Origin of the sequence: Lysinibacillus halotolerans, from assembly GCF_003711845.1 — a bacterium.
Lineage (GTDB): Bacteria > Bacillota > Bacilli > Bacillales_A > Planococcaceae > Ureibacillus > Ureibacillus halotolerans.
Genome location: NZ_RHLQ01000020.1, coordinates 1 through 57,671, shown reverse-complemented (window position 1 = coordinate 57,671; position 57,671 = coordinate 1). Strand labels below are relative to the sequence as shown.

Sequence of the window (57,671 nt, the reverse complement as noted above, 5' to 3'; positions counted from 1 at the left end):
TTTCATTAAAAATTCTTCTTCTGCTGATTTTACGGAATCGATTGTTTCATCTATCTCGTATAATCGCGGCACTTTATATAACTTTCTTTGTTTATCAATCGCTTTATATTTAGCGATAGTACAAATCCATTTTCTAAAATCCTCCTCATTCCCCTTAAATTGTTTCGCATTCTCAAAGGCCCCTAAAAACGTATCGCTTGTACATTCTTCGATTATTTGAGGATCGTTATAGGATTTTAAAGTGTTATAGATAACCGCTTTTACGATTCCTATATAATTGTCTATTACATAATCTAGTGCTTCTTCGCGCTTTTTCTTTAGATGTTTTATAAAGTTTTCACTTGTCACTTTCATACAAACACCCCTTCTTAAACTATAAGGCCCTACATTTAAAACATCGTTCAAAGCCAAATTTATTCTCAACAATTATTTAAAAGTTTAAAAGAACAGCATGAAAATCCATTAACTATGTATAAAAAGTTATTAAGTTCAAGTTTATATTAAAAAAGGGAATAAAAGTAAAAAAATAGGCTAAATCCTTATCGATTTAGCCTGCTAAATTATATTAAATTGCCGCGCACTACTTTAAATGTTCATTTAAAACATTCTCTTCTAGAACAGCAAATTTATCACCATATATTTTTGTTATATGATTTTCTCCCCAAGAACAAAGGGCATCCAAAATTCCCTTTAAACTCCACCCATACTCACTTAATTCATATTCTACTTTTGGTGGTACTTGATTATATACGATTCGATTAATAACACCATCTTCTTCTAATTCCCGCAATTGTTGTGTTAACATCTTTTGTGTTATGTTCGGCATGAGACGTTTTAATTCATTTGTACGTTTCTTTCCGTGGGTTAAATGACATAAAATAACGCATTTCCACTTCCCACCAATCACTTCTAAAGTAGCTTCTACAGATATATTGTACTTCTTTTGTTGCATACGAAATCCTCCTTATAGGTACTTTAAAGTACCTATAGTACTTTTTTGTTCCTATATCACTTTAAAGTACGTACTTCTCTTTTAAATCTTTTTATCCCATAATAGCATCTGCGGGTTGAAAAGAACATATTCACTTCAGCGCTAAGTGAATCGGGCAACCGTTTTATTAAAATAATTGGGAGGAAAAAATATGTCGTCTATAGATAATAAGCGAAGTACTTTCGCCTTATTAGCCCTTGCAGTAAGTGCATTCGCCATAGGCACTACAGAGTTTATTAGTGTCGGGTTATTGCCTTTAATTGCTGAGGATTTAAATATATCTGTTACTACAGCGGGTTTAACTGTTTCTTTATACGCATTAGGAGTAACATTTGGAGCACCTATTTTAACTTCGGTTACTTCTAGAGTGCCCCGTAAAACTTTATTAATTTGGATTATGATTATATTTATTTTAGGGAATAGTATCGCAGCAGTTGCGACTAACATCGGGGTATTACTAACAGCTCGAGTGATTTCTGCCTTTTCCCATGGAGTTTTCATGTCTATCGGCTCAACAATAGCAGCTGATTTAGTACCAGAAAATAAAAGAGCTAGTGCCATTTCCATTATGTTTACCGGACTGACAGTAGCAACTGTTACAGGAGTTCCTTTTGGGACATTTATCGGCCAACAAATGGGTTGGAGAATCGCCTTTCTCGTTATTGTAGCAATTGGAGTCATTGCCCTTATCGCGAATAGTATTCTCGTGCCATCTGATTTACGAAAAGGGAAGCTTACTAAAATGAAAGACCAATTGAAATTAATTACAAATGGTCGTTTATTACTCATCTTTATTATTACTGCTTTAGGTTATGGAGGAACTTTTGTAGTCTTTACTTATTTAGCTCCATTATTACAAAATGTCACTGGGTTAAAAGAAGATACCGTTGCCGTTATTTTACTTATTTATGGTATAGCCATTGCGATTGGGAATATGGTTGGAGGAAAACTGTCGAACCAAAATCCTATTAAAGCATTATTTTACATGTTTATAATCCAGTCCATTATTCTATTCATTTTGTATTTTACAATCCCTTATAAAGTAGTTGGATTAATTACAATTTTCCTTATGGGACTAATGGCTTTTATGAATGTACCCGGATTACAAGTATATGTCGTCATGCTGGCAGAACGATATGTTCCTTCAGCAGTAGATGTAGCATCAGCTATTAATATTGCTGCATTTAATGCCGGAATCGCACTTGGTTCCTTCTTAGGAGGCCTTGTGACGAACTCTATAGGAATCATTCATACGACTTGGATAGGAGCTCTTATGGTTTTAGCAGCTGTAATGTTAACAGGATATAGCCGTTCACTTGAAAAAAAGACTCCTGGCTGTAATTAAGGTAGCACTTTAAAGTAAAATAAGGAGGTGATATGTAATTCAATTTTATTACATGTTTCATTGAAAATAAAAAAATGGAGGTATATATCATGGTAAAAAATTTACAAGACACAACAACATTGCATAACGGGGTTAAAATGCCTTGGTTTGGACTTGGCGTTTTTAAAGTAGAAGAAGGACCTGAATTAGTAAATGCCGTTAAATACGCTATAAAACACGGTTATCGCAGCATTGATACTGCTGCAATTTATCAAAATGAAGCGGGAGTAGGACAAGCAATCCGTGAAGGAATAGAAGAAGCAGGTATCTCTAGAGAAGACTTATTTATTACTTCTAAAGTATGGAACTCTGATTTAGGATACGAATCTACCCTTGCAGCTTATGAAACAAGTTTAAACAAGCTGGGTCTTGATTATTTAGATTTATACTTAATTCATTGGCCAGTAGAAGGTAAATACAAAGATGCTTGGAGAGCGTTGGAAACTCTTTATAAAGAAGGAAAAGTAAGAGCAATCGGCGTTAGTAACTTCCAAGTGCATCACCTTGAAGATTTACTAAAAGATGCAGAAATTAAACCAATGATTAACCAAGTGGAATATCACCCACGTTTAACACAACTGGAAGTTAAAACGTTCTGCCAAGACAATGGCATTCAATTAGAAGCTTGGTCTCCATTAATGCAAGGTCAATTATTAGATCAACCAGTTTTAAAAGATATAGCGAATAAATATAATAAAACTGTGCCACAAGTCATCTTAAGATGGGACTTACAAAATGGAGTTGTGACAATTCCAAAATCCACAAAAGAGCACCGAATTGTGGAAAATGCTAACATTTTCGACTTTGAACTTACAAATGAGGATATGGAGCTTATTAATAGCTTAAATCAAAATTTACGAGTAGGTCCAGACCCTGATAATTTCGATTTTTAATTCAATTTTTCATTAAAAAAAATGCGCCCGGTTTAAAATACCGAGCGCATTTTTTAATTAGAAAAAATTATGCTATTGAAACAATATTCATTGTATAGACAAACAATCTAACGAATTCACCCTAGTTTTCTTCGAGGAATTTCTGCATATCCTCATCTAAATAAACCCAGCCTTTCCAACCTATATGAATCGTATCACGCATAAAATAAGGATCGTATTCATGGTCGGAATAATCAGCGTAAGTAAATCCGCTCTCACTAATCTGCTGTTTTATACGATTGTAGTAGTCTTGCCGTCCTTTTTGAGGGAAGCCTGTGTAATCATAATACGCTCCATTTACAGGGATAATCACAAAGAGCGGTTTAGCACCAGCTTCTTTAAGAATATCAAGCATTAACTGGAAATCATCGTACTCAAGTGATTCTGCATAGGAATGATCTTTATTCTTTCCTTCCATGCTCTTAATGTAGTGCTTCTTATGATTATACACTTTGTCATCAATATAAAATTCGGAATGTTGTGTCCGTTTCTCGCCATAAGCATCGGCTAGTGCCCTCAGTTCTTCCCATGTTTTGTCCTTTACTTGATCTGACTGATGGCGATTAGTCGGTTTATCTTTCAGAAGAGTGAAATACAAATCCTTTTTCTCAAGCATGGATATATAAGCCTTTGCAGGAACTGATAAAGTATTAAACATTGCTTTTTTATCATTTAAGTAAGCATCATAAAGTTTATAAAGTATCGGGTCGTTCTTAATTGCATTATACGTCATTAGGCGTTCCATTAACTTTCTTTTTACCTGCTCATCCACATCCTTATTGAAAGGAAGCTGGTACGCTTGCAGGGAAGAATAGTTTGGTGCAAAATGCTGTTCATCTGTACCATGCTTTACAAACCATTGCGGCGATACGATGATGACCATCTGCTTGTTCTCCAATTGATCCGCATGCGTTGCAAAGTTTAAATCATGGATAATTGAGGTCATTCCGCCTTTCCCTATTAAATAAGGTGTAAATGCAGCTTCATTCGTTTCAAAATAATTCGATGGATGGAACGGATCCCAACGCGACATTTCAGAAGAACCATAAATTGGAACATACTTTGAATTTTTAAGCATTTCACTTTGTAAATATGTCCCTTGGAACATATTTGGCTCCAAACTAATAGCCGATTCCTCCAAACGATCTGCTGGAATGATGTTAACCAGCCATGATACGGGTACAAATACGACCCCGGCAAACAGGACCAATGCAAGAATGATTGGTCCAAACAAGTACCTCTTCTTCATTATTTCAACTCATTTAAACGATCAACGATAGCATTTGGCGTATTCCATGTATCTCGATCGAACTCCGTAATTGGTACATTGATATTAAGTTGCTCTTGGAATTGAACAAGTAATTCTACTGTCGCAAATGAATCAATCAGTCCTGCTTCGAATATATCCAAATCATGATCTTCTTTCACAACATCATCTTCACAAACTTCTGCAATCACTTGTAGTACTTTCTCTTTAAAATTCATATGTAGATTCTCCTTTTATTGAAATGGTCTGCCAGAAAACAGATAAAAACCGAAACAAACGACATGAAAAGTAATCACAATAGATACTATTGTCATGGCTCTTCCTGTTGGCCAACGTTTATGTTTTTTATTCCAGGTTTCAAAGAAATTAAATCCAGTCATCATTAAAGCATGATATGCTCCATAAATAATGTACTGAATGGCTAATCCATGCCATACACCCATGAGCAAGAACAGCAGGATATAACCTAGATTCGAAACGAGCATTTTATTCTTTATCCATTTTTTCTTCTTCATTAGAAAGACGAAGCGCATGAACACATAATCACGGAACCAGAACGATAGTGACATATGCCATCGGTTCCAGAAATCCTTAATGTTGCGACTTAAAAATGGCTTATTAAAGTTCTCCGGTGACCGAATTCCCATGATATAACTAACTCCGACAGCAAACGCCGTATAGCCGGCAAAATCGAAGAATAGGTACAAGCTATAGCTGTACATATACAATAAATGATAGCTAAATTTACCATCTGCTATATGCTCTAGATTCATAATGAAGTATGAATTGATACTATAGCCGATTATAAATTTATACAAAAAACCTAGGAAAATCTTGTTGATTCCTTTATAAAGCAGTTCTTTGTATTCCTCAGGTGTCCATTGTTTTTCTTCATCCTTCTGGAATCGACGGAAGCGATCAATCGGACCTGATGAAATTGTTGGGTAAAACAACATAAAATGAACAAGCTGGAAAATCGAGAGCTGCTCTTTTATTAATCCATCTCTTGTTTCAATAATGATTTGAACAGCTCGGAATGTCAGGTAGGATATACCTAAAAAGCTCGCCCAGTTATCCACTGCCAAAATCGGCAACACTTTGGATAAAACCAAAGGCAGGATCGACAGTAAACTTACTATATAAAATACGAGGCTGCTATTTTTTGTCTGTCGATAAGAAATATAGCCTTTAATTAGTATTAGCTGAAGGATGGTGAAGGCTAGTAACGAGAAAAAGCCTGAGCCCCCTTCTGAAAATATAATAGCCAATACAACAATGGAGACAAACACATTGTAATACCGGAAGCGCTTGCCCATTGTGCCGAGAATCATCGTCGGCAGCAGTAAGATACCTAAAATGATAAAGAAGAGGAAAGAGCTATACGGAGTCATACAAATACCTCTTCCTTCATTTTCTTACGATCTGCTTTTCCATTGTTCGTCATAGGAAGAGCAGCATAATACATAAACTTACGAGGGATCATATATGCTGGCAATCGCATAGCAAGATCTTTTCGAATAGCAGCTGTTAACATATACTCCTTCTCAAAGTCATGATCCGCTGGTACCACTGCCGCAATTAAATATTCAATTTCCCCGTTTGGTGCATAAGGGATAATAATGGCAGCTTGAATATAATCTGATTGATTAAGGTGGAACTCAATTTCTTCCAGCTCCATTCGATAGCCATGCAGCTTAATTTGATAATCCAGTCTACCTTGGCAGTACACCAACCCGTCTTGAATAAAGCCGACGTCTCCAGTGCGATAGGCGTGCAATCCATCCATAATACCGAATGCTTTTTCTGTAAGTAGTGGCTCACCAAAATAACCTTTTGACACACTTGGCCCCGCAAGGATTAGCTCTCCCTTTTCACCTTCAGGAAGTGGATTTCCTAATTCGTCCACAACAGCAATCCGCATATCGGGTTTTGGATAACCAACCGGCAGTGCTTTCTCTTTTGCAAGCCATTCTTCCGTAATTTCAACAGACGTCACAGCAACAGTTGCTTCTGTAGGCCCATAAGTATTAAAAATCCTCGCTCTTGGGAAGCGTTCTTTCAGTTCTTTCGCTACAGCTAGCGGCAATACTTCTCCACAGAAAAGGAATATCTCAAGCTCAGGAAGCATCTTTTGATTAAAGTCCGGATTTGGAAAACACATTTGCACGAAGGATGGCGTCGATGTCCATATTTGCAAAGCAGAACGACTCAAGTTTTCAAACAAAAGCTTCGGTTTATTGATTACTTCTTTCTCCAAAGCATGAATGGAACCCCCGCTCTGCAGCGCTGGATACAAGTCCATTACAGACAAATCAAATGAAAAAGGTGCTTGATTTAAGAAAACCTTTCCTTGACCTAATGGAAAGTCACCTGTCATCCAATCTGTAAAAGATTGCAAATTTGCTGCAGTTATTTGAACACCCTTTGGATTTCCAGTACTGCCGGATGTATAAATGATATAAAAGACTTCATCAGGCTTGACCCAGTGCTCATTACTAATAAGCTCTTGTTGTTCCAAATCAAGTCCCGACATATGTAAAACAGTAACATTATCAAAATCTAGTTTATTATCTGTTGTATTAATAACCAATCCTGCACTAGATTTTTCTACGATTAGACGTACCCGTTCCATTGGAATGGATGTATCTACGGGTATATAAGGATGGCCAGCCTGTACACAGGCGAGGAACGATACAGGCATATCAATACCCATATGACCATATACAACAACTGGTTTCTGCCGCTCGAGCTGCATAGTATGTATTAAACTTGCTAGTCTGCTGGATCTATCCCAAAGCAGTCTATAATTCAGAACATGGTCCTCTGTACGAAATGCTGTCCGTTCCGGGTTTCTGGCCGCATGCTGTGCAATACGAGTTAAAAGTTTCATTGTATTATCTTCTCCATTTAAAAATCGTTATAAATATAGTTGCCTGTATTTGCCGTATGGAAGCCGTACATCAAGAACAAGGTAACAAGAATTGCTAAATAAAAAAACGTATGCAATGCAAAACGGACACCAGTGTTCGTATATATCTGTTTGATCTTATTCATCTTCTCTCTTCCTTTATTCAAATTTATAGCCGGTTCCAATCACAGTCCGGATATGATGCGATTCACAGCCTAATTTAGCTCTCAGCTTTTTAATATGTGTATCTACAACTCGAATATCACCATCGAAGTCCAAACCCCATACGTGATTTAAAATAGTTTCACGTGATAGGACGTTATTTTTATGCTGAAGCAGGAATACCAGCAATTCATATTCCTTTGGCGTCAATTCTACTTGTTGACCATCAAGCTGAAGCTGATGGGACTTCGTATTAACGATTGCTTCACCGAAGCTGATGATATGACCGGTCGGCAAGTAATGTTCCGTTGCTCGTTTCATTAAAGAATTAGCACGGGCAACTAATACTTTTGGACTGAATGGTTTAGTAACATAATCATCGGCTCCCAGTTCAAACCCATGAATTTTATCATCGTCACTAGATTTTGCTGTCAGCAGAATAATTGGTACACCAGACCCCATTCGAATCTGCTTAGTGACAGCGAATCCATCCATTTGTGGCATCATAATATCGAGAATGACTAAATCCGGAAAAATGGCGTCAAACCAGTCAATTGCACTGCTCCCATTATCCGTCTCATACACTTCCCAGCCGTCCTTTTTGAAATAATCGGCTACAACTTCTCGAATTCTCACTTCATCCTCGACAAGCAATACTTTCTTCCCCATCGTGAATCTTCCTTCCAATTTCTATATATTAACAAGGTTATATGTCTTTCATGTGTCCTTTTAGGCATTTAATCCTATTATTTGAAACGAAAATAGAACCGTACGCCATCCGGCATATTTTCCGCTCCGTAATGGAATCCATGCAAATCAAGAATTTGCTGGACAATTGCCAATCCCAATCCGGTACCGCCGGTCATTCTGCTTCGTGATGATTCAGTCCGATAGAAACGTTTCCAAATCTTATCCAACTGCTCTTCTGGTATTTGCATGCCTTTGTTTTCGATTATAAATACACTGTCACCTTTTTCCTGATCCAATTCGATGCGAATCGCAATAACAGAATTAGGCTCACTGTGCCGAACCGCATTGATAAGGAAATTTTTCATTACTCGTTCCATCCACTCATAATCCGCCAAAATAGGCTGCTCATTCTTCGGCATTATTTCAATGGAGACATTTTTCTCTTTCGCTATACAGAATAATTTATCTGCCAAACCCTCAATCATTTCACTGAGTAGAAAAGATACTTTTCTTAGTTTAATTGCACCGTTCTCCAACTTAGCTAAATCGAGCATATCTTTAATCAGCACTTCCATCTTGTCTGCTTCCTCAATGATTACTTCTATATAATGGTCTTGCTTATCCGGACTGACACCATCCTGAAGCCCTTCAGCGAAGCTTTTGACAATGCTAAGCGGTGTTTTCAATTCATGTGATGCATACTCGAAAAACTCTCGCTGCTCTTTTTCCATCTGCTCACGTTTTTCCATGTCCTCTTTTAGCTTTCCATTGGCTTGTTTCAAATCATTTAATGCAACATTCAAATTTTGCGCCATTATAAGCATATTGTTTGAAAGGCTTCCTAGCTCATCCTTCTGCTTAATCGGCTTCGCCGATGAGAAGTCTAAATGCACCATTTTTTTTGCCATTTCATTTAGCTTAATCAATGGTCTACTAACAAGACGGGAGTAGAATATTGACAGTAACAGAATAAGAAAGATGCCTGCTATTCCGATATAGATATAAAATATTCGTAGCGCTTCATTAGTATCTTTAATTTCCTGAAGAGATGTAACAGAGAACATATATTGAATTTCTCCGTCTTTCTTAAATGGTTCAATTAAAACTAAATTATGTTTTCCACTCCATGGCTCTACCCAGTCACGCTGCATACTTTCTCCATTAGAAAGCTGTTTTATTTGAGCTTCGTCAAGGGGGAACCATTCTAGCAGTGCATCATAGAGAAGTCCTAGTCCCCTATTCGTCACCCCATTCTTTGGTAGAGAAGTGCTTTTTACTTTTCCTTCGATTGTCACTTCATTCTCGCCCGAAGCTTCACCTATGCTAGACGTATCCTTCGTAATAACAGAGGGGTAAATGACCGAAGGAACCATAGCATCTGGCTCTCCTTGTACTATCAATGTATCTCCCTTTGTAATATTCAATGCACGTATCTGTTTTCCGTAATTGATGACGAGTAGGGAAAGCGATACTTCTACAACATTGCCATCTTCTTTTTCCAGCATGATGTTAAAGGGATCCTGGACCAATTGATAACCATCCGCGTCCACAATCGTTAACGGACTTTTAGTCTCTCTCATGTAAGAAAGTGTTTGTTTTGTCAATTCATCTTCGCTCCAGGAATTTTTCTCATACCCTTCTGCTAACTGATGGATGTGCTTTGCTACTTCTTTCGTTTTATAATGTTGATAAAAACGGTCAAAGAATAATAGCTGAAATATCATAATCATGGCATAAAACACCATAAAGAATAAAGCTGTTACAGCGAATAATTTAACCGTGATACCGCGTTTTCTCATGTTATACCCCTTTATTTCATACGAGAGTTTATTAATAACTTAAGCTATAAGTATGTTTTTTGTGTGTCCAAATCCAACCCTTCATATAGTAATCATTTTTTTCAAGTTGTGAAACCTTTTTTTGTACCTAAGCTAAGATTACCCCTGACCAAGAATACCTTGTGTTCAACACAACCAAAGCATTTTGCTAGATGTGTGTACACGAAAACAAAAAAAAGACCGTCTAATAAACGGCCTCCTTTAATATAAATTTAGTTTTAAAATCTTATACTTCCGTCACTATCCCTTAATAAGGAATTCATTCCCGTCCTCATCAACGAAAAGTGCATAACTTCCCCATTGCATTTCATTTAACTCTTCCTTAAATTCAACGCCATTTGCCTTTATTTTTTCATACGTATCCTTAACATTGTCGCAATCAAATACAATTGATGCTTGTTTATTTTCATATCCTTTCATCATGGACTTAGGATAAAGAACGAGGCGACTTTTTGTGTTAGGTGGAGCCACTTCAAGCCACGATGCTTTAGGTCCCATTGGATGTTCTGCAACGACTTCAAACCCTACCTTTTTCGTCCAAAATTCCTTTGCTCTTTCTTGGTCATCCACATATACTGCAACAGTTGCGATATTTGTTATCATTACTTTTCCTCCTTCATAATGTCCCTCTTTATTCTACTAGAAAAAAGCAATTATTCATCTTGTAAAAAATATCTACTGAACTTCTCTAAGCTACTGCTTTTCATTTCTACAAGTATAAAAACAGCACGATTATGTGCTGTTTTTATAGTAAATATATTTAATTCTTTTTTTCATATATCCATGTTTCTGCGAACTCTGGAAAATCAATAAATGGATTCCGGTTTCCTTGTAAATCATAAATAGCAAGGTTTCGGTGTTTTTCATATAAAGACACTGGAAATTTTTGATGCCACTCAAGTAAAACCTTCAGATTCACCAAATGATTGTTAATCGTTCCAGGGTAACGAGCCAAAAAATAGAAGGTAGCCCTTGCAACAATTCCCTTTCCATATTCAGGTTCGAATTTCCCTTCATCTGCCTTCCCGCAGCCTTCCTCAATACCTAATATATGCCCTTCCGGAACATAGTCTGGAAAATCATAATAAGGGCTGTTCCCACGACGGCTGTTACATGTGGGATCACAAGCAAATAAATGATGCAAATCCCCTCTCATTGGCTGACTCTTATCAAACCAAGATTGAGGTACTACATGTTCACAATTTAATGTCACCTCATCGGATAAATGAGTAATAGTCCCACCTGTAGCTTCTAAAATACGTATATCCGCCTCTATAACAGTGAGCGGATCCATCTCTTCCCCCGAATATACGCTTTTAAGTTTCCCATTCTCTTGAAGGTCTACCCATGGATAGACATAACGATGGGGGGAGTAACCTAACTTATTTTGATGTGTTTTTTCTAGTAATTCATGAATATTCTTCCTATCAAATGAGATATTTTTATAGTACGTTTGTTTAATCTCCTTATCCCTATCTTCCTCATAATAAGTCTGGTTATTGCTATACTCTAAATAGACTGCCTTTGCTATGTCCAGTTCTTGTGCCAACATTTCTTTGTTGCTAATTTTCGAATCCTGCGTCAATTCGTTTTCGTTAAACTGTTCTACTACTTGATATGGAATCAAATTCATTTTACGCTCCATTTTTCTCCCTCCCTATAGGATTAAATTGAAGCCAATTCATGATGTTATTAATAGTTTAACAATTCTGTATATTATTTCATAGTAACTTTTGGAGTGTTTCTATCTAGTAGAAAATAGCGATAAAAATAGACTACTAATTGGTTACATGAATATTAACAACCATCCATATAATTAAAGTTCCATTTATAAATTCAAAAAAACAGCACCTCTTCATCATTAAAGAGTGCTGTTATATTTCCATTACATTTGGTTTTAAAGAAGAGCGCTACACACCTCTTTTATTTCCCCAGATGAGTGTATGTAGCTGCGGTAGTACTTTTACGTTCTTTAATTCTTCATCCATCATCACTTGATTAATTAGCATTTGATATTTCTCTAATAAATGGCTAACTAATCGCGTATTGTCTATCGAGGTGATGTCATCATTTCCAACCTGAAGATAAAAAGGAATGGTCGGATATCGGCGATGAACTTCTTTAGCATAATCATAATCCTCTTGGTTAAATATAACGACTTTAAGTGATATATGTTGATTGCTATTTCTACCTCTTAGTCTCTCTAAAATAGTAGAGAGCATAGAGAAATCTGTCATCATTTTAGAACTAGGAGGCTTTGGTGAAATGGTTAGTTCATCGATATCATACAACCAATCTTGCCATTTACTTCCCTGTGTCTCCACGCCAATCTTTATATTATTCTCTTTTAAAAGGGCAACAAGGGCATCCAAATTACGAAGAAGCGCAGGATTTCCTCCTGAAATGGTGACGAATGAAAACCCATTTCCTCCAAGGCGTTTCAACTCAGCCCAAACTTCTTGCGCTGTCATTTGAACGATAAGATGCTTGCCAGTGCCATCCCATGTAAATGCTGAATCGCACCAAGAACAAGAATAATCACAGCCAGCAGTGCGTACAAACATCGTCTTCTGGCCAACTACCATCCCTTCACCTTGAATCGTGGGACCAAAAATCTCTATAATAGGTAATTTACTCAAACTCCATCCACTCCCTTCTTGCCTCAGCATAGCTTGTAGGAGTTTCATACAGCCTGATAAATTCCACACGTGCACCATGATATCGTTGTTCATCGAGCAAGGCTTCCTTCAACTTTTCGTAGATCCAAACGACGATATTCTCTGCAGTCGTATTCATCGGTGGCAATGTCTCGTTTAAATAGTGATGATCTAAATAAATTTCAATTTTTTGTTTCCAAATGTCCTTAATATCCCCAAAATCAATCATGAGACCACGTTCGTCAGTAAACCCACTTAATCCTAAAACAGCACGATACGTATGGCCATGTAAATTTTTGCATTTTCCTTCGTAGTTATGTAAGTGATGAGCAGCATCAAACGTAAACTCTTTGCTTACAAGAACACGTTTCGAATGATATTTTAATTGACTTCTTTGAATGTCTTCATCCATTTTTTGTAGCTTATCAACAATTCTAAAATTAGGCATGTTTTAAAAATTCCCTCCTTGAAAATATCCCCGGAAGTTTTCAAGAGAGGCTCTAACAATCTTTCTATTAAAACGTATGCATTAAACAAAAAAAGCCACGTCCTATATGGACATGGCGAATTGTCATGTTTCCATAGTTTTTTATAGAGGGTATAAGCTATGAACCTCTCCCGTTCAAATCCGGGCATTCTTTTATGAATATAGTATATAAAATTGACAGTAATTTTCAAATAAAAATCCCATATATTTTTTGAACAGGACTTTTAAATTTATTTAGCAATAGAACCCGAACTTACTTGTGATACGGTTCCCCTTTAATTATTCTAAAGCTACGATAAATTTGTTCAACTAATACTAGTTTCATTAGTTGATGGGGAAGGGTCATTTTTCCAAAGCTTAATTTTTCATCCGCGCGTTGTAACACATCTTCATGTAAACCTAGGGAACCACCGATTACGAAGGCGACCTTACTTGTTCCGTATGTCATGAGGGCTTCTAAATCCTTTGCCATTTCTTCTGAAGATTTCATTTTCCCGTTAATCGCTAAGGCAATGACATGCATACCGTCATTGATTTTGGCCAAAATACGCTCGCCTTCTTTTCGTTTCACGATTTCCATTTCGGCGTCGCTTAATTGTTCTGGGGCCTTCTCGTCTGCCACTTCAACTAGTTCCACTTTAGCGTAAGCACCTAATCGTTTCACATATTCTTCAATACCCATCTTCAAATACTTTTCTTTTAACTTTCCGACCGAAATGATCGTGATATTCACAGCTTATCCACCTTTACAAAACATTCATAATCTTATTTCCCAACAATGAGCTTTTTAGTAACCCAGTTCCCTTTATTAGCATTAGACCAGAAAATAAGAGCATTTTCGCTTAAGCTATTATTAGAAAATTTAAATATAAACAATTTATCCACGTTAATATTTCATTTACAAACAACTTATCCACAAAAGTTATGCACATATCCACAAGCTCATTCTACATATTGTGTAAAGTTATTTACTTGATACAACATATGTTGCTTGCTCTTCACAGTAAGAACACTTTGTGGATAACTTTTCATCTTCTGAAAGTTGCTCCATAATCGGAAACTCTTTTGTCTCTGCTACAAGCATATCTAAAGCGTGATTTATATGGGTTTCACAGCTATATGTTTTCATTATTTCATGCCTCCTTAATTTCTGAAATTTCCACAAACTTATTCACAATTTGTTCTATGTTATCCACAAACCATTGTATCAAACAAAAAACGAGTAGGAAAGAAAAGGCTTTTCTTCCACTACTCGTTGTGTAAAACTTTTGTTTGTATTATTTAGTTATCCACAAGTTTTGTTATAAACGATTCAATATTATACACTTGTTCCTTCAGTTAACTTTAATTTTAAATCCACTAATTTTCCTTGACGATATACTTTTAATGATAATGTATCTCCAATGTCCGTTTCGTTGTATAAGTGTTGACGAAGATCGATGGAGTTTTCAATTTTTTGACCGTCCATTTCAACGATAACATCATACTGTTCGATGCCTGCATTATCTGCAGCTGAACCTTGCACTACTTCTGAAACAACGACTCCTGTTGTGACTTCAGCAGGTAATTTTAATGTTTGTTGTTGATAGAATGCTGGTACATCTGTTAAATCTAATAAACCAATACCCATTGTAGGACGTTTTACTTCACCATTACGTTCTAATTCTTCAATAATTGGAATAACTGTATTAATTGGAATAGAGAAGCCTAGTCCCTCAACAGAGGATTCAGCAATTTTCATGGAGTTAATTCCAACTAGTTCTCCAGCTATATTAATTAAGGCACCACCACTGTTACCTGGATTAATCGCTGCATCCGTTTGTAAAACTTCTGTTTCCCAATCTTCATATCCATCTGAGTTTAAATCAACAGGAACGGAACGATCTTTACCAGAAATAACACCCGTTGTGACTGAACCATAAAAATCTAAACCTAATGGGTTCCCAATTGCAATAACAGTTTCCCCTTGTTTTAATACATCTGAGTCACCGAATTTAGCTATTGTTTTTACGTTTTTATTGGAAATTGAAACAACTGCTAAATCTGTCCAAATATCACTACCTACTAACGTTGCCTTCTCTTTTGTACCATCAGCTAACGTTACTTCAAGCTGTTTTGCTCCTTCTACTACGTGGTAATTCGTAATGACATATGCTTTATCACCTTCTGATTTATAGATGACACCCGAACCACTACCAGCTTCTTGTTCTGTCGCTTTTTGATTCCAGAAATCAGTTACTTCTTGAATATTTGTTATTCCTACAACTGCATCAGAAACAGATTCTACTGCCGATGTTATATCTGTTGTTACCTCTGTTGCAGTTTGAGTAACAGTTGATTCTGAAGTAGTTTGGTTGTTGTTTTCGTTCCCTGGAAGTTGATCTGCCATGGACGGCACAAGTAACCAAATAAGTAATGCACCGACGATAATCCCCGCCAGTCCGCTAATAAAATAACCTGCTTTGCTACCAGCCTTTTTATTTGCTCTTCTTCTATTTTCCTCTTCCTGTTCTCTTTTGAGTCGTTCTTGAAGGGGTGAGTAATTTAAATCATTTTGTTCTTGTTGATTTTTTTCTTCATCATTATTGTAGTTCATTCATTCTCAATCCTTTCGTTCTCTTGTTGTCATTATGATACAATTCAAACATTAAAATTACATGAAAATGAAATAAAACAAAATTAAAAAAGAAGATACGACTTTTTTGTCATACCTTCCTGATGAAAAAGATTATACAGTCACAAGCAATGTCGGTTCTTCTGCATCTGTATCATGTAAATGTACATATTCGCCAGCAATAATACCACACGATTGCAATGTTTGTGTAACACTCATTCGCGCTAAATCTTTCATATTATTATCTTTACTTAAATGGGATAAATAAATTTGTGTCGGTTTTTCAAAAACGACTTCACTCATAGCAACGGCAGCATCTTCATTCGATACATGTCCAACATCGCTTAAAATTCGACGTTTTATAGACCAAGGATAACGTCCCATTTGAAGCATTCCAATGTCATGGTTACTTTCAAATACAAAGGAATCCGCCCCCCTTATAATCCCTTTCATCCGATCACTGACATAACCTGTATCTGTGATTAACACTAGTTTTCGATTATTTTCATGGAAAACATAAAACATTGGATCTGCAGCATCGTGGGAAACTGCAAAGGATTCTATATCGATTGAACCAAAGGATTTAACCGTTTCCATATCGAACACAAATCGTTGATCAAGTGGAATTGTACCTACATGCCCATCCATCGCTTGCCATGTTTTTTCATTAGCATAAATCGGTACGTTATATTTTCGAGCTACAACTCCTAAACCTTTAATATGGTCGCTGTGTTCATGTGTTACTAAAATACCCGATAAATTTTTCATATCACGATCAATTTTAGCAAACAGTTGCTCCATCTTTTTGCCACTTAAACCGGCATCGACTAAAAATGCATGTTCATCATTTTCAACATAAATTGCATTTCCAGTACTCCCACTTGCCAAAACACTAAACCGCATATGATAATTACTCCCTACTTTTTTCTATATCTGTTGTTTCATTTCCTAGCTTTGATTCATTTGTAACACCCTCGTCAATCGTATCTTCTACTTCTCCTACTTTTGAAGCGTCGAGCTTTACTTCGATGCCATCTACGGCATTAACAAAATATTTTTCTTCTTCATTATCGGAAGTTTGCACTCGAACTTCCCATGTCGGAACAAATACTTGCTTTTGAGTAAGGGGAACTAATGTAGAATATCCTAACCTCATTTCTGTAATAGTAGAATTAGCATTTATAAGACCTTGAGCGTAAAGGGTATAGATTGCTTGTATTGGTTTTAAAATTTTCTTTTCTTCATCATAAGCTTCTATTGTTTCTAATAAAGTTTGTTCATACATGATGACTTCATTATTTTCATTCCAATAAACCGTAACTAATCCACTCTCATTATAGATCGTTCGATTATTAACTTGTTGATAGAAGGTAGCCTTGTTATTCTCATAATCTATATCCCATAACCTATAGGAAGATCCTTCGTAAACATTCAATTTTAAAAAATCATTAAAAGCAACTTCATTTTCTAAATTTGAAATTTTAACTGGCTCTTTTAATGTTACTACGAGCTTGTTTTTATCTTCAAACGAAATGTTTTCAGCATTTTGAATATCAACATTATCTTCTTCAAAATCTTTTACTTTACCCGAAATATAACTAGCACTTTCAATGTTATTAGGCAATACCCTATATGTTATATTATCATCTTTTAGACGGGCTTCAATATCGTTCTCTACTAATCCTCCTAATGCTTCCATTTGTTGTTTTTCCGCATGTCGGTTTAAGTAAAGGGAATATAATAAGACATCTAAAATAAGAAATACGACGATGAATATAGATTTTGATTTACTCCAATCCATATTCAGCCCCTCCCATTGTTTCCGTCGTTAAACGTGTCCAACTACCATCTTTGTTGATTGTAAACCAACTAGGTATAAGCGTATAGACAAAGTTATAGTTTTTCTCTTCCTGTGATAAATAGTAACCTAAAACAATTTCATTAATATCTTCTATACTTGGAAGTGCTTCTGCTACTTCCACTCCAGAAGGTAATTGTTGATTCGATATATCAAATGGCGTATCCAGTATAAAAGAAGGTCTTTTATACTGGAATATTTGATTATCTCCCCAAGTAGTTACAATTCGAGTGGAAGTTACTTGACTAAATACAGGAAGATCGTGGGCGAACAGCTGGTACTCTGTTACATGCTTTAGAACATTGCTATAAACATATCGGTAGTCCCCTGTTAAACCTCCATGGTCATTAACAAAATCAAAACTATTTTGGAATAAAACAGATGGTTTCATTTCACCAATACTTTCTGAAGCCGGATAAACGAAATTAATCGTTCTTGTGCTAGCATCAGAAGTCATAGCAGCCATACCGTCCGTATATTTAGTTGATGTGTTACTTTCTATATTTTTTTGAACAATGTTCGAGTCTTTAAATAATATATTTTTAAATTTATCAGGAGACACTTGATTGATAGAATAAGTAAATTTCGGTATTTCTACTTTTTCCGTTGGTACGTATAAAGAGAAATTATTCGTTCTTTCTATTTCCGAATATGGCTCCGTATAATTCACTACTTCCATAAAAGTATTCTCGAAATTATTCTTACTTAGTGCCACATCAGTTCTATAAAGCGTACGGTTTTCTTCACTTATAAATAAAAATTGAATTGAATTCGTTTGACTAAATTCACTCCAATCTATTATTAAATGACTGAAAGTAGTTTCAGGTAAATCATTTTGAGAAAACTCTAAAACGGAAAGAAATGTTTCCATTGGCACTTCATAAGAGAAGAAAAGGGTCATACGATTATCCGTATGAATTGCCGAATTAATCTCCTCTTCAGACAAATTACTTTGCATGAAAATTAAATTCGATGCACTTAAATCAGTCAACGTATTCATGATCCGATCGATTTGAGTAGACTGGATAGTACCGAGTAATTTCCCGTTATCATGAGCTAAAATACGATAAGGTTTAAGTACTTCATGAAGCTCCTTTTGTTGGCCTACAGTAATTGGCTCAACTTGTGAGTCTTTAATGGGTTGATAGTCTGGTGTATACGTCCAAATGGAAAAGGTTAATATGAGACTTAAAATGACTAGGAGGAACAAGACAAATGATTTAATTTGTTCTATATGTTTCACTCCCAATCACCCTCCTCATCTAATTCAAATGGCAACGTGAAGAAAATCGTCGTACCTACGCCTTCCTCACTTTCTGCCCAAATTTTACCCCCATGGGCTTCAATCATTTCCTTGGCAATAGCTAATCCTAAACCAGTTCCCCCCATTGCACGGGATCGGGCCCGGTCTACTCGATAGAATCGTTCGAAAATTTTCGTTACATTTTCTTTCGGAATCCCCATACCATCATCCGAGATCATCACTTTTAACATATTTTCTTGGACGGTAAATCCGAATCGAATATTTCCACCATCTGGTGAATATTTCAATGCATTCGAAATAATATTATCAATTACTTGAGTTAATTTATCTGTGTCAATTTCAACAAAATAGGACGTTTCAGGAATGTAACGAAGGAACTTTACATTTTGGGATTTTGACATTTCAAAACGATCAATAATTCGATTGAAGAACTTATTAAATTCCACAAATTCTTTATTTAGTTTATAATCACGGCTATCCATTTTGGATAGATTTAGCAGATCATTTACTAAACGAATCATTCGTTCTGTTTCAGTTTGGGTTACGTTTAAGAAAGTAGGAGCAATATTTTCATCTCTCCATGCACCGTCAGCAAGTGCCTCTAAATAGCTTCGCATTGTCGTTAATGGCGTACGCAACTCGTGGGAAACGTTCGCAACAAACTCTCTTCGTTCCATTTCAATTTTCTCTTGCTCTGTATTATCATGGATAACTGTAATTAATCCGTTCACAAAGCCCGTTTCTTTTTGTATAACGGAGAAATTTGCTCTAAGAATAAATGGTTTTTCTTCCGTACTATAATCTAAATTAATCGATTCCTTCATATGAATTAAATCTTCAAAGCTATATTCTTGGTCGAGACCAAGTACAGAAGCAATAGGACGATTTAAAGTTGTTTCACGTGTAACATTTAAAAATTTTAAGGCTGGTTCATTAATTAAAATAACCTTTCCTTTTCGATCTGTTGCAATAACACCATCCGTCATATTCGTTAAAACGGAGGCTAACTTTCTTCGCTCAGCTTCTGTTGTCGATTGGGCTTCTTGCAATCGATTCGTTAAATGGTTAAAGGCAATGGCAAGTTGCCCAATTTCATCGTCCCCATAGACACGAACTTTTCTTGAGTAATTTCCTCTAGACATGGCTAAAGCTTGTCTACGCATATCTAAAATTGGTTTCGTAATCGTTTTTGCGAAGAAAATACCTAATATGACAGTAATTACAAGGGACATGGCTGTACCGACAGCAAAAATTCGATTAATATCACTCATTTGTTCAAATACTTTTTCAATATTTGATTCAATATAAATGGCACCCATCACTTCGCCATCGGGACCAATTGTATTTAATATAGGAGTTGCTAAAACCCAAACCCTTTTTCTTGTCTCTTCATCAAGGGCAATTTCATCTAAATATGTCTCAGCAGAAATTGATTTTGTTACTGTATCCGCATTAAAGCGTTGCCCAACAATCGATTGATTATCAGCATCCGAAGTAGCAAGTACTTTATTACGATTGTCCATAATGATAATTTCGTTAATATCATTCGTTTTAAACTCTTGTAATATGGCATTGAGACTTTGTTCCTTTGTTAAAGTTGTATCATCCCGTTCCCTTAACAACTCTTCACGGATGCTGTATTGAACTAAATCAATTCTTTGTTTAATAGATTCTTGAAAATTCGTTTTCAAATTATCTTCCAATTCTGTTGAAAAATAAATTCCTATAATTTGTAATGCAATAATAATAAGTAATACGTAGATTAAAACGACTTTTACGTGAATCGACTTAAAAAAGCTTACTTTGTGCATCGTATTTACTCCTGCTCAGGATTTCGTAAATAATAACCTACACCACGTCGTGTGACGATCCAGTTTGGATGACTAGGGTTATCCTCTATCTTTTCACGTAAGCGACGTATTGTAACGTCAACAGTTCGAACATCTCCAAAATAATCATATCCCCATACAGTTTGAAGTAAATGTTCCCGTGTCATAACTTGACCGATATGTTTTGCTAAATAATGTAACAGTTCAAATTCACGATGGGTTAATTCGATTGCTTCTCCTCGTTTTAATACAAGGTAAGCATCTGGTTGGATAATTAAAGCACCGACAGTAATATCATTCGTTTCTTCTTTTGATTCCTCTACTTGAGAAGATACTTTTAAACGACGCATATTTGCTTTAACACGGGCAATTAATTCACGCGTACTAAAAGGTTTTGTTACATAATCGTCAGCACCCATTTCCAGACCTAACACTTTATCAATTTCAGAACCTTTTGCTGTTAACATAATAATGGGGAAATCATATTTTTTACGTACTTCTCGACAAACTTCCATTCCATCTCTTTTCGGAAGCATAATATCCAGTAACATTAAATCTGGTTGAGATTCTTCTATTTTCTCTAACGCCTCATCGCCATCGTAGGCGCAAATTACTTGGTATCCTTCTTTAACTAAATTAAATTGCAAAATATCCGCAATCGGTTTTTCATCATCAACAACTAAAATTGTCTTGGTCATTTCATTCTCTCCTTTTCATATATCTATCTATCGTTTTAGTAAATTAAGTTCAAATTTATATTGCATTTATCATCATAAAATTCCTACTAGTCATTACAAAATTAAAATGAAGGAATCGTTATAAGCCCACTTCATATTAACCACTAGCCTTATGAAAGGTTTCACAACTAGTATAGGTTTTCGGTTTTCTTGTACAGTTTTCCCCGAATAATAAAAATTCAACTTTATATTATTTACTCTATCATGCATTCGTATCAAATGCATAAAGTTATTATACCAAATAAACTGTCATAACGAGTATTAGAAGTATAATTGCGATAAGAAGATATTCTTTAACTTTTAACATCTTTATTTTCCGGGAAATAATTTTCGACAAAATTTGCCTACTGTTTTTAAAAAAAAGACAGTCCTTATAAAGAGGACTGTCTAAAAATAAATGTTAGTTTAAATAATCAAGTGGGTTAACTAGAGATCCATTTTTGTGTACTTCAAAGTGTAAATGAGTACCTGTTGATCTACCTGTTGAACCCATAATTCCAATTACAGAACCTTGGGGAACAACTTGTCCTTCACTTACTTTAATTTCAGATAAGTGTGCATATATTGTTTCATAACCATTATTATGGTCAATGACAACTTTTTGACCGTACGTTCCATCCCAACCAGTAAATGTTACGACACCGTTATCCGATGCAAGGATATTATAGTTTGATGGTCGTGCAATATCGATTCCTCTATGGTAACTTCCCCAACGAGATCCCATCTTACTTGAAATATACCCACCTACTGCTGGCCATTTAAATTCACCTGTACCACGAGAAGAAACAACCTTTGTTCCTTTTATCGTAATACTATCAACAGGTTCAGATAAAACGGTTTCTTTCGTAACGGTTTCCTCCGTTACTTTTCCATTAAGGTGTTTGATTTGATAAGAAACTTCCTTCTCACCATTTTTTCCTTCTTGTTTTACTTCTGTTTCACCTTTAAACATGGATTTGTCTTCTTCAACGACTTCTTTAAACGGAATCTTTTCCACATTTAATTTTTCAATGGTAATTTGCACATTTACTAACGGCTTTTCAACAGTTACGTTAATTCCCTGTCCGATTTGTAATAATACATCCTCTGTTAGACCTGGGTTTAACTCTAGTAATTGAGCCGTTGTTAAATTATGCTTGTTAGCAATCGTACCGAGTACGTCACCTTCTTGAACTTTATATACTTCTTTTTCTTTTGAACCAGTTTTTAAATATTCAACTGCTTTTTCAGGAGTTAAAATTTCTGCTGGGTTTACTTCCGTTGCTTCGCCAGAAAGATCTTCTGCTATCGTAATTTCTTTTACCCGTGTTTCATTTTGTTTTAATGCGGGTAATGTATCAAGAGCAGCATTTGCTTCATATTGTTTTAATTGCTCTTCTGTAATATATTCAAGTTTTAATAAGCGAAGAGTTTCTTCATAATCTGCTTGGTCTTTTAAATAAACAACTGGTTGGCCATTTACTTTAAGAGCATAACTCTCTGCTTCAACAATTTGTTCTTCGTTTAGTTTTGATAGAGTAGTAGAATCTTCCGTATCATATGAAAATACTTGTTCAGGTACTAGCGTAACATTAGAACTTATTTCTAAAACAGGATCTTTATAAAGTTCTTTTGCTTCTTGTTTCTTTGTTTCGATCACTTTTTGTACGGATTCTTCATTAGAAACTGCACCAATATATGTATCTCCTACATAAACGTGATAGATTTTTTTCAATGAATCATTATCATTAGCGAAAGCTATATTGAATGAAACGGCTGAAAATAACGCAGTAGCTACCACAACTTTTTTAAATAATTTATTTTTACTAGATTTAAGACTTAGTCTGTGTTGCTTTGTAAAGTCTCTTTTGATGTTCTTATTCGAACTCATAATTAAGCCCCTTCCAAAGACTCCCTCGAAAAAATAGGAGGGTTAATTTTCCACATTAAAATTTTGCACTTCCTTACGATAACATAATCTTTTTTTCGTTTGAACAATTTGAGCCTTTTGTAATGAAAATGTATTATTTGCTCAATTATTGTCATAAAATGAGAAAATTTAACTAATTTAAAAAATAATCATAATAGAATAATTGCATTTTCGTTATTTTTTCTCGAAAAATAATGGATTTTTCTATCTATTATCACTTTTTTCTGTAAACAAGAGACATTTTCCCTTAACCTACCCTAATGTAATTGATAGACAATTTCGAAGTTAATCTACTTATTTCGACATTTAATACTAGTCCATTTATAAAAAACATAGGCAAATATCCTCTTTTGTGTGAAGGTATTTTGTAACAAAAAAAGAACTATGAATGACATACAGCCATTCATAGTTCTTTTTAATTTTTCTATTTAGTCCCAAATAGGATTTACGACATTCGTTTGTTCACGAGCAGGTCCAACTGAAAACGTCATTAAGTTAATTCCTGTTAACTCCACAATACGTTCTACATATTTACGAGCGTTTTCTGGAAGTTCCTCTAACGTACGAACACCTGTAATATCTTCTGTCCAACCTGGAAGTTCTTCATAAACCGGTTCACAAGCTTCAATGACATGTAAACTTGCAGGATACTCAGTAATCACTTCACCGTTATATTTATAAGCAGTACAAATTTTTACCGTTTCTAATCCTGTTAATACATCGATAGAGTTTAATGCTAGATCCGTAATACCACTTACACGACGAGAATGGCGTACTACAACCGAGTCGAACCAACCTACACGGCGAGGTCGGCCAGTAGTTGTACCATATTCACGTCCAACTTCACGGATATGATGTCCCACTTCATCAAATAATTCAGTTGGGAATGGTCCGTCACCTACACGGGAAGTGTACGCTTTACTTACACCAACAACGCGAGAGATATGAGAAGGGCCAATACCAGTACCAGTCGTTACTCCCCCTGCAACAGGATTGGAAGACGTAACAAATGGATATGTTCCATGGTCAACGTCTAACATAACGCCTTGGGCACCTTCAAATAAAATACGGCCACCTTCATCGATTACGTCGTTTAAAACTTTTGAAGTATCTGTTACGTATTTCGCGATTTCTTGTCCGTAGCCATAATACTCTTCGAAAATTTCCTCGAATTTTAAACCTTCCACTTCGTAAAATTTTTCGAACAGACGGTTTTTTAATTCCAAGTTTTCTCTTAGTTTTTGTTCAAAAACTTCACGATCTAGTAAATCCGCGATACGGATCCCAATGCGGGCAATTTTGTCTTGATAACAAGGTCCAATCCCTTTACAAGTCGTTCCGATTTTGTTGTCACCACGAGACGCTTCATCCACTTTATCTTGATAAATGTGGTATGGAAGAATCACTTGAGCACGATTTGAAATACGTAAGTTTGATGTATCAATTCCGCGCTCTTCTAAACCTTTTAATTCAGTTACTAAAGATTTAGGGTTAATAACCATCCCGTTACCCATAACTGAAGTTTTTTCTTTATAAAAAATACCTGATGGAATTAAATGTAATTTATAAGTTTCATCGCCAATTTTGATTGTATGACCTGCGTTATCTCCACCCGAAAAACGAGCAATAATATCTGCTTTCTTAGATAGGAAGTCAGTAATTTTCCCTTTACCTTCATCTCCCCATTGAGTCCCTACAACTACAACTGATGTCATAACCAGCACCTCCGCTAGACGCGAGTGCGTCTTTTCTCCTCTTAACGTGGTTTATAAATATTTTACCCACTATTAAAAATTTCATTTTATCAAACAGAACCATTGTAACAGTGACAACTAGTAGAAGTCAATGGAGAATAAGAAAAAACACGAACAAATAGTAAATTAAATTTACTAATTGTTCGTGTTCTGAAATAGATTGATAGATTTTTGATTAAGCATTAACAGGCATAGGATGTTGGGACCAGTCAATGTTAATAAATTTATTAAACTCTTTTTTAAATGCAAGGGTAACAGTACCGGTAGGACCATTACGTTGTTTTGCAATAATAATTTCAATCATATTTTTGTTTTCGGATTCTTTATCATAATAATCATCACGATACAAGAATGCCACGATATCGGCATCTTGCTCAATACTTCCTGATTCACGAATATCACTCATCATTGGGCGTTTATCTTGACGTTGTTCAACACCACGTGATAACTGAGATAGGGCAATTACAGGAACTTTTAATTCACGAGCAAGAGCTTTTAATGAACGAGATATTTCGGAAACTTCTTGTTGACGGTTTTCGCCACTTCGGCCGCTCCCTTGGATTAATTGTAAGTAATCAATTAAGATCATTCCTAATCCATGTTCTTGAGCAAGTCGACGACATTTTGCACGGATTTCATTAATACGTAAACCAGGTGTATCATCAATATAAATACCAGAGTTCGATAAACTACCCATAGCCATCGTTAATTTGCTCCAGTCATCTGCAGTAAGAGCACCGGTACGTAAAGTTTGTGCATCAATATTTCCTTCTGCACAAAGCAAACGCATCACAAGCTGTTCGGCACCCATCTCCAGTGAGAAGATAGCTACGTTCTCACGGGCTTTGATGGCAACATTTTGAGCAATATTTAATGCAAAGGCTGTTTTACCAACGGATGGACGTGCAGCTACGATAATTAAATCATTTCGTTGGAATCCAGCTGTCATACGGTCTAAATCATTAAAGCCGGTAGGAATACCCGTTACATCTCCGTCACGGAATTGTAGCTGTTCGATATTGTCATAGGTTTGAACAAGCACGTCTTTTACATGCTTAAAGTCACCTGCATTTTTACGATTGGCTACTTCCATAACTTTCTTTTCAGCATCTGCTAAAAGGGCCTCTACTTCATCTTCCCGTGTATAACCATCTTCTACGATTTTTGTAGCAACACGAATTAATCGACGTAAGAGCGCCTTTTCTTCTACAATTTTTGCATAGTAGGCAATGTTTGCAGCAGTTGGAACGGCGTTAGCAAGCTCTGTTAAGTAAGAGAGCCCACCTACATCTTCCAGTTCCTTTTTTACTGAAAGTTCTTCTGTAACTGTAACAACATCTATCGCTTTTCCTTGATCACTTAAATCCAACATCGTTTGGAAGATTTTTTTATGGGCAATACGATAAAAATCATCCGGAATTAAAATTTCCGATGCGGTAATTAAGCTTTGTGGTTCAAGAAATATCGCACCGATAACCGATTGTTCAGCTTCATGGTTATGCGGTGGAACGCGGTCCAAAACGGAATCGTTCATAGACATCTCTCCTTATGCCTCTTCAACCACGTGCACTTTTAATGTTGCTTTTACTTCGTGATGTAGTTTAACTGGTACATTTGTATAACCTAATGAACGAATTCCTTCGCTCTCCATTTTACGTTTATCAATTTTAATACCGTGCGTTTTTTGAAGTGCTTCCGCAATTTGTTTTGTTGAAATGGAACCAAAAAGTCTTCCGCCTTCTCCAGCTTTTGCTTTAATTTCAACTTCCATTTTTTCTAGTTGTTCTTTTAAATTTTTTGCCGCTTCTAATTCAGCTGCAGCATTTTTTTCTTCTAGTTTCTTTTGTCCTTCCAATTGGCTCATTGCTTGTTTAGTCGCTTCTACAGCATAGCCATTTTTAATTAAGAAGTTGTGTGCATATCCATCTGCAACGTTTTTTACTTCCCCTTTTTTCCCTTTACCTTTAACGTCTTTTAGAAATACTACTTTCATTCTTCATTACTCCCTTCCAATGTCTCTATAATTGCATTCCTTAATAGCATGACTGCTTCATCGATCGTTTCTGCATCAATTTGACAAGCGGCATTTGTTAAATGACCGCCACCGCCGAGGTTTTCCATCACTAGCTGAACGTTAATATCGCCTAGCGAGCGCGCGCTAATGCCAATTAAACCATCTGAACGATGGGCAATAACAAAGGATGCCGATACATCTTTCATTGTTAATAAAATATCTGCCGTTTGCGCAATTAAAACCGAATCGTATTGTTTATTTCTTTCTCCGCATGCTACTGCAACACCTGGATGTATAAATTCTACTGTCTGTATAATTTTTGAACGTTCAATATACGTATCGATATCTTCTTTCAATAATTGTTGAACAAGAATCGTGTCTGCACCATATGTTCTTAAATAAGATGCTGCTTCAAAGGTACGAGCTCCTGTACGTAATGTGAAACTTTTTGTATCAACAATAATTCCTGACAAAAGGGAAGTAGCTTCAAGTTTTGTCAGTTTTTCGTCTTCAGGTTGGTACTCTAATAACTCGGTTACTAATTCAGCTGTAGAGGAAGCATATGGTTCCATATATACTAACGTTGGATTTTGAATAAATTCTTCCCCTCGTCTATGGTGATCGATGACAACAACTTTTTCCGAGTTATTTAATAAACGATCATCAATAACGAGACTCGGTTTATGAGTATCTACAACAATGACTAACGATTTCTCTGTCATGGTAGAAAGGGCTTCATCCGGTGTGATGAAATACTTATATAAATCAGAGTTTTCCTCGATTTCATCCATCAAACGGCTAACGCTCCCATTAAGCTCATCGAAATCAAGTACGACAAAACCATCTACTTTATTTTTTTGAGCCATTTTTCGAACACCGATTGCCGCTCCGATTGCATCCATATCAGGATTTTTATGTCCCATCACGAACACTTGATCACTTTCAATGATTAAGTCTTGTAACGCATGGGATATTACGCGTGCCCGCACTCTAGTTCGTTTCTCTACGGGGTTTGTTTTTCCGCCGTAAAATTTAAGTTTTCCGTTAGGATGTTTAATAGCAACTTGGTCACCACCACGACCTAACACTAAATCTAAACTGGATTGAGCTAATTCTCCAAGTTTAATAAGGGACGAGGAGCCAGCTCCAACCCCGATACTTAACGTAAGAGATAAGTTTTTCTGTGCTGTCTTTTCGCGAATGTCATCTAAAATAGAGAACTTTTTCTTCTCTAATTCACTTAAAATCGATTCATTTAAAACAGCTAAAAAACGGTCCGATGATATACGTCTTGCAAATATACCGTGTTCAAAAGCCCAATCATTAATAATCGATGTGACAACCGTATTCGTTAAACTACGTGATTGGTCATCCATTCCTTGCGTTATTTCATCATAATTATCTATAAAAAGAATCGCGATTACTGTGCGATCTGCATAATATTGAGATTGGATCTCTAATTGCTCTGTGACGTCAAAGAAATAGAGCAGTCTTTCTTCTTGTTTATAAACCACTTTATATTTCCGATCATCAATCGTTACTGTCTGTTCCCGTTTTTCATCTGATTTTGTAAGATTATATAAATCATCGGAGAGAACAAACATTTCTTCTCCTATTAATGTACCATCATCTACAATTTCAGACATATAGGGGTTCGCCCATTCAATGATAAACTTTTCGTTCACAAGCAATATCCCTATTGGCATTTCAAGTAAGGCTTCTGAACCTACTTTTTTCATTCGGAACGACAGAGACTCTATATGCTTTTCTGTATGCTCAAAGGTAATTTTTTCAAATCGCCACGCATATATTAACCCGATGGTTGAGACTAGTGCATAGGCTATCCCTGCCCAAACATGCCAAAAGAGCAATAGAATAGAACCTAATAAGCCAATCATCGTTAGATACATAAGAGGATGTCGAATAATTCGCTTCCTATAAGTATCCATTTTACCAGCTCCCTACTTCTGAATCTTACCTTTGAAGAATGACCGAATGTCAAAACCTAAATCAACAATTCCTATTAAAACAAAGAATGAATAAAAGGGAATTGCCATTATCGTAACCAGCACTTTTAAAAAGCTCGGAGAACCGTATGCATCCAAGCAAAAGTGTACAAATGAAATACCTTGTAACGTTAATAGTAGCCATAAAACTACTGAAAAATTTAAACAAATCACAAAAAGTGCTGTACCTGCTTCTGGGGAGATAAATAAATTAATCGTTAGTACGATTAAGTAATACCATAATACAGCCTTTGGCAAACGCATATTTTTAAATGCACTAAATTTCGGTACATTTACCCCAAATCGTTTTAACAACGGTAAATTAGTCGTTATGACAATAAAGGCTAAAAGAAAGACAGCTATTGTAATCGAAGCAGGGATGGTTGTTTCCATCGTATCAAACAAGACATTCATCAGTTCAGCATTCATTGCTGATTGTTGTCCAGTTAAACTTTCTGATAACGTCATTGCTTGAGAATAACTTTCCCGCATAAGTTTCAATGACTCTTTAATAATGTCTGTTTCGAGCAACTTTAATGAAATAAGATATTCTATAGCTAAAGTAATTAAAATTGTTACCCCAGTGGACATCAATAAAAATACTTTACTTTTCTTTAAGCGTAGCGCATCACCCATTACAACACCTATAGCTGCAAAGATGAAAGAGAACGGTAAAATAATTAATCCTCCAAAAAAGAAGGAAATAATACATCCTAATACCGCTACTAAAATGGAAGAGCTTCGATTATATTTTGCACTATACCAAGCTATCGGAAGTGGTGCAAATAGACTGGCAATGAGGCTAATCATGGGTACGTAAAAGGCTATTGCAATTAATATTGTAAATAGCGCGATCATCATTGCTCCATGTGCGAGCCTTTTAGTTTGATTATTCGGCATTTATAACCTTCCTTTTATGAAATCAAATAATCCTGTTCATTCGTATATTGTATCATCTTTTTAGCTATTGGACAAAAATGCAGAAAGACGTTAAAAGTCTTAATATACTAAATTATTCAATAGGCGTCTAACAATTGCCAAATTCATCATATTAATAAAAATTACATATATTCATTACAAAAAAAGTCGACAAAACCAAATTACGATTTTGTCGACTTTTTTGATTATCATCCATTCTTACCTTTGTAAGAATTAAATTTAATCTTATTTATCTTCAGCTACGAATGGAAGTAGTGCCATAATACGAGCACGTTTAATAGCTGATGTTAATTTACGTTGGTATTTTGCACTTGTACCAGTTACGCGACGTGGAAGAATTTTACCACGTTCAGAAATGAACTTTTTAAGTAGATCTACATCTTTGTAGTCGATGTGCGTAATATTGTTAGAAGTGAAGTAACAAACTTTACGGCGTTTGCGGCCTCCGCGACGTTGTGCCATTTCGATGTTCCTCCTTTTTTAGTTTTTTGTCTCTATTAGAACGGTAAATCGTCTTCAGAAACTTCAATTGGACCTTTGCTCGACGCAAATGGGTCCTCATCTACACGTGTATAGTTTTGCTGATTCCCAGAAGGTTGAGCTTGTGGGTATGAAGCAAATGGATCTTGCTCCGCGCTTCCAAATTGTTGGTTTGGTTGGCTTGTACTATATGCAGGTTGGTTCCCTCCATATTGTGGTCGCCCTCCGTACTGTTGATTTGGCATACCAGCTCCACCACCAGTGTTTCGCGGTTCTAAAAATTGTACCGAATCCGCTACAACATCTGTTGTGTAAACACGTTTTCCATCTTGACCTTCGAAGCTACCTGTTTGAATACGACCTTCAACACCAATCAAACTTCCTTTTTTCATGAAGTTTGCTAAGTTTTCGGCCTGTTTTCGCCAAGCAATACATCCGATAAAGTCTGCTTCACGTTCACCTTGTTGGTTCGAAAATGTTCTATTTACAGCGATTGTAAAACGAGTCATTGGAACGCCACTCGGTGTGTAGCGAAGCTCTGGATCTTTCGTTAGTCTTCCAACTAATACGACACGGTTTATCACAATTTCAACCTCCTTTTCAGCATTTTAGTTAAAGTTAAATGTTAAAATTATTCTTCTTCACGAACAGCCATGTGACGAATAATGTCTTCGCTAATGTTCGCTAAACGAGTGAACTCGTTAATAGCTTCTGAACCAGCGTTCGCTTTTACGATTTGGTAGTAACCTTCACGGAAGTCGTTGATTTCATAAGCTAAGCGGCGTTTGCCCCACTCTTTAGACTCGATGATTTCAGCGCCATTTGAAGTTAAAACTTCGTTGAAGCGTTCTACTAATGCTTTTTTCGCTTCGTCTTCAATGTTCGGACGAACGATGTACATTATTTCATACTTTTTCATTATTTTGCACCTCCTTATGGACTTGGGCTCTCCTTTATGAAGAGAGCAAGGAGTAAGTATTATATACTCACATCTGAGAATTGTACCACACTTCAAGTGTTCATGCAACAAATATAAATACTTCCAAATTAAGATTTGAACCATTTATAATGGTAGCTAGAGAGGAGAGGTGACATGTCTGAACCAAAAATAATCGAGCTTGATATGAAAGCGATAACGAAAATGAATTTATGGTTAACGTTCCTTTTGTGTGTTGTATTTTTCATTGGAAATAGTTATATTCATCAACAATTTGAATTTACTTTTACCTTTTTTGACTTTTTTCTTTTTATAATTTACTACATTGCCCTTATTGTCCTTCATGAAATTTTTCATTTGATAGGATTTATGATTTTTGGGAAAGTACCATTTAAACAGCTAGATTATGGTGTTAATTTAAAACTTGGCATCGCCTATGCTACAACGTCTGTTCCTTTGAAAAATAATGCAATGAAAAAAGCGTTATTGTTACCTTTTTGGACAACAGGTGTCATTCCTACACTAATCGGTTTTTACTTTAACTCTTCTATGTTTGTTCTACTAGGAGCTATACTCATAGCTGGGGCAGTAGGTGATTTTTATATGTATAAGGAATTACGTAACTTCCCAAAGGATGCTTTAATAAAAGATGATCCAAAACTTCCAAGACTTTATGTATATAAAGATTAATTAGAGGTGAACTATGTCAAATAATATAAAAATCGTTTCATTAAATGAACAAAAAATTATGAAACATACAATCATTTTAACGGTTATTCTAAGTATTTTATTTGTAGTTTTAAATTATGTAATACATAAAGACTTTTCTCCGAGCATACTAGGTTTTATCCTTGGAGTAGTAATCTATCTTGTCGTTTCTCTACTTTTAGTTGTCATCAATGAAATTCTAAATCTATTAGGCTATCGATATCGTTGTAAAGTTGCACCTGAGTCATTATCTTTATCGATTCATCCTGAGAAAGGATTAGTTTATTCAAAAACAACAGAAAAAATTAAAAATGCCCAGTACCAGTCGATATTTCTAACTTCCTTCTCTTTTACTGGGATTATTCCATTGGCTATTGGATTTGCAATTGGGAGCTATCCACTATTACTTGCCAGTGCTTCTTTTATAGCAGGAGGATTAGCTAATTTTGTTGGTATTTATAAATTACGACATTTCCCAGATGATGCATTAGTAAAAGATGAACCTGATCAATTTAGTGTTTATGTTTATTTAGAAGACGAAAAACAGGAGTCCTAATTTGGACTCCTGTTTTCTATTGAAACTCTAATGTGATTATACGTTAAAACGGAATAGCATAACATCGCCATCTTGTACGACGTAATCTTTACCTTCTAAACGTACTTTTCCAGCTTCTTTTGCCGCTGCCATTGAACCAGCTGCCACTAAATCCTCGTAAGCTACTGTTTCCGCACGAATAAATCCGCGCTCAAAGTCTGAATGGATGATACCTGCACATTGTGGAGCTTTCATTCCTTTACGGAAAGTCCATGCACGTACTTCTTGCACTCCTGCAGTAAAGTATGTTGCTAACCCTAATAAATCATAGGAAGCACGAATTAATTGATCTAAACCAGACTCTTCAATTCCTAATTCTTCTAGGAACATCGCCTTTTCTTCATCATCCAACTCTGAAATTTCTTCTTCGATCTTAGCACAAATGGTAATAACTTGCGCCCCTTCAGCGTTTGCAAACTCACGTACTTGTTGCACGTATTGGTTATTTGCTGCATCTGCTACTTCATCTTCTGATACATTGGCTACATAAAGCATTGGTTTAATCGTTAAAAGGTGAAGTCCTTTTATAATTTTTAATTCATCGTCCGTTAAATCAACAGAACGTGCTGGTTTTTCCTTTTCTAACGCTTCTTTAATTTTAGTTAAAACGGGTTCTTCAATTAAAGCTTCCTTATCTTTTTGCTTCGCCATTTTACTAACCCGTTGTAGACGTTTTTCTACCGATTCCATATCAGCTAAAATTAATTCTAAATTAATGACTTCAATGTCATCAATCGGATTTACTGATCCAGAAACGTGTGTAATATTTTCATCTTCAAAACAACGGACAACTTGGCAAATTGCATCTACTTCACGGATGTGGGATAAAAACTTATTTCCTAACCCTTCTCCTTTGGATGCTCCTTTTACAATTCCTGCAATGTCCGTAAATTCAAATGCAGTCGGAACGGTTTTTTTCGGTTCTACTAGCTCCGTTAATTTATCTAAACGGGCATCAGGCACTTCTACTACTCCTACGTTTGGATCGATAGTTGCGAATGGATAGTTTGCTGCTAAAGCACCCGCTTTTGTAATTGCGTTAAATAATGTAGATTTCCCTACGTTCGGTAAACCTACGATACCAGCTGTTAAAGACATTCGGTTGACACGACCTTTCTTATATCAATTATTTCAATTTACTGTTCTTCGTTTTTGAAACCAAAGTTTATTATATGGATAAGTAGTGAAAAAGTCTATTTCGCTAAAAATTACTCTTCACTTGCTTTCTCTAATATTTTTTTCATTTTCTTGCTAAAGTCACGGCGAGGAATCATTACACTATGGCCACAACCTTGGCATTTGATTCGTATATCTGCCCCCATACGAATGACTTTCCATGCATTTGTTCCGCATGGATGTTGCTTCTTCATTTCTACAATATCATGCAGTCCAAATTCTTTTGTCTCCATTATTCCTCATCTCCTTCTGACGACTCTTTATACCAACGATCATAAAGCATCATTTTCGGATATGCCATTGGAATTCCATTTTTCTCTAAAATTTCTTTTACATCCCGGCGAATGACACGGGCAATTGTATAGTGTTGTAAAGGCTTAGTTTCTGCAATAATACGAATCGTCACTTCCGTACCTACCACATTTTGAACACCTAAAAATGATGGAACATCCACTAATTCTTCAAATTTTGAAGGCAACGTTTCTAAATAAGCTGTTAATAATTTTTCTACTTTCTCTATATCTGCATCTATAGCAACTTGCATATCAATAATCGCTTTCGAATTATTTACAGAGTAGTTAACAACATCTAAAATTTGACCGTTAGGGATGATAAATAGCTCACCCGTAATACCTAAAATTTTCGTTGTTCTTAACCCTATCTCGGTTACTGTACCTTCTGAATTGTTTAATCGGATATAATCTCCTACACCAAACTGATCTTCAAGAATAATGAAGAACCCTGTAATAATATCCTTTACTAAACTTTGAGCGCCAAAACCAATGGCTAAGCCTGCAATCCCTGCCCCAGCCAGTAACCCCCCAATATTAATGTTAACTGCTGATAAAATTGCTATCATTGCCGAGAAATACACTAAATAAGACAATGTACTATGCAATAATTTTATAATCGTTTGTTGACGTCTTTCAGTCTGGTTAATCGGTGTTTTCAGTTTTAAAGTAAAAATACGCGTTATAATTTTTTTTCCTATAAAAATGACTATATAAGATATTACAAGAATCATGACAATTTTTATAGAGGCATGAATAATAAACTCCCACAATTCATCACTCGTAAAATAATCCCAAGTTTTTTCCGCCATTTTAGCTAACCCTTTTGCTTCTTTTTCAATTGCATCTGCAGCCATTTTTCCACTCCTTGTATAACTAACTAAAAATTTGAATATACTTCAATACAATATAGGAAAATTTCTACCATTAAGGTAAATGATTATTAATTCAAAAGAAAGCGAGAATTGCTTATGCAAAAAATGCTAAATGATCCGTTAAAATCATTCGTCCATCATGAACAAACTGGTGCACTATGGCAATTAAGTGACTTATTTTTAAATTATATCCCATTCGATCAAGAACAAATAATTTTTTGTTGTATCGGTACAGACCGGTCAACTGGGGATGCTTTAGGTCCATTAACTGGTAGTTTTCTATCCAGTTTTCATTCATTTCCCTTTGAAGTCATTGGCACCTTGGAAAATCCGTTACATGCAATCAATTTAGCATCAACAATGGAAGAAATAAAACAAAAACCCTCAACACCATTCATTGTGGCAATTGATGCTTGTTTAGGTAACGAACAAAACATTGGCCATATTATCGTCCATGAAGGGCCGTTATTTCCGGGGAAAGCAGTAAAGAAAGAATTACCTCCAATTGGAGACATCTCGATTAAAGGGATCGTTAATGTTGGAGGATTTATGGAAATGCTCGTTTTACAAAATACTCGATTAAATACTACGTATGCAATGAGCAATAAAATTGCACGTGCAATATTGCTTGCATATCAGCGTCATCTATTGAAAAAGAAACATGACCGTAACGACCAAGCCGACTATAACGATTCCCGGCAGCAAATTGGCTACTCGAACCTTCGTTAGACCAGCTATATTTAATCCGATTGCCATAATCATTACACCGCCAGTTGCTGTCATTTCTTGAATAAACAGGTTTAACGCTGCTTCTGGTATATACTCACTTATAAATTTCGCAAATAATGTAATGATACCTTCATAAAAAAGGACAGGGATTGCAGAGATTAATACCCCTATCCCTAGGGTAGAAGATAATACAATTGCAGTAAAGCCATCAATAATCCCTTTCGTTATAAGGACCGAATGATCATTTCTTATCCCACTATCTAATGCACCTAATATACCCATTGATCCAATGATAAAAATCAACGTAGCATTTACAAATCCTTCGGCAATCCCTTTTTCTGATGATTTATTGCCGATTTTATTTTCCTTCCATTTTCCTAAATGGAATAGCTTTTTATCTAAATCAATCCATTCTCCGATGACGGCACCAATGACAAGACTAATAATCACGATGATAAAATTACTCGTTTTAAATCCCATTTGGATTCCTAATAACGTAACCGCTAAGCCTATACCCATTAAAACAGTGCTTTTCATATTATCAGAAATGTTTTTAAAAAATCGGCCGATAATTGAGCCGACTACTATTAATAGTACATTGATGAATGTCCCTAGAAGTACCATTGACTAACCTCTTCTCAGAAAAAAGAGCGCCGGAAATTTGGCGCTCACAACTTTTCCTATTCCTGTTCTAGTTGTAAAATTTCTAAAATACGCTCTAAATCATCTTCAGAATAAAATTCAATTTCGATTTTCCCTTTATTCTTTGATTTTCTAATTTGTACATTCGTTCCAAAATATTCTCGTAACTGAGTTTCCGTTGCTTGAACGAAAATATCCTTTTTCTTAGGCTTTTCTGTTTCACGTGAAACTTCTTCATTAAGTTGTTTAATATAAACTTCTAATTGACGTACATTTAAAGCTTGTTTAATAACTTTGTTTGCCACTTCAGGAATTCTTCTTTTATTTTTTAAACCGAGTAATGTCCGTCCGTGTCCCATTGATAATTGACCGTTATTTACTAACTCTCTTACCTCTTCTGGTAATTGCAATAAGCGTAAATGGTTCGTAATGTATGGTCGACTTTTCCCTAAACGTTTCGCAAGTTCTTCTTGAGTAAAGTTTAGTTTTTTAATTAAACTTTCGTATGCCTCAGCCTCTTCAATAGGTGTTAAGTCTTCCCGTTGAAGATTTTCTAAAATGGCTAGTTCCATCATTTGTTCTTCCGTAAGGTCTTTTACGATGGCTGGAATTTCCTCTAAGTTAGCTAATTTCGCAGCACGGAAGCGTCTTTCACCGACAACAATTTCATATTTTTTTCCCTTTTTCCGAACAACAATCGGTTGAATTATCCCATGTTCACTAATCGATTGAGCTAATTCTTCAATAGCTTCATCATCAAATAGTTTACGAGGTTGAAAAGGGTTAACGACAAGTTTCTGTAATGCGATCTTTTCAATTTGCTCTTCGTTTGGTTGTAAATGTTCTAATGTTTCAGTAGGAAATAACGCACCAATTCCTTTTCCTAATCCTCTAGCCATTTTTAATCACTTCCCTTGCTAACTCTAAATAGACTTCAGCACCTCTTGATTTTGAATCGTAAATAATTATCGGTTCTCCATGGCTTGGTGCCTCACTTAAACGAACGTTTCGGGGAATAATTGTTTTATACACTTTATCTTGGAAGTATTTCTTTACTTCTTCGATAACTTGTATACCTAAATTTGTACGAGCATCTAACATCGTTAAAAGAACACCATCAATATATAACTGTTGATTTAAATGTTTTTGAACGAGACGTACTGTTGATAGTAATTGACTCAACCCTTCTAGGGCGTAATATTCACATTGAACCGGAATAATAACGGCATCAGATGCGGTTAAAGCATTAATTGTCAACAAACCTAATGAAGGTGGACAATCGATAATAATATAATCGTATTGCTCTTTTACATTTTGTAAGGCATGTTTTAATCTTACCTCACGAGAAATAGTTGAAACGAGTTCAATTTCAGCCCCTGCAAGGGAAATAGTTGCTGGAACGACATATAAATTTTCAACTTTTGATTGTTGGACGACGTTAACGACTTCTTCATCATCGATTAATACATCATAGATACAGCTTTGAATTTCACCTTTATTTATACCAACTCCACTTGTAGCATTACCTTGTGGATCAATGTCTATTAAAAGTACCTTTTTCCCTAAATAAGCAAGACAAGCGCTCAAATTTACAGATGTTGTAGTTTTTCCTACACCACCCTTTTGGTTCGTAATGGCAATAATTCTTCCCAAGCCTTTTGCACCTGCTTTCATCAATCAATTTATTAAAAAATCAACTACACTTAAGCGTCCTCAAACGCATGAAATTAAAATAAGATAAATAGGTATTTCTATTTTATCAAATTTATATAATAGATGTATGACATTCTAAAAACATATTGTATAAATTTTATAGAAAAAGGGGCATCTCAAAAATGAGATACCTCCTTTAATGTTAAATATGAAGTAATGACATATCACTATAACCTAAATTGGGAAGCCAAAAAATGATCTATTGAAATACTTGAAACTTATTTTTTCTTTGGTATTTTCACAGTAATTTGGTAGTAATCTTCTGTATCTTCCTCTTCCGTTTTCACATTAATACCACTTTTCGTTACCATCGAAAGAGATTGTTTAATCGTATTTAAGGCAATTCGAATATCTTTACTTATCGCTTTTCGTTTCGGTTTTTCTTTTTTTACTTCTTCTTTTGGTTGACTAAGTTGCTGAATATATTCTTCTAATTGGCGTACATTCCAATCATTTTCTTTTATCAAAGTAACTAATTCAGATTGCAATTCTTCTTCTTTAATGGAGATCATAGCCCGGGCATGTCTTTCCGTTATCTCTCTCTTTAAAATTGCTTCTTGTACAAATTGGGGTAGTTTTAATAAACGTAATTTATTAGCGACCGTTGATTGACCTTTCCCTAAACGTTGAGCAAGTGCTTCTTGAGTTAGTGAATGAAGTTCGAGCAATTGCTGATAAGCTAATGCTTCTTCAATTGCTGTTAGTTCTTCTCGTTGAAGATTCTCAATTAAAGCAATAGAAGCGGTTTCTTTATCACTTAAATTACGAACAATTGCAGGTACTTCAGTCCAATTTAGTTTTTTCATTGCTCGGTAACGACGTTCACCCGCAATAATTTCATAGCGATCGTCTTCATAACTTCGTACAACGATCGGTTGAATTACACCGTGGGTATGGATTGTTCTTGATAATTCTTCAATTTTTTCTTCATCAAAAACCGTACGAGGTTGGAACCGATTTGGAATAATCTTATCAATTGGGATTTTTACTACTTCTTCTGCAGCCTTATTCTTATCATCTTGTGCTACTACTTGTTCTACTTCATTTTTTTCTTCAGAAACAGTTTTTTCGCCGCCTCCGAAAAAACGTGAAAAAGGACTTTTCATTCAATAGGCACCACCTTTTAGAAACTATCTTGCTCGATACTCATTATAAATATTATTTATTATTATTTATAAAATGTACAGAGTCTGATAGATGTAAAAATCTATTAAATTAACATAAATATAAAATATGTATGCTTCAAGATGCAAAATTATATCTAAAAATTTGTGACAAATAAAAGTTTTCTAATAAAAGAAAGAAAAAAACACATACAAAATCTATTATTATCCATAAAGACTAGATGTTTCATGTGGAACATTTGTTAAATTAATAGAAACACAACTCTTTTATTCTACTAAAAATTTTCATACTTATAAAATTAAATTGCCTATTAGCCGCTTATACATAACTTCCAATAGATCGCGGCTAATAAAACAAATTTTTTATACGATTGGTGTTTTATTTGGAACGCCCGGTTTACGAGGGTATTTTTTAGGTGTCTGCTTCACTTTATCAAACACATATAAAGTCCGTTCACTCTCTTCAATCGGTAAAGTATAGGCAAATTCTTCTTTTAAAGATCCACCCAATGTAGTAATTGCCTTTTTCGCATCTTTCAGCTCTTCAGGTCCTGCCGCAGCCTTTAATGCAACAAAATAACCTCCCTGTTTAACAAGCGGGAAGCAAAGTTCGGATAATACAGCTAGTCTCGCTACAGCACGAGCTGTTACGACCTCAAACTTTTCACGGTATGATGCATTTTGTCCAAATTCTTCAGCACGAGCATGCACGAACTCCACATGATCTAATTGTAATTGTTCACTTAAATGATTTAAAAATGTAATACGTTTATTTAAAGAATCAACAATTGTTACATGTAAATGAGGGAAACATATTTTGATTGGTAAGCTTGGAAAGCCCGCACCTGCACCTACATCACAAACAGATTGTACTTTCGTAAAATCAAAGTAAAAACTTGCACTAATGGAATCATAGAAATGCTTTAAATAGACGCCTTCAACATCTGTGATTGCCGTTAAATTCATTTTTTCATTCCACTCAACGAGTAGTTCAAAATATTTTTTAAACTGAGCGATTTGTTGATCACTAAGTTCAATCCCCTTATTTTTTAATGCTTCAATAAATTGTTGTTCGTTCATATGGATCTCCTTTATTTGAGAATGGATGCTTATTTACAAAAGAAGGAGCGTCCGAGAAAAGTTGGTACTCGAACGCTCATTGAACAATTATTCGTTACTTACTCGCGCAATCTTCCCTTGTTCAATATAAACAAGCAAAATTGAAATATCTGCAGGATTAACACCTGAAATACGAGAAGCTTGTGCAATTGATAATGGACGTACTTCTTTTAATTTTTCCCGTGCTTCTGTAGCTAAACTAGAAATATCATCATAATCAATATCTTCTGGTATTTTTTTACCTTCCATTTTATGGAGTTTTTCAACTTGATTTAACGCTTTTTGAATATATCCTTCATATTTCAATTGAACTTCAATTTGTTCTTTTACTTCTTCACTTAATTCAAGACCAGATGGAGTTAATGAAGCGACTAAATCGTATGTCATTTCCGTTCGTTTCACTAAATCCGAAGCCCGAATCCCATCTTTTAATTCTGTTCCACCAACAGAGCGGATGACAGCTTGTGTTGTTTCATTTGGTTTAATAATAACTTCACGAAGGCGAGCAATCTCTGTTTCGATTTGTTCTTTTTTCTTCGTAAATTTCGCAAAACGTTCTTCTGAAATTAAGCCTAATTTATATCCAAGTTCAGTTAAACGTAAATCCGCATTATCATGACGAAGTAATAAACGATATTCTGCTCGAGATGTTAATAAACGATACGGTTCATTTGTTCCTTTTGTTACTAAATCATCAATTAAAACACCGATGTAAGCATCTGAACGTTTTAAAATAACTTCTTCTTTTCCTAAAACTTTAGCAGCGGCATTAATACCTGCCATTAACCCTTGACCAGCAGCTTCTTCATATCCACTAGTACCGTTAATTTGACCAGCTGTATAAAGATTTTTAATGCGTTTTGTTTCTAATGTTGGCCATAATTGCGTTGGTACAATCGCATCGTATTCAATTGCATAACCAGCACGCATCATTTCTGCTTTTTCTAACCCAGGAATTGTTTGTAACATTTTCCGTTGAATATGTTCTGGTAAACTTGTTGACAAACCTTGTACGTAAACTTCTTGAGTATCACGGCCCTCTGGTTCTAAAAAGAGTTGATGACGCGGTTTATCGTTAAAGCGAACAATTTTCGTTTCAATTGATGGGCAATAACGTGGTCCTGTACCTGTAATCGCACCAGTATACATTGGTGCTTTGTCAAGGTTATCATTAATAATTTGATGTGTTTCAGGACTTGTATACGTTAACCAACAAGGAATTTGATCCATGATGAATTCAGTTGTTTCAAAACTAAATGCACGTGGCACATCATCCCCAGGTTGAATTTCGGTTTTACTATAATCAATCGTTTTACTGTCTACACGTGGTGGTGTACCCGTTTTAAAACGAACCATTTCAAAGCCAAGGTCGCGCAAATTATCCGCTAATTTTATGGATGGTTGTTGATTGTTTGGCCCACTTGAATATTTTAAGTCCCCAATAATAATTTCACCGCGCAAATACGTACCTGTTGTGACAATAACTGCTTTTGCTCGGTAAATTCCACCTGTCTGTGTAATGACACCGCGAACGACACCATCTTCAACGATTAATTCATCAACAATTGATTGATGAATTGTTAAATTTTCTTCTTCCTCTAATAAACGTTTCATTTCACGTTGGTAAAGAACTTTATCTGCTTGTGCACGTAAAGCACGAACTGCAGGTCCTTTCCCAGTATTTAGCATACGCATTTGGATATGAGTTTTATCAATTACTTTCCCCATCACACCGCCTAATGCGTCTATTTCACGCACAACGATTCCTTTTGCTGGTCCACCAACAGATGGATTACATGGCATAAAGGCAATCATGTCTAAATTAATTGTCACCATAAGTGTTTTCGCACCCATTTTTGCTGCAGCATATGCTGATTCTACACCAGCATGACCTGCACCGATGACAATGACATCATATTGCCCAGCTTCATATGTTGTTGTCATGCCGTCTCTCCCTTTCTTATTTTAAATTTATTTTCCTAAACAGAATTGTGAGAATAGCTGATTAATCAAGCTTTCTTGCACTGTGTCACCGACTATTTCCCCTAATAGTTCCCATGTTTTCGTTACATCAATTTGAATCATGTCAACTGGAACACCGGTATGGGCTGCATCGATCGCATCTTCGATAGTTGATTTTGCTTGATGAAGTAAAGCAATATGGCGCGCATTGGAAACATAAGTTAAATCATTTGCTTCCACTTGCCCTTCAAAGAAAGTCTTGGCAATTGCTTCTTCTAGCTCAATGATTCCTTGTTCTTGTAAAATGGACGTTGTCACAACAGGACGACCGTTGGACAATGCCTTTACTTTTTCCAAATCAATTTGTTGCGGTAAATCTGTTTTATTAACAACGACAATAAAGTCCATATTTTGAATGGTTTCAAACAGACGTTCATCTTCTTCAGATAATGGTTCCGCCGAATTTAAAACAAGTAAAATTAAATCTGCTTCCTTTAATACTTGTCGAGATTTTTCTACCCCTATTCTTTCGACGATATCTTCCGTTTCACGAATCCCTGCAGTATCAACTAGACGCAAAGGTACGCCGCGCACATTGACATACTCTTCTATAATATCACGAGTTGTACCTGCAACATCAGTAACAATTGCTTTATTCTCGTGAATTAAACTATTTAATAATGAAGATTTCCCTACATTAGGTCTACCGAGAATAACCGTAGAAAGCCCTTCACGTAATATTTTCCCCTGAGAAGAAGTTTGTAATAACTTAGCGATTTCATCCCTTACCCATGTACATTTTTCTAAAAGTACTGGAATGGTCATCTCTTCTACATCATCATACTCAGGATAATCTATATTAACCTCTACATGAGCTAATGTCTCAATTAATGCTTGACGTAATTGGCCAATTAATCTTGAAAGTTTACCTTCCATTTGTCCTAAAGCTACATTCATCGCACGATCTGTTTTCGCTCGGATTAAATCCATAACGGCCTCAGCCTGAGATAAATCAATACGTCCATTTAAGAAGGCACGTTTTGTAAATTCACCCGGTTCCGCTAATCTTGCCCCATTTTGTAAAACGAGCTGCAACACACGATTTACCGAAACAATTCCACCATGACAGTTAATTTCAACTACATCCTCACGGGTAAAGGTTTTTGGTGCCCGCATTAACGAAATCATGACTTCTTCTACTACTTCTTCACTTTTTGGTTCAATTAAATAACCATAATGAATCGTATGGGATTTTTCTTCTATTAATTTTTTGCCACTCGGTGACTTGAAAATTTTATCTGCTATTTTAACTGCTTCATCCCCACTTAAACGGACAATAGCAATGGCTCCTTCGCCCATTGGTGTGGATATCGCGGTAATCGTATCATACTCCATTTTAAAATCCTCCTACTAAATCAATTACACTTTTGTGTAATTGATGACCTCACCAAAACGTCATAAGATGAATACTTTTATCTTGTGACAACTATACGAAGTTATCCACATGTGAATAACTGTTACGAACTTCATTTACTAACAATTTAGAGTAACATATTTTATTGAATTACGAAAGTAAAGCAAATTTTCCACATGTGGATAAAAAAGATCGTCATTTATTTAAGCATATAAAAAGGAAATAAAAAACGACCTTTTAAAGGCCGTTTTTGTTATTCTAATATGTTTTCATTACTTAACTGGTTCTATTACTAAATGACGATTCGGTTCAGTACCTTCAGAATATGTTTCAATATCAATTCGATTCGCTAATGCATTATGAATGACTTTTCTTTCATAGGAAGGCATCGGCTCTAAAGAAACCTTTTTTCCTGTGCGGATTGCCTTATCAGCCATTCGCTCAGCTAATTGCTCTAAAGCAATTTGACGTCGTTCGCGGTAATTTTCCACATCAAGTTTTACCATTAAGAAAGATTTTGTACTTTTATTTACTACTAATTGGGTTAATTGTTGTAATGCATTTAATGTAGCACCACGTTTTCCAATTAAAAGTGCCGCCTTTTCACTTTCTAATTTAAATAAAATGTTTTTACCTTGAACTTTTCCATCGATCGATAAATCATCAATACCCATTTCAATCGCTATATTTTGTATATATTCTTTCGCAATATCAATTGGGCTTTCTTTTTCACTTTCTACTTCTAATAGCTCTTCTGTTCCAACCGATTGATCCTGCTCCTGTTGTATAACTTCTACTGGAGATTGGGCTTCAACAATTGGTTCTGAATATACTTCATTAACAGTCACACGAACTTCAGCTTTCCGTGCACCAAAACCTAAAAATCCTTTTTTACCTTCTTGTAAAACCTCAACTTCTACTTGATCACGAGTAGTATTAAGTTGTTGTAACGCTAATGAGATCGCTTCTTCTACTGTTGCGCCTAATTGCGTAATTTGTTTCACTTTTTCGCCCCTCCTGTTGTAGCAGGTTCTATTTTCTTTCTATTCCAAGGCTTATAAATAACAAGGTTTTGAATTACTGAGATGATGTTTCCGACAACCCAATATAATGATAATGCAGCTGGTAATACAGCACCAAATATCATAATCATAACTGGCATAATATACATCAACACTTTCATTTGAGGGTTGTCCATAGCAGGTCCAGTCATCAATACGACAAATTGGATTAAACCAGCTAAAATCGCTAATACAATACTTGGATCTGCGAGCGGGAAAATAAGAAATGTCCCTAAATCAAAGGCTGGTGTTGCATTCATACGACTAATTGCATGATAGAAACCAATCAAAATAGGCATTTGAATTAACATTGGTAAACATCCTGCCGCAGGATTCACGCCAGAATTTTGCATTAATGCCATCATTTCTTGCTGATACTTTTGTTGAGTAACAGCATCTTTTGAAGCATACTTCCTTTGTAATTCTTTCATTTTTGGTTGGATTTCTTGCATTTTTTTCGAGCTTTTTACTTGTTTAATCGTTAATGGAAGGATGACTAATCGGATTATTATTGTAACAGCAATAATCCCAAGAGCATACGTACCTAATAAATCTGCGAAATACTTAATAACTGATACTAATGGCCAAACGATAAATTCATTCCAAAAGCCTTCGCTTTCAGATGAAATTGGCTGATCAAATTCTGTACAACCAGAAAGCAACAATGCTACTGAAACTAGCGACAGAATCATCCAATGACTTTTCTTCAACCTTCTTCCTCCTAGAATACTATTCAACTTTTTAGCTATTTTACCACGTGTAGCCGCTTACACTCTACAAATTGTTTTAATTCCCTCTATAAATATTGACAATAATTATTTAGTTTTGAAAATTTTATTAATATTTTAAGAGACATTTGTAGAGTTACTTATTTCTTCTTTAATACTTTTGCAATTTTTAGCACATGTTCAATACTCTTTTTTGTTTCATGAAAATCTAATGTGGCCGCCGGGTTTCTGGCGATAATAACATAATCCATATCTTGTCTTATTTCATCTTTTAATTCTAAAAACACTTGTCGAATATATCGTTTAATTTGAACTCTCGTTACAGCTTTCCCAACTTTTTTTCCAACGGATAAACCAATACGAAATTCTGTTTGATCCTCATTCGGCAAACAATAAACAACGAATTGACGATTGGCAAAGGACTTTCCCTTTTTAAATACTTTTTGAAAGTCTTCATTTTTTTTAATTCGCTGGCGCTTTTTCATTTCTTCACCTACTATCGTGATTACTTTCTTTTATTCTTTATTAAAATGAAGAAAAAAAAAGCCACTGAATAGGCTCAGTGGACTTATGCTGATAATACTTTTCTTCCTTTACGACGACGAGCAGCTAATACTTTACGTCCGTTTTTTGTGCTCATACGTGCGCGGAATCCGTGTACTTTACTATGTTTACGTTTTTTTGGTTGATATGTGCGTTTCATTATATATTACACCTCCAAATGAAAGTTAAAGTTTCTATCCTACATACAGACCATAACATTATATATATAAAAGAATTAGATTGTCAATTAAATATTTGACCGACTAGCCTTTAGCAGTTTCTTCTCTAAATAGAAATATCCACAACGAGAGATGATTATTATAAACACTCGTTGTGGATATTTTTTTATTTTAAAATTTTATCCACAATACTTATCGACAAGTTTTTCACAAATTCTATGCTTGTGGATAATACGATGGTGATTAAAATTTAACTGTGTGGATAAGTTTCACCAGCTATTGAAATGACAATCTTTTTTTGTTACGATAAATGTGTTTTCTTTTGTGGACATTTAATTTGGGAAATATTTTATCCACAGATGTTAATAACTTGTGGACAAACTTTAACACAGCTTTTGGATAATAGTTATCCACATGCTGTGATTATGTGTTTAATAGATTTTCTATTATCATATATAAATCTAGTTTATTTATTTGAAATGGAAAATATACATGAAAAGGAGTTAAAAGCTTGGAACATTTAGAAGAATTATGGATGAATGTCCTGGCTCAAGTTGAACAAAAAATTTCAAAACCAAGCTTTGAGACGTGGCTTAAATCGACGAAATTACTTTCTTATAAAGGAAGCAATGTAACTATTGCCGCCCCTAACTCATTTACTCGTGATTGGCTTGAAAATCATTACCTTCATCTAATCGCGGGTATTTTATCTGAACTTACAGGTAAAGACTTGCTAATTAAATTTGTTGTTCAAAAGGATCAGGACGATTATGACAGCCTTGATTTACCTGCTCCGGTAATACAGGCAAATAATAACGATGACCATTCTGAAATGACACCAGGAATGCTCAATCCAAAATATACATTTGATACATTCGTTATTGGCTCGGGGAATCGATTTGCCCACGCAGCATCTTTAGCCGTTGCAGAAGCACCTGCAAAGGCCTATAACCCGTTCTTTATTTATGGAGGAGTAGGATTAGGCAAAACCCATTTAATGCATGCCATTGGCCATTATGTATTGGAACATAATCCAAATGCGAAGGTCGTTTATTTATCATCAGAAAAATTTACAAATGAATTTATTAACTCGATTCGTGATAACAAAGCAGTAGATTTCCGAAACAAATACCGTAATGTCGATGTATTACTGATTGACGATATTCAATTTTTAGCTGGGAAAGAATCCACTCAAGAAGAGTTTTTCCACACATTCAACACGTTGCATACAGAATCTAAGCAAATTGTTATTTCTAGTGATCGACCGCCAAAAGAAATTCCAACATTAGAAGATCGTCTTCGTTCACGTTTTGAATGGGGGCTTATTACGGATATTACACCGCCAGATTTGGAAACACGTATTGCGATTCTTCGTAAAAAGGCGAAAGCAGACGGACTAGATATACCAAATGAAGTAATGCATTATATTGCAAATCAAATTGATACAAATATTCGGGAGCTGGAAGGTGCACTTATTCGAGTAGTTGCATATTCTTCTTTAGTTAATAAAGATATTTCAACAGAGCTTGCTGCCGAAGCATTGAAAGATATTATTCCAAATTCAAAGCCACGTATGATTTCTATTTTAGATATTCAAACTGCTGTTGGAGAGCACTTCCATATTAAATTAGAGGACTTCTCAGCAAAGAGACGTACAAAATCTATCGCCTTTCCAAGACAGATTGCTATGTATTTATCTCGTGAGTTAACCGATTTTTCTTTGCCAAAAATAGGAGAGGAATTTGGCGGACGGGATCATACAACCGTCATTCATGCTCACGAAAAAATTGCATCTTTATTAAAAGAAGATCAACAACTTCAACAAGATATTAAACAAATTCGTAGTATGTTAGGGAAATAATAATGTGGATAACATGATGAAGTTCTCACAACTTTATTCACAATTTATTAACATGTGGATAATTTGATTTCATGCATGTTTGAATGAGTTATACACAAATCCACAGGGCCTATTACTATATCTATTAATATCTTTTAAAAATAATATAATTAATTAAGAGAGGGTCTAATGATGAAATTTGATATAATGCGAGATCATTTACTAGATGGATTAAATGACGTAATGAAAGCCGTAAGTTCCAAAACGACAATTCCGATTTTAACGGGGATTAAATTGGATGTAACAAACGAAGGGTTAACATTAACGGGTAGTGATGCAGATATAACTATCCAAACATTTATTCCGATTGAAGAAAACGGAGATCAATTAATCAATGTGACTGAAACAGGCTCCATTGTTTTACAAGCAAGAATGTTTAATGAGATTGTTCGAAAATTACCAACAAATGATGTTGAAATCGAAGTATCTAACGGTTTACAAACTCATATTCGTTCTGGGAAATCTGAATTCCATCTTATCGGATTAGACGCTTCAGAGTATCCATTATTACCTGAAGTTTCAACTGATAGACAATTTTCAATACCGGCTGATTTATTAAAATCTATTATTCGAGAAACAGTTTTTGCAGTAGCAGCATCTGAAAGCCGTCCTGTATTAACAGGGGTGAATTGGCAAATTCATGGTAATGAATTAATTTGTATTGCAACAGATAGTCACCGTTTAGCTAGAAGAAAAACAATATTAGAAAATTTACCTACAGATGTAAACTCTGTCGTTATACCAGGTAAAAGCTTAAATGAACTAAATAAAATTTTAGGAGATTCGACAAATCCTGTTCAAATCGTTATTACAAACCAACAAGTTTTATTTAAAACAGAAAATGTTTTATTCTTCTCTCGTCTATTAGAAGGGAATTACCCAGAAACATCCCGTTTAATACCAGAAGAATTTAAAACAAACATTACAATTAACGGGAAATCCTTATTACAAGCAATCGATCGTGCTTCTTTATTAGCTCGAGAAGATCGTAATAATGTTGTACGTTTTGAAACATTCGACGGAAATATTGTTGAAATTTCATCTAACTCTCCTGAAATCGGAAAAGTAGAAGAGCAAATTCCTGTGGAAACATTAGAAGGGGAAAATTTAAAAATTTCCTTCAGTGCAAAATATATGATGGAAGCGTTAAAAGCAATTGATGGACAAGATGTAGTCATTCAATTTACAGGTGCAATGAGACCATTTACATTACGTTCTATACATGATGATGCAATTTTACAATTGATCTTACCAGTAAGAACTTATTAATCAAACATTATGGATAAATGAGATAGTCATTCGTGGCTATCTTTTTTATTTCTTTCGGTTACAAAAATTTCCTGACAACGCCCTTATCCTACTTTCCTTGGATTTTTTCCTTAATTTTAGGTATGATATAAGGATAGATGTACGTAATCGGAGGATGAATTTAATTTGGATGAAATTATAATTGATACAGAATTTATAACCCTTGGTCAAGCTTTAAAAGTTACAGATGCAATTAGCTCTGGTGGCATGTCTAAATGGTTCCTTCAAGAAAATGATGTATTTGTTAACGGTGAAATCGACAAAAGACGTGGCCGTAAACTACGACATGGCGATGTCATTAATATTCCTGGCTGTGGTAGATTTGTCATCGTCAATAAGAACGGAGAAAATTAAATGTTCATCGAGCATTTACAGCTTACAAATTATCGTAACTATGAATCATTAACATTAGATTTTTCACCCAAAATTAATGTGTTTATTGGGGAGAACGCTCAAGGTAAAACAAATGTAATGGAATCTATCTATGTTTTAGCCATGGCAAAATCCCATCGAACAAGTAATGATAAAGAATTAATCCGTTGGCAAGCAGACTATGGTAAAATAGATGGTGTTGTCCAAAATCGTTACGGTAGTTTTCCAATGGAATTGTCTGTTACGAAAAAAGGCAAAAAGGGCAAAATAAACCATTTAGAACAAACGAAGTTAAGCAATTATATTGGTCAAATGAACGTGGTGATGTTTGCTCCTGAAGATTTAAACGTCGTAAAAGGTAGCCCGCAAATAAGAAGGCGGTTTATCGACATGGAAATAGGTCAAATATCGCCAGTGTATTTACATGAATTGCTTACATTTCAGAAATTATTAAAACAGCGCAATCATTTGCTGAAAATAAATCAAGGGAAACAGCAAATCGATGACGTTTTATTTGCTATTTATACTGAGCAATATATTCAGTCAGCTGTCCAAATTATTCGTAAAAGACTTCAATTTATACAACTTTTACAAGATTGGGCTGAAAAAATCCATTCTGGCATCTCACGTGGTCTTGAAAAGTTAACGATTCAATATCGAGCTACTTCTGGACTTAATCCAGAATGGAATGATGATGAAATGGCTACATACTTGGAAAAGAAGTTAGCAGAAGTAAGAAAGCGTGAGCTTGAAAGAGGGATTACATTAGTTGGTCCACATCGAGATGATTTACAGTTTTTGGTAAATGATTATGATGTTCAAACTTATGGATCACAAGGTCAACAACGTACAACAGCCTTATCTTTGAAACTAGCTGAAATAGAATTAATTAAGCAAGAGACGAAAGAGGCACCTATTTTACTTTTAGATGACGTATTGTCCGAATTAGATGATTATCGCCAATCACATTTATTAAACACCATTCAAGGTGAAGTGCAAACGTTTGTCACGACAACAAGTGTTGATGGGATTCATCATGAAACAATACAACATGCGAAAATGTTTCACGTGAAACAAGGTGTAATAGAAACTCAATAAATAAACAAATTAATTTAATTTTTTAATCTAAGCGAATTGTACTGTAGCCTTAAATTTTATGGCATTGGGAATAACAGTTAAAAAATTCGCTTAAGTTTTCATTTAGAAAGTTTTAGAAATTTTGATAAAGCTTTTTAATTTTGACACATACTGAGGTAATGAAAGAGTAGGTGAACATGGTGGCTTTAGAAGAGAAACAAGTTCAACAAGCTTATGATGCGGATCAAATTCAAGTTTTAGAAGGGTTAGAAGCTGTTCGTAAGCGTCCAGGGATGTATATTGGCTCCACAAGCTCTAAAGGGCTTCACCATTTAGTTTGGGAAATCGTGGATAACAGTATTGACGAAGCATTAGCAGGTTATTGTACAGAAATTACGGTTGCAATTGAAAAAGACAACTGGATTCGTGTAGAAGATAATGGTCGTGGTATTCCAGTCAATATTCAAGAAAAAATGGGAATGCCAGCAGTTGAAGTTATTATGACAGTTCTACATGCTGGTGGTAAATTCGGCGGTGGCGGATATAAAGTATCAGGTGGTCTTCACGGTGTAGGTGCATCTGTAGTGAATGCTTTATCTGTTGCAACGGAAGTATATGTAAAACGTGATGGTCATATTCATTCCATCAAATTCGAACGAGGTAAAACTGTTCAACCAGTAAAAATTATTGGTGATACTGAGGAGACAGGTACAACAACTCGTTTTAAAGCGGATCCAGAAATTTTCAAAGAAACAACTGTTTACGAATATGATATTTTAGCAACTCGTATACGAGAACTTGCTTATTTAAACCGTGGTATTCGCATTACTATTGTGGATGAACGAGAAGAAGAAAAGCGCATAAACACATATCACTTTGAAGGTGGTATTCGTGAGTATGTAGAGCATTTAAATAAAACAAAAGAACCGATTCATGACCCAATTGATATCATGGGTGAAAAAGATGGTATTTCGGTTGAAATTGCAATGCAGTATAATGCTGGATTCTCTTCTAACATTTATTCATTTGCTAACAATATTAATACTTATGAGGGCGGTACTCATGAATCAGGTTTTAAAACAGCCCTTACACGAGTAATTAATGACTATGCACGTAAAGGAAATTTATTAAAAGATACTGAAGGAAATTTAACTGGTGAGGATGTAAGGGAAGGATTGACGGCAATTATATCTGTCAAACACCCTGATCCACAATTTGAAGGACAAACGAAAACAAAATTAGGAAATTCAGAAGTAAGTTCCATTACAAACTCTTTATTTTCTGATGGTTTTGAACGTTTCATGTTAGAAAATCCTTCTGTAGCACGAAAAATCGTAGAAAAAGGATTAATGGCTGCTCGTGCCCGTGTTGCAGCGAAAAAAGCACGTGAATTTACACGCCGTAAATCTGCTTTAGAAGTATCCAGCCTTCCAGGAAAACTTGCAGACTGTTCTTCTACTAATCCTGCTGAGTCAGAAATTTATATTGTAGAAGGTGATTCCGCAGGCGGTTCTGCTAAATCAGGGCGTGATCGTTACTTCCAAGCGATTTTACCGTTGCGCGGAAAGATTTTAAACGTTGAAAAGGCAAATATTAATCGAATTTTGTCGAATGCTGAAATTCGTGCGATGATTACAGCGTTTGGTACAGGTATTGGAGAAGAATTTGATTTAGAAAAAGCACGTTATCATAAAATCGTTATTATGACAGATGCCGATGTTGATGGTGCTCATATTCGTATTCTTTTATTAACATTCTTCTTCCGCTTTATGCGTCCGCTAATTGAAGCTGGTTATGTATATGCGGCTCAACCACCTTTATATCAAGTGAAACAAGGTAAACATGTTGAGTATTGTTATTCAGATGAAGAACTACAAGCGATATTAGAACGCTTACCAAGCATGCCGAAACCAGTCGTCCAACGTTATAAAGGTCTAGGTGAAATGAATGCTGAACAACTTTGGGATACAACGATGGATCCAGAGCATCGCACGCTTCTTCAAGTTGAATTAGATGATGCAATGAAAGCAGATCAAATCTTCCAAGAATTAATGGGGGATGAGGTCGAGCCTCGTCGAAAATTCATTGAAGATAATGCGGTATATGTACAAAACTTAGACATTTAACTTGGTTCTGAAGGGAGGTCTTTCATATGTCTGAAAATCAACATGAAGGTGTAAAAGGAATAAAAATAAGTGAAGAAGTACAAACATCGTTTTTAAACTATGCAATGAGCGTTATCGTATCACGGGCATTACCAGATGTACGTGATGGTTTAAAACCGGTACACCGTCGTATTCTATATGGAATGCATGAGCTAGGAAATACGTCAGATAAACCATATAAAAAATCTGCTCGTATTGTTGGAGACGTAATGGGGAAATACCATCCCCATGGTGACTCATCAATTTATGACGCCATGGTACGTATGGCGCAAGATTTTAGTTATCGATATATGTTAGTAGATGGTCATGGTAACTTTGGTTCTGTCGATGGCGACGGAGCTGCGGCGATGCGTTATACAGAATCTCGTATGTCCAAAATAACAATGGAAATGTTACGAGATATTAATAAAGATACGATTGATTATCAAGCAAACTATGATGGAAATGAAAAAGAGCCTATCGTATTACCAGCTCGTATTCCAAACCTTTTATTAAACGGTGCCTCTGGTATTGCGGTAGGGATGGCAACAAACATTCCACCCCATCAATTAGGGGAAACAATCGATGCGGTTATCGCTTTATCTGAAAATCCAGCGATTACAACAGAAGAGTTAATGGAAATTATCCCAGGTCCTGATTTTCCAACTGGTGGTTTAATACTAGGACGAAGTGGTATTCGCCGAGCATACGAAACAGGTCGTGGTTCCATTACTGTCCGTGCTAAAGCAGAAATTGAAACGAAATCGAATGGTAAAGAAACAATTATCGTTCATGAAATACCATACCAAGTTAATAAGGCAAGATTAATTGAGAAAATTGCTGAATTAGTACGGGATAAAAAGATTGATGGCATTACGAATTTACGAGATGAATCCGATCGACGTGGTATGCGTATTGTTATTGAAGTTCGTAAAGATGCAAATGCTAACGTTATCCTTAATAATTTATATAAACAAACTGCTATGCAATCTAACTTTGGCGTGAACATGCTAGCATTAGTTAATGGTCAACCGAAAGTTTTAAGTTTAAAAGAAGTGCTGTTCCATTACTTAGAACATCAAAAAGTTGTGATTACACGCCGTACGCAGTTTGAATTAAGAAAAGCTGAAGATCGTGCACATATTTTAGAAGGTTTAAGAATCGCCCTAGATCATATTGATGAAATTATTAGTATTATTCGTTCTTCTCGATCTGGTGATGAAGCTAAACCGGTATTAATGGAACGTTTTAATTTAACTGAACGTCAAGCGCAAGCAATTTTAGATATGCGTTTAGTACGTTTAAGTGGTTTAGAACGGGAAAAAATTGAAAATGAATATCAAGAACTTCAAGTATTAATTGCTGAGTTAAAAGCAATTTTAGCCGATGAAAGTAAAGTAATTGATATTATTCGAACAGAATTGACAGAAATTAAAGAACGATATAATGATAAACGCCGTACAGAAATTACTGCTGGTGGACTTGAAATGATCGAAGATGAGGATTTAATTCCTCGTGAAGATTCTGTTATTACATTAACGCATAATGGCTACATAAAGCGACTTGCTTCTAATACGTACCGAAGCCAAAAACGTGGTGGTCGTGGTGTGCAAGGAATGGGTACCCATGAAGATGATTTCGTTGAACATTTATTGTTCACTTCAACCCACGACACAATTCTATTCTTTACATCAAAAGGGAAAGTATACCGTGCCAAAGGATATGAAATCCCTGAGTTTGGTCGAACAGCAAAAGGTTTACCAATTGTAAATTTGTTACCTTTAGAGAAAGAAGAAAAAGTAACAGCCATGATTCATGTTAATGAATTTAAGGAAGATGCTTACTTTATCTTTACAACTAAAACAGGTATTACAAAACGTACGCAACTATCACAATTTGCTAATATTCGTACAAGTGGATTAATCGCAATTCATTTACATGATGATGATGATTTAATTTCAGTTCGATTAACCGACGGAACGAAGGATGTTATTATCGGAACCCATGATGGTATGTTAATCCGTTTCAAAGAAGAAGAAATTCGTTCGATGGGACGTACAGCATCAGGTGTACGTGGTATAAAACTTCGTGAAGGCGATTATGTAGTAGGGATGGAAATAGTTGAACCAGGCCAAGAAATTTTAGTTGTTACTGAAAAAGGTTATGGAAAACGTACTCCTGAATCAGAATATCGTCTACAAAGCCGTGGTGGTGTAGGTCTTAAAACAATCCAAATTACGGAGAAAAATGGTCCGATGTGTGCTGTTAAAACAGTAGACGGATCAGAAGATATTATGTTAATTACGATTAACGGAATTTTAATCCGTATGGATGTTAATGATATTTCCATCATTGGACGAAGTACTCAAGGTGTTCGTTTAATTCGTCTAAGTGAAGATGAGTTAGTTGCAACAGTAGCCCGTGTAAAGAAAGATGAAGAAACCGAAGAAGATATAGCAGATGAAGATAATACAACTGCTGAATTAAACAATGATTCAGTAATAGATTCTTCTGAGACAGATTCTGAAACAGAAGAATAAAATGAACAAACTGATTCAAAGGTTCAAATGAACTTTTGAATCAGTTTTTTTATTTGTTTAATGATGAAATACCTAAAAAAGTATATAGAATTTAAAATCTTCTTTCTTTTAATAGTTATCCTAGTTGCTAAAAGAGAAATAAATAGTCTTTTTATGCTATTCTGAATGCACTCTATCATAGATTTTCAGTTTAAATTCGATTATTAAGGGATATATATAAATTTTGAACTTAAAATATAGTATAATATATCTAAAAAAAAACGATATAACTATTTCTTTAGATACACAAACTGCAATTTCAAACTATCAAAGGAGGTTTTTAGGTTGGAGGCTACATATGTCAATACAAATGAACTTCTAATAGGAAAAGTAGTAGCGGAGGATATATTTGCTAATACCCAATTTCCAATCATTTATAAAAATACAATCATTACTCAAGAACATTTACACATTTTAACCGCCTTTCAAATTGCTAATATACCAGTCCTAGTTGATGATAATGCAAAACAATCTATTGAATCGAATGCGAATGGTAATTTGGAAGTGCAGCAAGTTAAGATTTCGTTTGAAACGAAATTTCAACTTGCTGTTGCTGATTATAAGAAGTTATTCCTTGGCTGGGAAGCTGGTTCAAAAATTGATATAACAAAGGTTAGAGGCATTATTTTACCTTTAGTAGAAGAGTTCTTAACAGACCGTTCAATTCTTTTTAAGTTAAATAACATCTCAAACACTAAAGAATATTTATATAACCATTGTATTGCAACCGGATTAATAGCTGCTTTAATTACCCATAAACTTGGTTACAACCAAGGATATGTATTTCAAATGGCTATTGCAGGAACTTTAGCGGACAGCGGGATGGCTAAAGTTCCTTACCGAATAAGAGAAAAAAAAGGCTCTTTAAACGAGACAGAGTTTTTTGAAATACGGAAACACCCTCTTTATAGTTTTCAAATGGTTAAGAGCTTACCAGCCATAAAAGAAGAAATGAAGTTAGCAATTTATCAGCATCATGAACGTTTAGATGGTAGTGGTTATGTGGATGGAGTTAAATTAGGGAAAATTTCTTTATTTTCACAAGCTATTGCCATCGCTGATACATTTCATGCAATGACGAGCGATCGGGTATACTGTCCAAAAGAATCTCCATTTAAAGTAATTGAGATGATAAAGCAATCTGAATTTGGTAAGTTTGATATTAAAGTAGTTCAAACGCTTACGGATTTAGTAGCTAGACTCCCAATAGGTACTCAAGTTGAAGTATCCAATTTAGGGTATGGTGAAATTATCTTTAATAATCATCTTGCTCCTACACGCCCGTTAATAAAATTAATAAATAGTGGGGAAATGATTGATCTCTCTAAACAAAGAGATTTATATATTTCTCAAGTTATGTTTAACTAGAGGAGATTTTTCTCCTCTTTTTAGGAGAATTAATTAACAATACATGTGGTTGTACTATGAATAGAACAATAGGTTTTAACGAAACGAGGTAACAGATTTCATTTTTAAAAAAATTTTGAGGAAAGTGTTGACTTCGTATTAAAACCTTGTTATTATAAATAAGTCGCCAAGAGGTGACGGATTAAATGAACCTTGAAAACTGAACAACAAAACGTTAATGAAATACAGTTTCAACTTAACAGTTGAAACAAAATTTTGGACATCATTATGATGCCAGTGTAAATTTAGAGCTTTATCAAATTTTCTTTTATGGAGAGTTTGATCCTGGCTCAGGACGAACGCTGGCGGCGTGCCTAATACATGCAAGTCGAGCGAACAGATAAGGAGCTTGCTCCTTTGACGTTAGCG

The 57,671-nt window shown here is 35.3% G+C and carries 56 protein-coding genes, 1 rRNA gene and 1 riboswitch (1 of these 58 running past the window's edge); of the genes, 13 read left to right on the top strand and 44 right to left on the bottom strand.

From position 1 onward, the window contains the following. Together EC501_RS09710 and EC501_RS09705 are read right to left on the bottom strand one after the other, a co-directional pair. Positions 1-354, bottom strand: partial view of a sigma-70 family RNA polymerase sigma factor gene (locus tag EC501_RS09710; protein ID WP_122972090.1) — the 5' portion only. The gene continues 201 nt to the left of window position 1, outside the view; 354 of the gene's 555 nt are visible here — the first part of the coding sequence; it begins with the start codon at positions 352-354; the stop codon falls past the left edge of the window. Between the two features lie 226 nt (positions 355-580). After that, a complete protein-coding gene (locus EC501_RS09705) occupies positions 581-952 on the bottom strand; it encodes a winged helix-turn-helix transcriptional regulator (protein ID WP_122972089.1) in 372 nt (123 codons plus the stop codon). A 190-nt stretch (positions 953-1,142) separates the two neighbouring features. Between EC501_RS09705 and EC501_RS09700 the strand changes: the two genes are divergently transcribed. After that, positions 1,143-2,336, top strand: a complete 1,194-nt coding sequence (locus EC501_RS09700; RefSeq protein WP_122972088.1) for an MFS transporter — start codon at positions 1,143-1,145, stop codon at positions 2,334-2,336. A gap of 89 nt (positions 2,337-2,425) precedes the next feature. Next, positions 2,426-3,268 carry an aldo/keto reductase gene (locus EC501_RS09695; RefSeq protein WP_122972087.1) on the top strand — a complete coding sequence of 281 codons (843 nt, stop codon included), beginning with the start codon at positions 2,426-2,428 and terminating at the stop codon, positions 3,266-3,268. Positions 3,269-3,389: 121 nt separating this feature from the next. Here the strand turns inward: EC501_RS09695 and dltD are convergent, their stop codons facing one another. The 28 genes from dltD to rpsF form a co-directional block, all read right to left on the bottom strand. Continuing rightward, the gene (dltD, locus tag EC501_RS09690; RefSeq protein ID WP_122972086.1) at positions 3,390-4,556 is read right to left on the bottom strand and encodes a D-alanyl-lipoteichoic acid biosynthesis protein DltD; all 1,167 of its coding nucleotides are present in this window, start codon (positions 4,554-4,556) and stop codon (positions 3,390-3,392) included. After that, complete coding sequence (gene dltC / locus EC501_RS09685; RefSeq protein WP_122972085.1) at positions 4,556-4,792, bottom strand: D-alanine--poly(phosphoribitol) ligase subunit DltC; 237 nt, start codon at positions 4,790-4,792, stop codon at positions 4,556-4,558. Before dltC ends, dltD begins: the two co-directional genes overlap by 1 nt. A 15-nt stretch (positions 4,793-4,807) precedes the next feature. Beyond that, positions 4,808-5,965, bottom strand: coding sequence for a D-alanyl-lipoteichoic acid biosynthesis protein DltB (gene dltB, locus EC501_RS09680; protein WP_122972084.1), 1,158 nt, complete (start codon positions 5,963-5,965; stop codon positions 4,808-4,810). Then, positions 5,962-7,464 carry a D-alanine--poly(phosphoribitol) ligase subunit DltA gene (dltA, locus tag EC501_RS09675; protein ID WP_122972083.1) on the bottom strand — a complete coding sequence of 501 codons (1,503 nt, stop codon included), beginning with the start codon at positions 7,462-7,464 and terminating at the stop codon, positions 5,962-5,964. Before dltA ends, dltB begins: the two co-directional genes overlap by 4 nt. Positions 7,465-7,481: 17 nt before the next feature. After that, on the bottom strand, positions 7,482-7,628 hold the full coding sequence (locus EC501_RS09670; protein WP_122972082.1) for a teichoic acid D-Ala incorporation-associated protein DltX: 147 nt from the start codon (positions 7,626-7,628) through the stop codon (positions 7,482-7,484). A 13-nt stretch (positions 7,629-7,641) separates the two neighbouring features. After that, on the bottom strand, positions 7,642-8,313 hold the full coding sequence (locus tag EC501_RS09665) for a response regulator transcription factor (RefSeq protein WP_122972081.1): 672 nt from the start codon (positions 8,311-8,313) through the stop codon (positions 7,642-7,644). Positions 8,314-8,390: 77 nt separating this feature from the next. After that, positions 8,391-10,133: a sensor histidine kinase gene (locus tag EC501_RS09660; RefSeq protein WP_122972080.1), complete on the bottom strand. Its 1,743-nt coding sequence runs from the start codon at positions 10,131-10,133 to the stop codon at positions 8,391-8,393. 279 nt (positions 10,134-10,412) lie between these two features. After that, a complete protein-coding gene (locus EC501_RS09655) occupies positions 10,413-10,775 on the bottom strand; it encodes a VOC family protein (protein WP_122972079.1) in 363 nt (120 codons plus the stop codon). 157 nt (positions 10,776-10,932) lie between these two features. Continuing rightward, on the bottom strand, positions 10,933-11,724 hold the full coding sequence (locus tag EC501_RS09650; protein ID WP_174232678.1) for an endonuclease I family protein: 792 nt from the start codon (positions 11,722-11,724) through the stop codon (positions 10,933-10,935). 358 nt (positions 11,725-12,082) lie between these two features. Beyond that, a complete protein-coding gene (queE, locus tag EC501_RS09645; RefSeq protein ID WP_122972078.1) occupies positions 12,083-12,811 on the bottom strand; it encodes a 7-carboxy-7-deazaguanine synthase QueE in 729 nt (242 codons plus the stop codon). After that, positions 12,804-13,277, bottom strand: a complete 474-nt coding sequence (gene queD, locus EC501_RS09640) for a 6-carboxytetrahydropterin synthase QueD (protein WP_122972077.1) — start codon at positions 13,275-13,277, stop codon at positions 12,804-12,806. The genes queE and queD overlap by 8 nt, the downstream gene beginning before the upstream one ends. A gap of 127 nt (positions 13,278-13,404) precedes the next feature. Further along, positions 13,405-13,451: riboswitch (PreQ1 riboswitch) on the bottom strand. A gap of 118 nt (positions 13,452-13,569) precedes the next feature. Then, complete coding sequence (gene rlmH, locus EC501_RS09635; protein WP_122972076.1) at positions 13,570-14,049, bottom strand: 23S rRNA (pseudouridine(1915)-N(3))-methyltransferase RlmH; 480 nt, start codon at positions 14,047-14,049, stop codon at positions 13,570-13,572. 231 nt (positions 14,050-14,280) lie between these two features. Then, the gene (locus EC501_RS09630) at positions 14,281-14,445 is read right to left on the bottom strand and encodes a CxxH/CxxC protein (protein WP_122972075.1); all 165 of its coding nucleotides are present in this window, start codon (positions 14,443-14,445) and stop codon (positions 14,281-14,283) included. 189 nt (positions 14,446-14,634) lie between these two features. Next, a complete protein-coding gene (locus EC501_RS09625) occupies positions 14,635-15,912 on the bottom strand; it encodes a S1C family serine protease (RefSeq protein ID WP_122972074.1) in 1,278 nt (425 codons plus the stop codon). A 132-nt stretch (positions 15,913-16,044) separates the two neighbouring features. Further along, a complete protein-coding gene (locus EC501_RS09620; protein WP_122972073.1) occupies positions 16,045-16,833 on the bottom strand; it encodes an MBL fold metallo-hydrolase in 789 nt (262 codons plus the stop codon). 7 nt (positions 16,834-16,840) lie between these two features. Continuing rightward, positions 16,841-17,731 (bottom strand): two-component system regulatory protein YycI, encoded by an 891-nt coding sequence (locus EC501_RS09615; protein WP_122972072.1) that lies wholly within the window; start codon positions 17,729-17,731, stop codon positions 16,841-16,843. Beyond that, the gene (locus EC501_RS09610; RefSeq protein ID WP_158599698.1) at positions 17,718-19,031 is read right to left on the bottom strand and encodes a YycH family regulatory protein; all 1,314 of its coding nucleotides are present in this window, start codon (positions 19,029-19,031) and stop codon (positions 17,718-17,720) included. The genes EC501_RS09615 and EC501_RS09610 overlap by 14 nt, the downstream gene beginning before the upstream one ends. After that, positions 19,028-20,863, bottom strand: a complete 1,836-nt coding sequence (walK, locus tag EC501_RS09605) for a cell wall metabolism sensor histidine kinase WalK (protein ID WP_122972070.1) — start codon at positions 20,861-20,863, stop codon at positions 19,028-19,030. The genes EC501_RS09610 and walK overlap by 4 nt, the downstream gene beginning before the upstream one ends. 5 nt (positions 20,864-20,868) lie before the next feature. Further along, positions 20,869-21,579, bottom strand: a complete 711-nt coding sequence (gene yycF / locus EC501_RS09600) for a response regulator YycF (protein ID WP_122972069.1) — start codon at positions 21,577-21,579, stop codon at positions 20,869-20,871. A gap of 439 nt (positions 21,580-22,018) precedes the next feature. After that, the gene (locus EC501_RS09595) at positions 22,019-23,488 is read right to left on the bottom strand and encodes a M23 family metallopeptidase (protein ID WP_122972068.1); all 1,470 of its coding nucleotides are present in this window, start codon (positions 23,486-23,488) and stop codon (positions 22,019-22,021) included. Between the two features lie 467 nt (positions 23,489-23,955). Beyond that, a complete protein-coding gene (locus tag EC501_RS09590) occupies positions 23,956-25,242 on the bottom strand; it encodes an adenylosuccinate synthase (RefSeq protein WP_122972067.1) in 1,287 nt (428 codons plus the stop codon). A 214-nt stretch (positions 25,243-25,456) separates the two neighbouring features. After that, positions 25,457-26,815: a replicative DNA helicase gene (gene dnaB / locus EC501_RS09585; protein ID WP_122972066.1), complete on the bottom strand. Its 1,359-nt coding sequence runs from the start codon at positions 26,813-26,815 to the stop codon at positions 25,457-25,459. Between the two features lie 12 nt (positions 26,816-26,827). Beyond that, entirely contained in the window at positions 26,828-27,274 is a 447-nt protein-coding gene (gene rplI, locus EC501_RS09580) for a 50S ribosomal protein L9 (protein ID WP_122972065.1), read from the bottom strand. Continuing rightward, on the bottom strand, positions 27,271-29,244 hold the full coding sequence (locus tag EC501_RS09575; protein WP_122972064.1) for a DHH family phosphoesterase: 1,974 nt from the start codon (positions 29,242-29,244) through the stop codon (positions 27,271-27,273). The genes rplI and EC501_RS09575 overlap by 4 nt, the downstream gene beginning before the upstream one ends. Positions 29,245-29,256: 12 nt before the next feature. Beyond that, positions 29,257-30,201, bottom strand: a complete 945-nt coding sequence (locus EC501_RS09570; RefSeq protein ID WP_122972063.1) for a YybS family protein — start codon at positions 30,199-30,201, stop codon at positions 29,257-29,259. A 264-nt stretch (positions 30,202-30,465) separates the two neighbouring features. Further along, positions 30,466-30,702, bottom strand: coding sequence for a 30S ribosomal protein S18 (gene rpsR / locus EC501_RS09565; RefSeq protein WP_122972062.1), 237 nt, complete (start codon positions 30,700-30,702; stop codon positions 30,466-30,468). 35 nt (positions 30,703-30,737) lie between these two features. Beyond that, positions 30,738-31,304, bottom strand: a complete 567-nt coding sequence (ssb, locus tag EC501_RS09560) for a single-stranded DNA-binding protein (RefSeq protein ID WP_122972061.1) — start codon at positions 31,302-31,304, stop codon at positions 30,738-30,740. 47 nt (positions 31,305-31,351) lie between these two features. Next, positions 31,352-31,639, bottom strand: a complete 288-nt coding sequence (gene rpsF / locus EC501_RS09555; protein WP_122972060.1) for a 30S ribosomal protein S6 — start codon at positions 31,637-31,639, stop codon at positions 31,352-31,354. Positions 31,640-31,813: 174 nt separating this feature from the next. Between rpsF and EC501_RS09550 the strand changes: the two genes are divergently transcribed. Both EC501_RS09550 and EC501_RS09545 read left to right on the top strand, forming a co-directional pair. Beyond that, positions 31,814-32,347 carry a DUF3267 domain-containing protein gene (locus tag EC501_RS09550; RefSeq protein ID WP_122972059.1) on the top strand — a complete coding sequence of 178 codons (534 nt, stop codon included), beginning with the start codon at positions 31,814-31,816 and terminating at the stop codon, positions 32,345-32,347. Between the two features lie 13 nt (positions 32,348-32,360). After that, on the top strand, positions 32,361-32,921 hold the full coding sequence (locus tag EC501_RS09545) for a metalloprotease family protein (protein ID WP_122972058.1): 561 nt from the start codon (positions 32,361-32,363) through the stop codon (positions 32,919-32,921). Between the two features lie 36 nt (positions 32,922-32,957). Here EC501_RS09545 and ychF read toward each other — a convergent pair whose 3' ends face one another. The 3 genes from ychF to EC501_RS09530 form a co-directional block, all read right to left on the bottom strand. After that, positions 32,958-34,058 carry a redox-regulated ATPase YchF gene (ychF, locus tag EC501_RS09540; RefSeq protein WP_122972057.1) on the bottom strand — a complete coding sequence of 367 codons (1,101 nt, stop codon included), beginning with the start codon at positions 34,056-34,058 and terminating at the stop codon, positions 32,958-32,960. A gap of 110 nt (positions 34,059-34,168) precedes the next feature. Then, positions 34,169-34,369: a DUF951 domain-containing protein gene (locus tag EC501_RS09535; RefSeq protein ID WP_122972056.1), complete on the bottom strand. Its 201-nt coding sequence runs from the start codon at positions 34,367-34,369 to the stop codon at positions 34,169-34,171. Beyond that, positions 34,369-35,283, bottom strand: a complete 915-nt coding sequence (locus tag EC501_RS09530; RefSeq protein WP_122972055.1) for a mechanosensitive ion channel family protein — start codon at positions 35,281-35,283, stop codon at positions 34,369-34,371. Before EC501_RS09530 ends, EC501_RS09535 begins: the two co-directional genes overlap by 1 nt. Before the next feature lie 114 nt (positions 35,284-35,397). On the opposite strand from EC501_RS09530, the gene yyaC reads away from it, so the two are divergent. Further along, the gene (gene yyaC, locus EC501_RS09525) at positions 35,398-36,030 is read left to right on the top strand and encodes a spore protease YyaC (RefSeq protein ID WP_122972054.1); all 633 of its coding nucleotides are present in this window, start codon (positions 35,398-35,400) and stop codon (positions 36,028-36,030) included. Here the strand turns inward: yyaC and EC501_RS09520 are convergent. The 11 genes from EC501_RS09520 to rpmH form a co-directional block, all read right to left on the bottom strand. Then, positions 35,947-36,654 carry a DUF554 domain-containing protein gene (locus EC501_RS09520; RefSeq protein ID WP_122972053.1) on the bottom strand — a complete coding sequence of 236 codons (708 nt, stop codon included), beginning with the start codon at positions 36,652-36,654 and terminating at the stop codon, positions 35,947-35,949. The two genes, yyaC and EC501_RS09520, sit on opposite strands and share 84 nt — an antisense overlap. A 56-nt stretch (positions 36,655-36,710) precedes the next feature. Further along, positions 36,711-37,571 (bottom strand): ParB/RepB/Spo0J family partition protein, encoded by an 861-nt coding sequence (locus tag EC501_RS09515; RefSeq protein WP_122972052.1) that lies wholly within the window; start codon positions 37,569-37,571, stop codon positions 36,711-36,713. Beyond that, positions 37,564-38,325, bottom strand: a complete 762-nt coding sequence (locus EC501_RS09510) for a ParA family protein (protein ID WP_122972099.1) — start codon at positions 38,323-38,325, stop codon at positions 37,564-37,566. Before EC501_RS09510 ends, EC501_RS09515 begins: the two co-directional genes overlap by 8 nt. Positions 38,326-38,603: 278 nt before the next feature. Continuing rightward, positions 38,604-39,491, bottom strand: a complete 888-nt coding sequence (noc, locus tag EC501_RS09505) for a nucleoid occlusion protein (protein WP_122972051.1) — start codon at positions 39,489-39,491, stop codon at positions 38,604-38,606. A gap of 381 nt (positions 39,492-39,872) precedes the next feature. Then, positions 39,873-40,589: a 16S rRNA (guanine(527)-N(7))-methyltransferase RsmG gene (rsmG, locus tag EC501_RS09500; RefSeq protein ID WP_122972050.1), complete on the bottom strand. Its 717-nt coding sequence runs from the start codon at positions 40,587-40,589 to the stop codon at positions 39,873-39,875. A gap of 87 nt (positions 40,590-40,676) precedes the next feature. Continuing rightward, the gene (mnmG, locus tag EC501_RS09495; protein ID WP_122972049.1) at positions 40,677-42,572 is read right to left on the bottom strand and encodes a tRNA uridine-5-carboxymethylaminomethyl(34) synthesis enzyme MnmG; all 1,896 of its coding nucleotides are present in this window, start codon (positions 42,570-42,572) and stop codon (positions 40,677-40,679) included. Positions 42,573-42,599: 27 nt separating this feature from the next. After that, entirely contained in the window at positions 42,600-43,985 is a 1,386-nt protein-coding gene (mnmE, locus tag EC501_RS09490; RefSeq protein WP_122972048.1) for a tRNA uridine-5-carboxymethylaminomethyl(34) synthesis GTPase MnmE, read from the bottom strand. A gap of 291 nt (positions 43,986-44,276) precedes the next feature. Then, entirely contained in the window at positions 44,277-45,008 is a 732-nt protein-coding gene (gene jag, locus EC501_RS09485; protein ID WP_122972047.1) for an RNA-binding cell elongation regulator Jag/EloR, read from the bottom strand. Further along, the gene (gene yidC / locus EC501_RS09480) at positions 45,005-45,775 is read right to left on the bottom strand and encodes a membrane protein insertase YidC (protein ID WP_122972046.1); all 771 of its coding nucleotides are present in this window, start codon (positions 45,773-45,775) and stop codon (positions 45,005-45,007) included. The genes jag and yidC overlap by 4 nt, the downstream gene beginning before the upstream one ends. 158 nt (positions 45,776-45,933) lie before the next feature. After that, complete coding sequence (rnpA, locus tag EC501_RS09475; protein WP_122972045.1) at positions 45,934-46,278, bottom strand: ribonuclease P protein component; 345 nt, start codon at positions 46,276-46,278, stop codon at positions 45,934-45,936. 83 nt (positions 46,279-46,361) lie between these two features. Beyond that, positions 46,362-46,496: a 50S ribosomal protein L34 gene (gene rpmH, locus EC501_RS09470; protein WP_004233310.1), complete on the bottom strand. Its 135-nt coding sequence runs from the start codon at positions 46,494-46,496 to the stop codon at positions 46,362-46,364. A 530-nt stretch (positions 46,497-47,026) separates the two neighbouring features. On the opposite strand from rpmH, the gene dnaA reads away from it, so the two are divergent. From dnaA to EC501_RS09430, 8 genes are all read left to right on the top strand, one after another. Continuing rightward, positions 47,027-48,376, top strand: a complete 1,350-nt coding sequence (dnaA, locus tag EC501_RS09465) for a chromosomal replication initiator protein DnaA (protein ID WP_122972044.1) — start codon at positions 47,027-47,029, stop codon at positions 48,374-48,376. 171 nt (positions 48,377-48,547) lie between these two features. Then, positions 48,548-49,684: a DNA polymerase III subunit beta gene (gene dnaN, locus EC501_RS09460; RefSeq protein ID WP_122972043.1), complete on the top strand. Its 1,137-nt coding sequence runs from the start codon at positions 48,548-48,550 to the stop codon at positions 49,682-49,684. 165 nt (positions 49,685-49,849) lie between these two features. After that, positions 49,850-50,077: a S4 domain-containing protein YaaA gene (gene yaaA, locus EC501_RS09455; protein ID WP_122972042.1), complete on the top strand. Its 228-nt coding sequence runs from the start codon at positions 49,850-49,852 to the stop codon at positions 50,075-50,077. Further along, entirely contained in the window at positions 50,078-51,193 is a 1,116-nt protein-coding gene (recF, locus tag EC501_RS09450) for a DNA replication/repair protein RecF (RefSeq protein WP_122972041.1), read from the top strand. 176 nt (positions 51,194-51,369) lie between these two features. Beyond that, positions 51,370-53,298, top strand: a complete 1,929-nt coding sequence (gyrB, locus tag EC501_RS09445) for a DNA topoisomerase (ATP-hydrolyzing) subunit B (RefSeq protein WP_174232677.1) — start codon at positions 51,370-51,372, stop codon at positions 53,296-53,298. 26 nt (positions 53,299-53,324) lie between these two features. After that, entirely contained in the window at positions 53,325-55,856 is a 2,532-nt protein-coding gene (gene gyrA, locus EC501_RS09440; RefSeq protein WP_122972040.1) for a DNA gyrase subunit A, read from the top strand. Positions 55,857-56,180: 324 nt separating this feature from the next. Then, complete coding sequence (locus tag EC501_RS09435) at positions 56,181-57,263, top strand: HD-GYP domain-containing protein (RefSeq protein WP_122972039.1); 1,083 nt, start codon at positions 56,181-56,183, stop codon at positions 57,261-57,263. Positions 57,264-57,569: 306 nt separating this feature from the next. Continuing rightward, a 16S ribosomal RNA gene (locus EC501_RS09430) occupies positions 57,570-57,671 on the top strand; the annotation flags it as partial.

Coding starts and splice junctions, on each gene's coding strand:
- EC501_RS09705 (WP_122972089.1), bottom strand. CDS start 952: ATGCAACAAAAGAAGTACAATATATCTGTAGAAGCTACTTTAGAAGTG.
- EC501_RS09700 (WP_122972088.1), top strand. CDS start 1,143: ATGTCGTCTATAGATAATAAGCGAAGTACTTTCGCCTTATTAGCCCTT.
- EC501_RS09695 (WP_122972087.1), top strand. CDS start 2,426: ATGGTAAAAAATTTACAAGACACAACAACATTGCATAACGGGGTTAAA.
- dltD (WP_122972086.1), bottom strand. CDS start 4,556: ATGAAGAAGAGGTACTTGTTTGGACCAATCATTCTTGCATTGGTCCTG.
- dltC (WP_122972085.1), bottom strand. CDS start 4,792: ATGAATTTTAAAGAGAAAGTACTACAAGTGATTGCAGAAGTTTGTGAA.
- dltB (WP_122972084.1), bottom strand. CDS start 5,965: ATGACTCCGTATAGCTCTTTCCTCTTCTTTATCATTTTAGGTATCTTA.
- dltA (WP_122972083.1), bottom strand. CDS start 7,464: ATGAAACTTTTAACTCGTATTGCACAGCATGCGGCCAGAAACCCGGAA.
- EC501_RS09670 (WP_122972082.1), bottom strand. CDS start 7,628: ATGAATAAGATCAAACAGATATATACGAACACTGGTGTCCGTTTTGCA.
- EC501_RS09665 (WP_122972081.1), bottom strand. CDS start 8,313: ATGGGGAAGAAAGTATTGCTTGTCGAGGATGAAGTGAGAATTCGAGAA.
- EC501_RS09660 (WP_122972080.1), bottom strand. CDS start 10,133: ATGAGAAAACGCGGTATCACGGTTAAATTATTCGCTGTAACAGCTTTA.
- EC501_RS09655 (WP_122972079.1), bottom strand. CDS start 10,775: ATGATAACAAATATCGCAACTGTTGCAGTATATGTGGATGACCAAGAA.
- EC501_RS09650 (WP_174232678.1), bottom strand. CDS start 11,724: ATGTTGGCACAAGAACTGGACATAGCAAAGGCAGTCTATTTAGAGTAT.
- queD (WP_122972077.1), bottom strand. CDS start 13,277: ATGCCTAATTTTAGAATTGTTGATAAGCTACAAAAAATGGATGAAGAC.
- EC501_RS09630 (WP_122972075.1), bottom strand. CDS start 14,445: ATGAAAACATATAGCTGTGAAACCCATATAAATCACGCTTTAGATATG.
- EC501_RS09625 (WP_122972074.1), bottom strand. CDS start 15,912: ATGAACTACAATAATGATGAAGAAAAAAATCAACAAGAACAAAATGAT.
- EC501_RS09620 (WP_122972073.1), bottom strand. CDS start 16,833: ATGCGGTTTAGTGTTTTGGCAAGTGGGAGTACTGGAAATGCAATTTAT.
- EC501_RS09615 (WP_122972072.1), bottom strand. CDS start 17,731: ATGGATTGGAGTAAATCAAAATCTATATTCATCGTCGTATTTCTTATT.
- walK (WP_122972070.1), bottom strand. CDS start 20,863: ATGCACAAAGTAAGCTTTTTTAAGTCGATTCACGTAAAAGTCGTTTTA.
- yycF (WP_122972069.1), bottom strand. CDS start 21,579: ATGACCAAGACAATTTTAGTTGTTGATGATGAAAAACCGATTGCGGAT.
- EC501_RS09595 (WP_122972068.1), bottom strand. CDS start 23,488: ATGAGTTCGAATAAGAACATCAAAAGAGACTTTACAAAGCAACACAGA.
- EC501_RS09590 (WP_122972067.1), bottom strand. CDS start 25,242: ATGACATCAGTTGTAGTTGTAGGGACTCAATGGGGAGATGAAGGTAAA.
- dnaB (WP_122972066.1), bottom strand. CDS start 26,815: ATGAACGATTCCGTTTTGGACCGCGTTCCACCGCATAACCATGAAGCT.
- rplI (WP_122972065.1), bottom strand. CDS start 27,274: ATGAAAGTAGTATTTCTAAAAGACGTTAAAGGTAAAGGGAAAAAAGGG.
- EC501_RS09575 (WP_122972064.1), bottom strand. CDS start 29,244: ATGGATACTTATAGGAAGCGAATTATTCGACATCCTCTTATGTATCTA.
- EC501_RS09570 (WP_122972063.1), bottom strand. CDS start 30,201: ATGCCGAATAATCAAACTAAAAGGCTCGCACATGGAGCAATGATGATC.
- rpsR (WP_122972062.1), bottom strand. CDS start 30,702: ATGGCACAACGTCGCGGAGGCCGCAAACGCCGTAAAGTTTGTTACTTC.
- rpsF (WP_122972060.1), bottom strand. CDS start 31,639: ATGAAAAAGTATGAAATAATGTACATCGTTCGTCCGAACATTGAAGAC.
- EC501_RS09550 (WP_122972059.1), top strand. CDS start 31,814: ATGTCTGAACCAAAAATAATCGAGCTTGATATGAAAGCGATAACGAAA.
- EC501_RS09545 (WP_122972058.1), top strand. CDS start 32,361: ATGTCAAATAATATAAAAATCGTTTCATTAAATGAACAAAAAATTATG.
- ychF (WP_122972057.1), bottom strand. CDS start 34,058: ATGTCTTTAACAGCTGGTATCGTAGGTTTACCGAACGTAGGGAAATCT.
- EC501_RS09535 (WP_122972056.1), bottom strand. CDS start 34,369: ATGGAGACAAAAGAATTTGGACTGCATGATATTGTAGAAATGAAGAAG.
- EC501_RS09530 (WP_122972055.1), bottom strand. CDS start 35,283: ATGGCTGCAGATGCAATTGAAAAAGAAGCAAAAGGGTTAGCTAAAATG.
- yyaC (WP_122972054.1), top strand. CDS start 35,398: ATGCAAAAAATGCTAAATGATCCGTTAAAATCATTCGTCCATCATGAA.
- EC501_RS09520 (WP_122972053.1), bottom strand. CDS start 36,654: ATGGTACTTCTAGGGACATTCATCAATGTACTATTAATAGTAGTCGGC.
- EC501_RS09515 (WP_122972052.1), bottom strand. CDS start 37,571: ATGGCTAGAGGATTAGGAAAAGGAATTGGTGCGTTATTTCCTACTGAA.
- noc (WP_122972051.1), bottom strand. CDS start 39,491: ATGAAAAGTCCTTTTTCACGTTTTTTCGGAGGCGGCGAAAAAACTGTT.
- rsmG (WP_122972050.1), bottom strand. CDS start 40,589: ATGAACGAACAACAATTTATTGAAGCATTAAAAAATAAGGGGATTGAA.
- mnmG (WP_122972049.1), bottom strand. CDS start 42,572: ATGACAACAACATATGAAGCTGGGCAATATGATGTCATTGTCATCGGT.
- mnmE (WP_122972048.1), bottom strand. CDS start 43,985: ATGGAGTATGATACGATTACCGCGATATCCACACCAATGGGCGAAGGA.
- rnpA (WP_122972045.1), bottom strand. CDS start 46,278: ATGAAAAAGCGCCAGCGAATTAAAAAAAATGAAGACTTTCAAAAAGTA.
- rpmH (WP_004233310.1), bottom strand. CDS start 46,496: ATGAAACGCACATATCAACCAAAAAAACGTAAACATAGTAAAGTACAC.
- dnaN (WP_122972043.1), top strand. CDS start 48,548: ATGAAATTTGATATAATGCGAGATCATTTACTAGATGGATTAAATGAC.
- recF (WP_122972041.1), top strand. CDS start 50,078: ATGTTCATCGAGCATTTACAGCTTACAAATTATCGTAACTATGAATCA.
- gyrB (WP_174232677.1), top strand. CDS start 51,370: ATGGTGGCTTTAGAAGAGAAACAAGTTCAACAAGCTTATGATGCGGAT.
- gyrA (WP_122972040.1), top strand. CDS start 53,325: ATGTCTGAAAATCAACATGAAGGTGTAAAAGGAATAAAAATAAGTGAA.